General features: G+C 72.9%; 50 protein-coding genes, 1 tRNA gene and 2 pseudogenes (1 of these 53 only partly in view). 36 read left to right on the forward strand and 17 right to left on the reverse strand.

Annotated features, from left to right (window positions below; translation table 11 throughout):
* The 8 genes and pseudogenes from ACZ45Q_RS25090 to ACZ45Q_RS25125 form a co-directional block, all read left to right on the forward strand.
* Nucleotides 1-131, forward strand: a pseudogene (locus ACZ45Q_RS25090) (UTP--glucose-1-phosphate uridylyltransferase); the annotation flags it as partial.
* A gap of 5 nt (nt 132-136) precedes the next feature.
* Nucleotides 137-1,516, forward strand: coding sequence for a molybdotransferase-like divisome protein Glp (glp, locus tag ACZ45Q_RS25095; protein ID WP_468265235.1), 1,380 nt, complete (start codon nt 137-139; stop codon nt 1,514-1,516).
* 86 nt (nt 1,517-1,602) lie between these two features.
* A complete protein-coding gene (gene moaC / locus ACZ45Q_RS25100) occupies nt 1,603-2,121 on the forward strand; it encodes a cyclic pyranopterin monophosphate synthase MoaC (RefSeq protein ID WP_468265237.1) in 519 nt (172 codons plus the stop codon).
* Nucleotides 2,118-2,618, forward strand: coding sequence for a MogA/MoaB family molybdenum cofactor biosynthesis protein (locus ACZ45Q_RS25105; RefSeq protein WP_468265239.1), 501 nt, complete (start codon nt 2,118-2,120; stop codon nt 2,616-2,618). The genes moaC and ACZ45Q_RS25105 overlap by 4 nt, the downstream gene beginning before the upstream one ends.
* 26 nt (nt 2,619-2,644) lie before the next feature.
* Complete coding sequence (locus tag ACZ45Q_RS25110; protein WP_468265520.1) at nt 2,645-3,295, forward strand: GNAT family N-acetyltransferase; 651 nt, start codon at nt 2,645-2,647, stop codon at nt 3,293-3,295.
* A gap of 181 nt (nt 3,296-3,476) precedes the next feature.
* Nucleotides 3,477-4,646: a divisome protein SepX/GlpR gene (sepX, locus tag ACZ45Q_RS25115; RefSeq protein ID WP_468265241.1), complete on the forward strand. Its 1,170-nt coding sequence runs from the start codon at nt 3,477-3,479 to the stop codon at nt 4,644-4,646.
* An 82-nt stretch (nt 4,647-4,728) separates the two neighbouring features.
* A tRNA-Ala gene (locus ACZ45Q_RS25120) sits at nt 4,729-4,802 on the forward strand.
* Nucleotides 4,803-5,082: 280 nt separating this feature from the next.
* Entirely contained in the window at nt 5,083-6,792 is a 1,710-nt protein-coding gene (locus ACZ45Q_RS25125) for a hypothetical protein (RefSeq protein WP_468265243.1), read from the forward strand.
* A gap of 112 nt (nt 6,793-6,904) precedes the next feature.
* Here ACZ45Q_RS25125 and ACZ45Q_RS25130 read toward each other — a convergent pair whose 3' ends face one another.
* Entirely contained in the window at nt 6,905-7,381 is a 477-nt protein-coding gene (locus tag ACZ45Q_RS25130; protein ID WP_468265245.1) for a GNAT family N-acetyltransferase, read from the reverse strand.
* 18 nt (nt 7,382-7,399) lie between these two features.
* Between ACZ45Q_RS25130 and ACZ45Q_RS25135 the strand changes: the two genes are divergently transcribed.
* Nucleotides 7,400-8,251: an exodeoxyribonuclease III gene (locus tag ACZ45Q_RS25135; protein ID WP_468265247.1), complete on the forward strand. Its 852-nt coding sequence runs from the start codon at nt 7,400-7,402 to the stop codon at nt 8,249-8,251.
* On the opposite strand, the gene ACZ45Q_RS25140 is transcribed toward ACZ45Q_RS25135, so the two are convergent.
* Nucleotides 8,239-8,901, reverse strand: coding sequence for a MerR family transcriptional regulator (locus ACZ45Q_RS25140; protein WP_468265249.1), 663 nt, complete (start codon nt 8,899-8,901; stop codon nt 8,239-8,241). The two genes, ACZ45Q_RS25135 and ACZ45Q_RS25140, sit on opposite strands and share 13 nt — an antisense overlap.
* A gap of 151 nt (nt 8,902-9,052) precedes the next feature.
* Here ACZ45Q_RS25140 and ACZ45Q_RS25145 point away from each other — a divergent pair, with 151 nt between their 5' ends.
* The 4 genes from ACZ45Q_RS25145 to ACZ45Q_RS25160 all read left to right on the forward strand — a co-directional run bounded on the left by ACZ45Q_RS25145 (nt 9,053) and on the right by ACZ45Q_RS25160 (nt 12,694).
* A complete protein-coding gene (locus ACZ45Q_RS25145) occupies nt 9,053-10,573 on the forward strand; it encodes a flavin-containing monooxygenase (protein WP_468265251.1) in 1,521 nt (506 codons plus the stop codon).
* Entirely contained in the window at nt 10,570-11,514 is a 945-nt protein-coding gene (locus tag ACZ45Q_RS25150) for an alpha/beta fold hydrolase (protein WP_468265253.1), read from the forward strand. The genes ACZ45Q_RS25145 and ACZ45Q_RS25150 overlap by 4 nt, the downstream gene beginning before the upstream one ends.
* Nucleotides 11,511-12,404: an SDR family oxidoreductase gene (locus ACZ45Q_RS25155; protein ID WP_468265255.1), complete on the forward strand. Its 894-nt coding sequence runs from the start codon at nt 11,511-11,513 to the stop codon at nt 12,402-12,404. The genes ACZ45Q_RS25150 and ACZ45Q_RS25155 overlap by 4 nt, the downstream gene beginning before the upstream one ends.
* Nucleotides 12,405-12,496: 92 nt before the next feature.
* On the forward strand, nt 12,497-12,694 hold the full coding sequence (locus tag ACZ45Q_RS25160; RefSeq protein ID WP_468265257.1) for a hypothetical protein: 198 nt from the start codon (nt 12,497-12,499) through the stop codon (nt 12,692-12,694).
* Nucleotides 12,695-12,853: 159 nt separating this feature from the next.
* Here ACZ45Q_RS25160 and ACZ45Q_RS25165 read toward each other — a convergent pair whose 3' ends face one another.
* The gene (locus ACZ45Q_RS25165) at nt 12,854-16,204 is read right to left on the reverse strand and encodes a S41 family peptidase (protein ID WP_468265259.1); all 3,351 of its coding nucleotides are present in this window, start codon (nt 16,202-16,204) and stop codon (nt 12,854-12,856) included.
* 146 nt (nt 16,205-16,350) lie between these two features.
* Here ACZ45Q_RS25165 and ACZ45Q_RS25170 point away from each other — a divergent pair, with 146 nt between their 5' ends.
* From ACZ45Q_RS25170 to ACZ45Q_RS25190, 5 genes and pseudogenes are all read left to right on the forward strand, one after another.
* Nucleotides 16,351-16,950, forward strand: a complete 600-nt coding sequence (locus tag ACZ45Q_RS25170; RefSeq protein WP_468265261.1) for a TetR/AcrR family transcriptional regulator — start codon at nt 16,351-16,353, stop codon at nt 16,948-16,950.
* A gap of 96 nt (nt 16,951-17,046) precedes the next feature.
* Nucleotides 17,047-19,353, forward strand: coding sequence for an MMPL family transporter (locus tag ACZ45Q_RS25175; protein ID WP_468265263.1), 2,307 nt, complete (start codon nt 17,047-17,049; stop codon nt 19,351-19,353).
* Nucleotides 19,354-19,469: 116 nt separating this feature from the next.
* Nucleotides 19,470-19,988, forward strand: a complete 519-nt coding sequence (locus ACZ45Q_RS25180; protein ID WP_468265265.1) for a YbaK/EbsC family protein — start codon at nt 19,470-19,472, stop codon at nt 19,986-19,988.
* Nucleotides 19,989-20,026: 38 nt separating this feature from the next.
* Nucleotides 20,027-20,186 (forward strand): annotated as a pseudogene (locus ACZ45Q_RS25185) (EamA family transporter); the annotation flags it as partial.
* 82 nt (nt 20,187-20,268) lie between these two features.
* Nucleotides 20,269-20,544 (forward strand): DUF1876 domain-containing protein, encoded by a 276-nt coding sequence (locus tag ACZ45Q_RS25190; RefSeq protein ID WP_468265267.1) that lies wholly within the window; start codon nt 20,269-20,271, stop codon nt 20,542-20,544.
* Between the two features lie 189 nt (nt 20,545-20,733).
* Here the strand turns inward: ACZ45Q_RS25190 and ACZ45Q_RS25195 are convergent, their stop codons facing one another.
* The 4 genes from ACZ45Q_RS25195 to ACZ45Q_RS25210 form a co-directional block, all read right to left on the reverse strand.
* A complete protein-coding gene (locus tag ACZ45Q_RS25195) occupies nt 20,734-21,912 on the reverse strand; it encodes a serine hydrolase domain-containing protein (RefSeq protein WP_468265269.1) in 1,179 nt (392 codons plus the stop codon).
* A gap of 113 nt (nt 21,913-22,025) precedes the next feature.
* Entirely contained in the window at nt 22,026-22,784 is a 759-nt protein-coding gene (locus ACZ45Q_RS25200) for an energy-coupling factor ABC transporter ATP-binding protein (protein WP_468265271.1), read from the reverse strand.
* A complete protein-coding gene (gene cbiQ, locus ACZ45Q_RS25205) occupies nt 22,772-23,533 on the reverse strand; it encodes a cobalt ECF transporter T component CbiQ (RefSeq protein WP_468265273.1) in 762 nt (253 codons plus the stop codon). The genes ACZ45Q_RS25200 and cbiQ overlap by 13 nt, the downstream gene beginning before the upstream one ends.
* A gap of 1 nt (nt 23,534) precedes the next feature.
* Nucleotides 23,535-24,599 (reverse strand): energy-coupling factor ABC transporter permease, encoded by a 1,065-nt coding sequence (locus ACZ45Q_RS25210; RefSeq protein ID WP_468265275.1) that lies wholly within the window; start codon nt 24,597-24,599, stop codon nt 23,535-23,537.
* 179 nt (nt 24,600-24,778) lie between these two features.
* Between ACZ45Q_RS25210 and ACZ45Q_RS25215 the strand changes: the two genes are divergently transcribed.
* Nucleotides 24,779-25,162, forward strand: coding sequence for an SsgA family sporulation/cell division regulator (locus ACZ45Q_RS25215; protein ID WP_468265277.1), 384 nt, complete (start codon nt 24,779-24,781; stop codon nt 25,160-25,162).
* Between the two features lie 66 nt (nt 25,163-25,228).
* Here the strand turns inward: ACZ45Q_RS25215 and ACZ45Q_RS25220 are convergent, their stop codons facing one another.
* The 3 genes from ACZ45Q_RS25220 to ACZ45Q_RS25230 all read right to left on the reverse strand — a co-directional run bounded on the left by ACZ45Q_RS25220 (nt 25,229) and on the right by ACZ45Q_RS25230 (nt 30,485).
* Nucleotides 25,229-26,896: a penicillin-binding transpeptidase domain-containing protein gene (locus ACZ45Q_RS25220; RefSeq protein ID WP_468265279.1), complete on the reverse strand. Its 1,668-nt coding sequence runs from the start codon at nt 26,894-26,896 to the stop codon at nt 25,229-25,231.
* A gap of 74 nt (nt 26,897-26,970) precedes the next feature.
* Nucleotides 26,971-28,602 carry a penicillin-binding transpeptidase domain-containing protein gene (locus ACZ45Q_RS25225; protein ID WP_468265281.1) on the reverse strand — a complete coding sequence of 544 codons (1,632 nt, stop codon included), beginning with the start codon at nt 28,600-28,602 and terminating at the stop codon, nt 26,971-26,973.
* A gap of 140 nt (nt 28,603-28,742) precedes the next feature.
* On the reverse strand, nt 28,743-30,485 hold the full coding sequence (locus tag ACZ45Q_RS25230) for a dolichyl-phosphate-mannose--protein mannosyltransferase (RefSeq protein ID WP_468265283.1): 1,743 nt from the start codon (nt 30,483-30,485) through the stop codon (nt 28,743-28,745).
* A 207-nt stretch (nt 30,486-30,692) separates the two neighbouring features.
* Between ACZ45Q_RS25230 and rsmI the strand changes: the two genes are divergently transcribed.
* The 6 genes from rsmI to ACZ45Q_RS25260 all read left to right on the forward strand — a co-directional run bounded on the left by rsmI (nt 30,693) and on the right by ACZ45Q_RS25260 (nt 36,571).
* On the forward strand, nt 30,693-31,550 hold the full coding sequence (gene rsmI / locus ACZ45Q_RS25235) for a 16S rRNA (cytidine(1402)-2'-O)-methyltransferase (protein ID WP_468265285.1): 858 nt from the start codon (nt 30,693-30,695) through the stop codon (nt 31,548-31,550).
* Nucleotides 31,551-31,732: 182 nt separating this feature from the next.
* Entirely contained in the window at nt 31,733-32,137 is a 405-nt protein-coding gene (locus ACZ45Q_RS25240) for a hypothetical protein (RefSeq protein WP_468265287.1), read from the forward strand.
* A gap of 46 nt (nt 32,138-32,183) precedes the next feature.
* Nucleotides 32,184-33,068, forward strand: a complete 885-nt coding sequence (locus ACZ45Q_RS25245) for a TatD family hydrolase (protein ID WP_468265289.1) — start codon at nt 32,184-32,186, stop codon at nt 33,066-33,068.
* Nucleotides 33,069-33,168: 100 nt separating this feature from the next.
* The gene (locus ACZ45Q_RS25250; RefSeq protein WP_468265291.1) at nt 33,169-34,704 is read left to right on the forward strand and encodes a ubiquitin-like domain-containing protein; all 1,536 of its coding nucleotides are present in this window, start codon (nt 33,169-33,171) and stop codon (nt 34,702-34,704) included.
* Nucleotides 34,705-34,793: 89 nt separating this feature from the next.
* On the forward strand, nt 34,794-35,681 hold the full coding sequence (rsmA, locus tag ACZ45Q_RS25255; RefSeq protein WP_468265293.1) for a 16S rRNA (adenine(1518)-N(6)/adenine(1519)-N(6))-dimethyltransferase RsmA: 888 nt from the start codon (nt 34,794-34,796) through the stop codon (nt 35,679-35,681).
* A complete protein-coding gene (locus ACZ45Q_RS25260; protein ID WP_468265295.1) occupies nt 35,678-36,571 on the forward strand; it encodes a 4-(cytidine 5'-diphospho)-2-C-methyl-D-erythritol kinase in 894 nt (297 codons plus the stop codon). The genes rsmA and ACZ45Q_RS25260 overlap by 4 nt, the downstream gene beginning before the upstream one ends.
* 6 nt (nt 36,572-36,577) lie before the next feature.
* Here ACZ45Q_RS25260 and ACZ45Q_RS25265 read toward each other — a convergent pair whose 3' ends face one another.
* Nucleotides 36,578-37,174 carry a Uma2 family endonuclease gene (locus ACZ45Q_RS25265; RefSeq protein WP_468265522.1) on the reverse strand — a complete coding sequence of 199 codons (597 nt, stop codon included), beginning with the start codon at nt 37,172-37,174 and terminating at the stop codon, nt 36,578-36,580.
* Between the two features lie 154 nt (nt 37,175-37,328).
* Here ACZ45Q_RS25265 and ACZ45Q_RS25270 point away from each other — a divergent pair, with 154 nt between their 5' ends.
* The 5 genes from ACZ45Q_RS25270 (at nt 37,329) to ACZ45Q_RS25290 (ending at nt 44,164) form a co-directional block, all read left to right on the forward strand.
* Nucleotides 37,329-39,137 (forward strand): ABC-F family ATP-binding cassette domain-containing protein, encoded by a 1,809-nt coding sequence (locus ACZ45Q_RS25270; RefSeq protein ID WP_468265297.1) that lies wholly within the window; start codon nt 37,329-37,331, stop codon nt 39,135-39,137.
* 243 nt (nt 39,138-39,380) lie between these two features.
* Complete coding sequence (locus ACZ45Q_RS25275; protein ID WP_468265299.1) at nt 39,381-41,159, forward strand: outer membrane protein assembly factor BamB family protein; 1,779 nt, start codon at nt 39,381-39,383, stop codon at nt 41,157-41,159.
* On the forward strand, nt 41,156-41,308 hold the full coding sequence (locus ACZ45Q_RS25280) for a hypothetical protein (protein ID WP_468265301.1): 153 nt from the start codon (nt 41,156-41,158) through the stop codon (nt 41,306-41,308). The genes ACZ45Q_RS25275 and ACZ45Q_RS25280 overlap by 4 nt, the downstream gene beginning before the upstream one ends.
* Complete coding sequence (locus ACZ45Q_RS25285) at nt 41,305-43,281, forward strand: outer membrane protein assembly factor BamB family protein (RefSeq protein ID WP_468265303.1); 1,977 nt, start codon at nt 41,305-41,307, stop codon at nt 43,279-43,281. The genes ACZ45Q_RS25280 and ACZ45Q_RS25285 overlap by 4 nt, the downstream gene beginning before the upstream one ends.
* Nucleotides 43,282-43,477: 196 nt before the next feature.
* Nucleotides 43,478-44,164 carry a helix-turn-helix transcriptional regulator gene (locus ACZ45Q_RS25290; RefSeq protein ID WP_468265305.1) on the forward strand — a complete coding sequence of 229 codons (687 nt, stop codon included), beginning with the start codon at nt 43,478-43,480 and terminating at the stop codon, nt 44,162-44,164.
* 106 nt (nt 44,165-44,270) lie between these two features.
* On the opposite strand, the gene ACZ45Q_RS25295 is transcribed toward ACZ45Q_RS25290, so the two are convergent.
* Together ACZ45Q_RS25295 and ACZ45Q_RS25300 are read right to left on the reverse strand one after the other, a co-directional pair.
* Nucleotides 44,271-44,582, reverse strand: coding sequence for a hypothetical protein (locus ACZ45Q_RS25295; RefSeq protein ID WP_468265307.1), 312 nt, complete (start codon nt 44,580-44,582; stop codon nt 44,271-44,273).
* A 21-nt stretch (nt 44,583-44,603) separates the two neighbouring features.
* Nucleotides 44,604-46,283, reverse strand: a complete 1,680-nt coding sequence (locus tag ACZ45Q_RS25300; RefSeq protein ID WP_468265309.1) for a sodium:solute symporter family protein — start codon at nt 46,281-46,283, stop codon at nt 44,604-44,606.
* Nucleotides 46,284-46,473: 190 nt separating this feature from the next.
* Between ACZ45Q_RS25300 and galT the strand changes: the two genes are divergently transcribed.
* Genes galT through galK form a run of 3 tightly spaced genes read left to right on the forward strand, consistent with a single transcriptional unit; the run spans nt 46,474 to nt 49,686 of the window.
* Nucleotides 46,474-47,532: a galactose-1-phosphate uridylyltransferase gene (gene galT / locus ACZ45Q_RS25305; protein ID WP_468265311.1), complete on the forward strand. Its 1,059-nt coding sequence runs from the start codon at nt 46,474-46,476 to the stop codon at nt 47,530-47,532.
* Nucleotides 47,532-48,494 carry a UDP-glucose 4-epimerase GalE gene (gene galE / locus ACZ45Q_RS25310; protein WP_468265313.1) on the forward strand — a complete coding sequence of 321 codons (963 nt, stop codon included), beginning with the start codon at nt 47,532-47,534 and terminating at the stop codon, nt 48,492-48,494. The genes galT and galE overlap by 1 nt, the downstream gene beginning before the upstream one ends.
* A 28-nt stretch (nt 48,495-48,522) precedes the next feature.
* Nucleotides 48,523-49,686, forward strand: coding sequence for a galactokinase (gene galK / locus ACZ45Q_RS25315; RefSeq protein WP_468265315.1), 1,164 nt, complete (start codon nt 48,523-48,525; stop codon nt 49,684-49,686).
* A gap of 95 nt (nt 49,687-49,781) precedes the next feature.
* On the opposite strand, the gene ACZ45Q_RS25320 is transcribed toward galK, so the two are convergent.
* Nucleotides 49,782-50,225, reverse strand: coding sequence for a GNAT family N-acetyltransferase (locus tag ACZ45Q_RS25320; RefSeq protein WP_468265317.1), 444 nt, complete (start codon nt 50,223-50,225; stop codon nt 49,782-49,784).
* Nucleotides 50,226-50,585: 360 nt separating this feature from the next.
* On the opposite strand from ACZ45Q_RS25320, the gene ACZ45Q_RS25325 reads away from it, so the two are divergent.
* A complete protein-coding gene (locus ACZ45Q_RS25325; protein ID WP_468265319.1) occupies nt 50,586-51,371 on the forward strand; it encodes a LuxR C-terminal-related transcriptional regulator in 786 nt (261 codons plus the stop codon).
* Here ACZ45Q_RS25325 and tamR read toward each other — a convergent pair.
* A complete protein-coding gene (gene tamR, locus ACZ45Q_RS25330) occupies nt 51,330-51,827 on the reverse strand; it encodes a MarR family transcriptional regulator TamR (protein WP_468265321.1) in 498 nt (165 codons plus the stop codon). The genes ACZ45Q_RS25325 and tamR overlap by 42 nt on opposite strands.
* 108 nt (nt 51,828-51,935) lie before the next feature.
* Between tamR and ACZ45Q_RS25335 the strand changes: the two genes are divergently transcribed.
* Nucleotides 51,936-52,760 (forward strand): trans-aconitate 2-methyltransferase, encoded by an 825-nt coding sequence (locus ACZ45Q_RS25335; protein WP_468265323.1) that lies wholly within the window; start codon nt 51,936-51,938, stop codon nt 52,758-52,760.
* A gap of 49 nt (nt 52,761-52,809) precedes the next feature.
* Here ACZ45Q_RS25335 and ACZ45Q_RS25340 read toward each other — a convergent pair whose 3' ends face one another.
* Together ACZ45Q_RS25340 and ACZ45Q_RS25345 are read right to left on the reverse strand one after the other, a co-directional pair.
* Nucleotides 52,810-53,487, reverse strand: coding sequence for a TetR/AcrR family transcriptional regulator (locus ACZ45Q_RS25340; RefSeq protein ID WP_468265325.1), 678 nt, complete (start codon nt 53,485-53,487; stop codon nt 52,810-52,812).
* Nucleotides 53,484-54,494: an acyl-CoA desaturase gene (locus ACZ45Q_RS25345; RefSeq protein WP_468265327.1), complete on the reverse strand. Its 1,011-nt coding sequence runs from the start codon at nt 54,492-54,494 to the stop codon at nt 53,484-53,486. The genes ACZ45Q_RS25340 and ACZ45Q_RS25345 overlap by 4 nt, the downstream gene beginning before the upstream one ends.
* Before the next feature lie 292 nt (nt 54,495-54,786).
* Between ACZ45Q_RS25345 and ppc the strand changes: the two genes are divergently transcribed.
* A protein-coding gene (gene ppc, locus ACZ45Q_RS25350; RefSeq protein WP_468265329.1) for a phosphoenolpyruvate carboxylase crosses the window boundary here: on the forward strand, nt 54,787-56,025 show its beginning. It continues 1,497 nt past the right edge of the window; the window shows 1,239 of its 2,736 coding nt (coding positions 1-1,239); the start codon lies at nt 54,787-54,789; its stop codon lies beyond the right edge, outside the window.

The raw sequence follows: 56,025 nt of genomic DNA on the forward strand, positions 1-56,025 counted from the left end.
AGGGCCGCCGCTACGACACCGGCGACCGCGGCGACTACCTGCGCGCCATCGTCCGCCTCGCGTGCGAACGTGAGGACCTGGGCCCGGACTTCCGGACCTGGCTCCGCAGTTACGTAGCCGAGGAGATGTAGCAACGTTGAGCAGCGCCGCGCCCCGCTCCACCGGCCACGGCCACGCCGGCCACGACCATTCCGGTGCCTCGGGCGACTCCGGTGGCGACGCCCTCCTGTGGTCGGTCGACGACCACCTGGAGGACATCCTCGCCACCGTCCGCCCGCTCGACCCCATCGAGCTGAACCTCCTCGACGCCCAGGGCTGCGTCCTGGTCGAGGACGTCACGGTGCCGGTCTCCCTGCCGCCGTTCGACAACAGCTCCATGGACGGGTACGCGGTCCGGGTCGCCGATGTCGCGGGCGCGAGCGCCGAGTTCCCCGCCGTCCTGGAGGTCGTCGGGGACGTCGCCGCCGGCCGGGCCGACCCGCTCGAGGTGGGCCCCGGCCAGGCGGCCCGCATCATGACCGGCGCCCCGCTGCCGCCGGGCGCCGAGACGGTCGTGCCCGTGGAGTGGACCGACGGCGGGCTCGGCGAGGGCCCGGTCAGCGGCATGCGGGCCCGCAGCCTGGCCCCGGAGGGCGCCGAGGGCCAGGTACACGTGTACCGGCCGGCCGAGCGGCGCGCCCACGTGCGCGCCCAGGGCAGCGACGTGAAGGCAGGCGACCGCGCCCTGGAGGCCGGCACGATCCTCGGCCCGCCGCAGATCGCCCTGCTCGCCGCGATCGGCCGCGGCCGGGTGAGGGTGCGCCCGCGCCCGCGCGTCGTCGTGCTGTCCACCGGCAGCGAACTGGTCCAGCCCGACGAGGAACTGGCCCACGGTCAGATCTACGACTCCAACAGCTTCGCCCTCACCGCCGCCGCCCGCGACGCCGGAGCGATCGCCTACCGCGTCGGCGCCGTCGCCGACGACGCCGAGACCCTGCGCTCCACCATCGAGGACCAGCTGGTCCGCGCCGACCTGATGGTCACCACGGGCGGCGTCAGCGTCGGCGCGTACGACGTGGTCAAGGAGGCGCTGGCGCACGTCGCCGACGAGGACGAGCCGGGCAGCGGCGTGGAGTTCCGCAAGCTGGCCATGCAGCCCGGCAAGCCGCAGGGCTTCGGCTCCGTCGGCCCCGACCACACCCCGCTGCTGGCCCTGCCCGGCAACCCGGTGTCGTCGTACGTCTCCTTCGAGCTGTTCGTCCGCCCCGCCATCCGCGCCCTGATGGGCCTGCCCGACCTGCGGCGCCCGACGGTGACCGCCACCCTGGCCGCCGACGGGGCACTGACCTCGCCGAAGGGCCGCCGGCAGTTCCTGCGCGGCCGGTACGACGCCGACACCGCCGCGGTGACCCCGGTCGGCGGCGCCGGATCGCACCTGGTGGCCGCCCTGGCACAGGCGAACGCGCTGATCGTCGTCGCCGAGGACACCGAGTCCGTCGAGCCCGGCACCGAGGTCCAGGTGGTCCTGCTCGGCTGACGGCGCCGCCTTGGCGGTACCGTGTCGCGCACAGCAGGCCCGCGTGCCGCACCGCGCAGGGCCCGGACCGGGAGCGCCACACGAGCATGAGCACGCAGGACCGACAGGACCGACAGGGCCACGACGGACAGGCCCAGGACCGGCTGACCCACATCGACGAGGCGGGCGCCGCCCGCATGGTCGACGTGTCCGGCAAGGACGTGACCGCACGCACCGCGCGCGCCGCCGGCCGCGTCCTCGTCTCGCCGCGGGTGATCGAGCTGCTGCGCGGCGAGGGCGTACCGAAGGGCGACGCGCTGGCCACGGCCCGGATCGCGGGCATCATGGGTGCCAAGCGCACCCCGGATCTGATCCCGCTGTGCCACCCGTTGTCGGTGTCGGGTGTGAAACTGGACCTGTCGGTCGCGGACGACGCCGTGGAGATCACCGCCACGGTGAGGACGACGGACCGTACGGGCGTGGAGATGGAGGCGCTCACCGCGGTCTCCGTCGCCGCGCTCACCATGATCGACATGGTCAAGGCCGTCGACAAGGAAGCGGTGATCACGGACGTGCGGGTGCTGGAGAAGACGGGCGGCAAGTCGGGCGACTGGAGCCGGTCATGAGCCACCGCGCGCTGGTCGTGACCGCGTCCAACCGAGCCGCCGCCGGGGTCTACGAGGACAAGGGCGGCCCGCTGGTCGCCGACGGCCTGAAGCGCTTCGGCTTCGCGGTCGACGGCCCCCGGGTCGTCCCGGACGGCGACCCGGTCGAGGCCGCCCTGCGCGCGGGCGTGGACGCCGGGTACGACGTGATCGTCACCACGGGCGGCACCGGCATCTCGCCCACCGACCGGACCCCCGAGGCGACCCGCGCGGTGATCGACACCGAAGTGCCGGGCATCGCCGAGGCCATCCGGGCGTACGGCCGGGACAAGGTGCCGACGGCGGCGCTCTCCCGGGGCCTGGCGGGTGTGGCCCGGGGCACACTGATCGTCAACCTGCCGGGCTCGAGCGGTGGCGTGAAGGACGGGCTGGCGGTCCTGGAGCCGCTGCTGACCCACGCCGTCGACCAGATCCGCGGCGGTGACCATCCACGACCGAGCGGCGGGAGCGCGAGCTGAACAGCCCTTCGTGGCCGGTGCAGCTGGTGGACGGCGACATCGTCCTCCGGCCCATAAAGCTGCGCGACCAGCGGGCCTGGCGTGAGGTCAACCGGCGCAACCGCGACTGGCTGCGGCCCTGGGAGGCGACGATCCCGCCGCCCGGCCCCGGCGGGCCGGTCGCCCACCGGCCGACCTACCGCCAGATGGTCCGGCACCTGCGCTCGGAGGCGAACGCCGGCCGGATGCTGCCGTTCGTGATCGAGTACCAGGGCCGGCTGGTCGGCCAGCTGACGGTGGCCGGGATCACCTGGGGCTCGATGTGCTCCGGGCACGTCGGCTACTGGGTGGACGAGGCGGTGGCCGGCCGCGGGGTGATGCCCACGGCCGTGGCGATGGCCGTGGACCACTGTTTCCGCACCGTCGGACTGCACCGCATCGAGGTCTGCATTCGCCCGGAGAACGGCCCGAGCCGCCGGGTCGTGGAGAAACTCGGATTCCGCGAGGAGGGCCTCAGGCCGCGTTATCTCCACATCGACGGCGGCTGGCGCGACCACCTCGTCTTCGCGCTCACCGCGGAGGAGGTGCCCGAGGGGCTCCTGCGCCGCTGGCACCGCACACGCACCCGGAACGCCCGGAGCGAGACCCGGCCGAACGCCCCGGGGAATCCCGCCCGGCCCGGCCCCGGAATTGAATGAACGTTCGAAATAAACGGAAGGGCGGGACGTGCCGGGACGCAGGGGTGCCCGATAATTTCCGGTCCCTGATGGCCGCCTGATCGCATCCATCACAAAAAAAGCTCGAAATATCAGCCAGATCGTGCGACACACCGGCTCAATTGGCGGATGGCCTCACGCAAACCCCTCTACGGTGTGAGGCGTGAGCAGCAGCGGCCTCATCTACGCAGTCATCGTCGGGGCCTGGGCCGCCTACTTGGTGCCGATGTGGCTCCGTAGGCAGGACGAGCTGAACGAGGCCCGTCCGACGGAACGCTTCAGCACCGCCATCCGGCTGCTGTCCGGACGGGCGGCCATGGAGCGCCGGTACGCCAAGGATCTGCGGGGGCGTTCCGCGCAGGACAGCGGGCCCGGCACCGGCGACCCGGACGCCGTCACCGACTCGGTGGACGTCCGGGCCTTCGCCGTGTCCAAGACCCGCCGCGAGACCCGGCCGTCCGTGCCGGCCCCCGCCGCGCCCGCCACCGCCTCCGCCGTCGGCCGGCCGGCACCGGTCCGCAGGCCGGTGCCGGCCGCCCGCTCCGCGGCCGGGGCCGAAGCGGCCGCCCGCGCCCGGCGCTCGAAGGTCCTGGCCCGGCGGCGCCGCACCACCACCGTGCTGTTCCTCGCCTTCACGCTCGGCGCGATCGTCGCGGCGGTCGGCGGGCTCGCCTTCCTGTGGGCACCCGGCGTCCCCGCGGTCCTGCTCAGCGCGTACATCGCCTACCTGCGCTCCCAGGAGCGCCGGCGCTTCACCTACCAGATGGACCGCCGCAGGGCCGAGGCCGCCGCCCAGCGGCTCCGCGACCGCCAGCCGCGCCGGCGGGCGGTCGCCGACGCGGCGGCCGAGGCCGACGCCGAGGAGCCGGAGGACGACCCGGCCACGGAGACCGACCCCGGCCTGTCCGCGCTCGCCGCGGACCGGCGGGCCCTGGTCGAGCAGACCGACCACGCCGAGTGGGTCGACCAGCAGCGCGAGCGGCAGCGCCGCCCCGGCCAGGCCGGCGACAGCTGGGACCCGGTACCGGTACCGCTGCCGACGTACGTCACCGCCCCGGTCGCCCCCCGCGCCACCAACGACGTGGACCTCGGCGCGCCGGACGCCTGGAGCTCGGCCCGCTCCAGCGCCGCCGCACCGGACCCCGAGGAGGGCCCGGACGCCGCCGACGGCGCGCGGGAACCCGGTGCCGACGCGTCCGACCCCCGCGCCGACGACCGGCCGGGCTGCGACGCCCGCCGGGCGGCGTCCGCACGCCGCGCCCGGGAGCGGGGCCGCACACCGCTGTTCGACCAGTACGAGGACGGCGAGCGCCCGCGGGCGGCGAACGAATAGCCCCGCCCGCCCGCCGCGGCCCCGCTCCCGGAACGGATTTTTGAGCAGGCCGATCGGGGTGCTAAAGTTTCACTCGTTGCAAGGGCCTGTGGCGCAGTCCGGTAGCGCACCTCGTTCGCATCGAGGGGGCCAGGGGTTCAAATCCCCTCAGGTCCACGCACATTGACGAAGGTCCCGTCCGATCATCACGATCGGACGGGACCTTCGCCGTTTCCCTGGCGCTGCCGTCCTTCCCCTGGAGCCGGCCGGGGTCCCGGCCGGGGCCTCCCCCGGAGCGGGCCGGGGCCTCCCTGGGGCCGTCCCGGGCTCGTAAGGCCGAGATAAAGCCGTGATCCGGCGCCGCGCAACCTTCCCTCCGCCCGGCAGGTCACCTGGGCACGGTGTCACCGCTGTGACGGTGACGCCTTCCTGTCGTCTGCGGAACGGAAGAAGAACCATGAGACGGAGCTCCCTGCGCTCGCCGTGGAGCCGCGCGGCAGTGGCCGGGGTGGCCGCCGCCGGGCTCGCCACGGCCGGCCTGGCCTCGGCCGCGCACGCCGCCGAGGCACCGCTGCCGGTCACCATCACCGGTCCCGACAAGGTGGACCTGGCACTGGACGGGACCGAGAGCGAGCCCGGGGAGCCGCAGATCCGCCTCGGGCTCACCGGCCCCGGGGAGTGGGACCCGGACAGCGACCAGGACCCGCCGCCGATCCCCAACGACGGCTACTCCATCACCATCGACGCCACCGCGCTCAAGGGCTTCGCCGACGTCGACCTGCCGTGCGACGTCAACGGCCTGGTCGCGGTCTGCGACGAGACCGACCTCTACCCGGGCAGCTCCCACAACCCGAGCTGGAGTGTCCGCCTGGACCTCGAGGACGGCGCCGAGGCCGGAGACTTCGGCACGATCGAGGTCACGGGCGAGGGAGAGGGCCTGGAGTTCTCCGAGCACACCGTCGACGTCCTGGTCGGCGGCCCCGAGCTGCTGAAGAAGAAGCTCCCGGCCGAGCCGAAGGGCTTCGAGGCCGGTGACACCTACCAGGCCACCCTCGGCTTCCGCAACGTCGGCAGCATGCCGGCCGACGGCGTCGTGCTGCGCTTCGCCGGCTCCCGCGGACTGTCCTTCCCCGACTCGTACGGCAACTGCGCGTACGCCGAGGAGAACAGGGACGACCTGATCCGCTATCAGAAGGTCGCCCTGTGCACCTTCGAGGGCGAGTTCCTGCCGGACACGGCCTACGAGCTGAGCGAGCCGGTCCGGGTCGAGACCGCCGGCTTCGCGCTCGGCGACATCTTCCACTACGGCTTCGACGCGGTCGGCGCCGAGGACACCGGCGAGCTGCGGGCCGGCGCCGACTACCGCCCCGGCAAGGGCCGGACGCTCACCCTGAAGGCGGTCGGCGGCGGCAACCCCGGCGACTACGTCAAGTACGCCGAGGTCGACCTCGCCACCAAGAACACCTACGACCTGGACCTGACCGGCGCGCGCGTCGCCGCCGGGAAGGGCGAGACCGTCGCGGTCGACGTCGCCCTGGCCAACCACGGGCCCGCCTGGATCGGGGCGCTCCGCTCGGGCGGCGAGCCGCTGGGCTTCAGCGTGCAGATCCCCGAGGGCGCCAGTGTCGTGCAGAGCCCCTGCCGGCCCATGAACGGCGGCACCCCGTCCGAGTACCGGTGCTTCGCCGACACCCCGTTCCTCGAGGACGACCGGCGCACCTTCCGCTTCGTGCTGCGCGTCGACGAGGTCGTCGAGGGCGCCAAGGGCAGGATCGCGCTCCCCGAGTACGACGACCCCTGGGAGGGCGACCCCTCCAACGACGACGGCTGGATCGTGCTGAACGGCACCGGTGACGAGGAGACCCCGGGCGACACCGGCGGCTCGACCGGCGGAGCGGACGGCGGCGCCACGGGTGGCGACGGCTCCACCGGCGGCTCGGGTGCCACGGACGGCGGCTCCACCGGAACCGGGGGCGGCACGGGCGGCGACGGCTCCGCCGCCGCCGGGTCCGGCGGGGGAACCGGCGGCGGTGACTCGCCCCAGGGCGGCCTGGCCTCCACCGGCTCCACCGCCCTGCTCGCCGCGGGCGGCGCCACGCTGGCCCTGGCCGCCGGCGCCGTGCTGTTCGCCGTCTCGCGCCGCCGCAAGGCCGGCATCGGCGGCTGACGGCCCCACCGGGCACCCGGCCGGCTGCCCCGTGCCCAAGGGCCCCGTGGACGTTGGAGACGTCCACGGGGCCCTGTGCCGTTCACCGCCTCGCCGGTCCGGGCGCGCCCGCCTACAGCTGCTTCGCGTAGCAGAGGCTGTCCTCGTGGAAGCGGTAGTAGCCGAACTTCTCGCACGGCTCGTAGCCGCTGGAGGCGTACAGGGCGACCGCCTCCGGCTGCTTCGTGCCGGTCTCCAGGACCATGCGGCGGCGTCCCGCGGCGCGGGCGTCCTCCTCCAGGGCGGCCAGGATGCGGCGGGCCAGCCCCCGGCCGCGCATCTGCTCTATGACGAACATCCGCTTCAGCTCGGCGTCGCCGTCCCGGTAGTTCTCCTCGCTCGCGTCCTGGGTGCGCCAGCCGCCCGAGGCGACCGGGACGCCGTCCTCGTCGTAGGCGAGCAGGTACAGGCCCCTCGGGGGTATGAAGTGCGACGGTTCCAGGTAGGTGGCGTCGCCGTCGTCGCCGTAGCGGACGGCGTACTCGGCCTGGACCGCGTCGTTGAGCTTCACGGCGTCGGGGTGGTCGAAGGAGACCCGGCGAATGAACATGCTGCCTACCGTATATTGATGCGATCGAAAACGGGACCTCGTCCAGTGTGCCGGTATCGTGCCCGGGTGCTTACCGTGACCTCCGTCAATGTCAATGGGCTGCGAGCCGCCGCGAAGAAGGGCTTCGTGGAGTGGCTCGCCGGGACCGAAGCCGATGCGGTGTGCCTCCAGGAGGTGCGCGCCGAGCCGCACCAGCTGCCGGAGCACGTCCGCACGCCCGACGGCTGGCACGTCACGCACGCCCCGGCCGCCGCCAAGGGCCGCGCCGGTGTCTCGCTGTACACCCGCCGGGAGCCGGACCGCGTCCAGGTCGGCTTCGGCTCGTCCGAGTTCGACGGCAGCGGCCGGTACGTCGAGGCCGACCTGCCCGGTGTGACGGTCGCCTCCCTCTACCTGCCCTCCGGCGAGGTCGGCACCGAGCGGCAGGAGGAGAAGGTGCGCTTCATGGGCGAGTTCCTCGCCTACCTCAAGGAGCTGCGCGAGCGCGCCGCCGCCGGCGGCCGGGAGGTGGTCGTCTGCGGCGACTGGAACATCGCCCACCGCGAGGCCGATCTGAAGAACTGGCGCGGCAACACCAAGAACTCCGGCTTCCTGCCGGAGGAGCGCCAGTGGCTCGGCCGGGTGCTCGACCCGGCCGAGGGCGGGTACGTCGACGTGCTGCGGGCCCTGCACCCGGACGTCACCGGGCCGTACACCTGGTGGTCGTACCGGGGGCGGGCCTTCGACAACGACTCCGGCTGGCGCATCGACTACCAGATGGCGACGCCGGGTCTGGCCGCGCGGGCCGTCAAGGGCGTCGTCGAACGTGCCGCCACGCACGCCGAGCGCTGGTCGGACCACGCGCCGGTGACCGTCGTCTACGAGCGCTGACCCCGCTCCCCGGGTTTGCGCAGCCGCCGGTCCAGGGCCAGGGACAGCTCCGCCTCCACCACGCTGCGGGCCAGGGGGCGCAGGCGGTGGAGATCCTCCTCCGGGGCGTGGCGCAGGATCAGGCCGGCGAAGAGTTCCGCCATGGCGTCGGCGTGCACCCTCACGCGCCGGCCGGCGTCGAGCACCTCGGCGAGCGGAATGCCCTCGCGGACCAGGGCGGAGGAGACGTCGAGCAGGCGGCGGCTGATGTGGACGATCTCGTCGCCGTCGGTGCCCACGTAGCCCAGCTCCATCGCGGCGGCGAGGTTCTCGGGGGTGACCTGGCCCTCGAAGCGGGCGGCGAGTTCCTCGGGGGTCAGGCGGACCGGGGTCTCCTCGGTGGGCTCGCCGAGGCCGAGCAGGTCGCCGACGTCGCGGCCGTGGTCGAAGGCGTCGGCGAGTTCCGCGATGCCGCTGAGGGTGTGGCCGCGCTCCAGCAGCGCCGCGATGGTGCGCAGACGGGCCAGGTGGTGGTCGTCGTACCAGGCGATCCGGCCCTCGCGGCGGGGCGGCGGGATGAGCTTGCGTTCGCGGTAGAAGCGCAGGGTGCGCACCGTGATCCCGGCCAGCCGGGCCAGTTCCTCCATGCGGTACTCGCGCTTGTCGGTCACGTCCCCGACCTTACGGTGTACCGCCGGTAACTTTCTTTCGTCGCCCCCCTACCCATCGGTAGCCGCCTCCTCTACTCTCCCCATTGCGCCAGTGTTCACTGGCACGGTCAGTGAGTCAGCAGGGTCAACAGCGATGCGTGGAGGCGTCTGGATGGCCGAGCACAAGCATGTACGCGTAGCGGTGGTCGGGTCCGGGTTCGGCGGGCTGGGCGCCGCCGTGCGGCTGCGCCGCGAGGGGATCACCGACTTCGTCGTCCTGGAGCGGGCCGGGAGCGTGGGCGGAACCTGGCGGGACAACAGCTACCCCGGGTGCGCCTGCGACGTGCCGTCCCACCTGTACTCGTTCTCCTTCGCGCCCAACCCCGACTGGCCGCGCACCTTCTCCGGCCAGCGGCACATCCGGGCCTACCTGGAGCACGTGGCCGACACCTTCGGCCTGCGCCCCCACATCCGCTTCGACTCGGAGGTGAAGCGGATGGCCTGGGACGCCGAGAACCTGCGGTGGGAGATCGAGACCGCGAGCGGGAACCTCACCGCCGACGTCGTCGTCTCCGCCACCGGGCCGCTGTCCGACCCCAAGATCCCCGACATCCCCGGCCTGGACACCTTCCCCGGCAAGGTCTTCCACTCCGCCCGCTGGGACCACGACTACGACCTCACCGGCAAGCGCGTCGCGATGATCGGCACCGGTGCCTCGGCCATCCAGATCGTGCCGTCGATCCAGCCGAAGGTCGGGCGCCTGACCCTCTTCCAGCGCACCCCCGCCTGGGTCATGCCCCGCATGGACCGCGCCATCAGCGGCGCCGAACGCGCCCTGCACCGGGCGCTGCCGGTCACCACCCAGCTGCGCCGCGGACTGCTGTGGGGCATCCGGGAGTTGCAGGTCCAGGCGTTCACCAAGCACCCCGGCGAACTGGGCTTCGTCGAGCAGCTGGCCAAGCGCAACATGGCCCGCGCCATCAAGGACCCGGCCCTGCGCGCCAAGCTGACCCCCGACTACCGCATCGGCTGCAAGCGCATCCTGCTCTCCAGCGACTACTATCCGGCGCTCGCCCGGCCGAACGTGGATCTGGTCACCGGCGGACTGAGCGAGGTGCGCGGCTCCACCCTCGTCGCCGCCGACGGCACCGAGACCGAGGCCGACGCCGTCATCTTCGGCACCGGCTTCCACGTCACCGACATGCCGATCGCCGAGCGGGTCGTCGGCGCCGACGGGCACACCCTCGCCGAGACCTGGAAGGGCGGCATGGAGGCGCTGCGCGGCGCCTCGGCGGCCGGCTTCCCGAACTGGATGACGATCATCGGGCCCAACACCGGCCTCGGGAACTCCTCGATGATCCTCATGATCGAGTCCCAGCTGAACTACATGGCCGACTACCTGCGCCAGCTGAACGTCCTCGGCGGGCGCGTCGCCCTCGACGCCCGCCCCGCCGCCGTGGAGGCCTGGAACCACCGGGTGCAGGAGCGCATGAAGCGCACGGTGTGGAACACCGGCGGCTGCACCAGCTGGTACCTGGACGCCCAGGGCCGCAACACCACCATCTGGCCCGGCACGACCGCCGAGTTCCGCCGCGCCACGCGCCGGGTGGACCTGGCGGAGTACGAGGTGCTGCGCCCGGCCGCCCGGAAGACGGCGGCGGGCACGGCCCCGGCGGAAGAGGTGAGCGCGTGAGCCGGCCGGCCGCCGTGGCCTCCGGGCCGTACGCCCCGCCCGCCCCGGTCCGCGAACTGACCGCCGTCTCCGCCGACGGTGCCCGTCTCCACGTCGAGGTGCACGGACCCGTCGACGACCCGGCCGCCCCGGCGGTGGTGCTCGCGCACGGCTGGACCTGCTCGACCGCCTTCTGGGCCGCGCAGATCCGCGCCCTCGCCGACGGCCACCGAGTGATCGCCTACGACCAGCGCGGCCACGGACGCAGCCCGGCGAGCCCGGCCTGCGGCACCGACGCGCTCGCCGACGACCTGGAAGCCGTCCTGAAGGCGACCCTCGCGCCCGGTGAACGGGCCGTGCTCGTCGGGCACTCCATGGGCGGCATGACGCTCATGGCCGCCGCCGGGCGCCCCGCGGTGCGCGAGCACGCGGCGGCCGTCCTGCTGTGCAGCACGGGCAGTTCCCGGCTGGTGGCGTCCTCGACGGTGATACCGCTGCGGGAGGGCCGGGTGCGGACCTGGCTGACCCGGCGCGTCCTCGGCTCCCGGGCACCCCTCGGCCCGGTCACCCCCGTCGCCCGGCGCATCCTCAAGTACGGGACCATGGGCCCGCGTTCGGCGCCGGACATGGTGGAGGCCTGCGCCCGCATCGTGCACGCCTGCCCGCGCCGGGTGCGCCACGCCTGGTCGCAGGTGCTCGACCTGCTCGATCTGGACCACGGCGTACGGGAGTTGCGGGCGCCGACCGAGGTGCTGGTCGGCTCGGCGGACCGGCTGACCCCGCCGGTGCACGCCCGCCGGCTGGCCGCCGCGCTGCCCGACTGCCGGGGCGTCACCGAACTGCCGGGCGTCGGCCACATGACGCCGGTCGAGGCGCCCGAGGTGGTCACCGGGAAGATACGCACACTGGCGAGCACCCACATACGGACCGAGCACACGGCACGAGTCGAGGAGAGCGCATGAGAAGGGTCAGCCTGGAAGGGCAGGTCGCCGTCGTCACCGGTGCGGCGCGGGGCGTCGGGGAGCTGCTCGCCCGCAAGCTGTCCGCGCGCGGCGCCAAGGTGGCGCTGGTCGGCCTGGAGCCGGACGCGCTCAAGCAGGTCTCCTCGCGGCTGCACAGCGAGAGCGACCACTGGCACGCCGACGTCACCGACCACGAGGCGATGGCGCGGGTGGCCGGCGAGGTCAAGGAGCGGTTCGGCAAGGTCGACATCGTGGTCGCCAACGCGGGCGTCGCCACCGGCGGTCCGTTCGTCGACTCCGACCCCGAGGCCTGGCGCCGGGTGATCGAGGTCAACCTGATCGGCTCGGCGGTCACGGCCCGCGCCTTCCTGCCGGCGCTGATCGAGAGCCGTGGCTACCTGCTCCAGATCGCCTCCCTCGCCGCGATCACGCCCGCGCCGATGATGACGGCCTACTGCGCCTCCAAGTCCGGTGTGGAGGCGTACGCGCACAGCCTGCGCGCCGAGGTCGGCTACCGGGGCGTGCGCGTCGGGGTCGGCTATCTGTCGTGGACCGACACCGACATGGTGCGCGGCGCCGACCAGGACGAGGTCATGCGCGAGCTGCGGCAGCGGCTGCCGTGGCCGTCGAACAAGACCTATCCGCTGGGCCCGGCCGTCGACCGGCTCGTGGAGGGCGTCGAGCGGCGCGCGAGCCATGTCTACGGGCAGTGGTGGCTGCGCGGCATGCAGGGCGTGCGCGGCTACCTCCCCGGGGTCATCGGGACCGTCGGCCAGCGCGAGATGCGGCGCTTCGCCGACCGCCTGACCGGCATGCGCACGGGCCTGGTCGGGGCGGGCGGCGCCGCCGACGAACAGCGGCGGAGCCTGGCCGCTACGGAACGTAAGTGATCGACATGCGCAGGGTCACCGCCCGTGTGAATCTGATCGAGCCCGGCCCACTCAATCGGGTCGGGCCCGATCTCACCCAGGAGTGAACCCACATGGGTATGAAGGACCAGTTCCAGGAGAAGTCCGAGCAGTGGCAGCAGCAGGGCCGGCAGAAGGCCGACCAGGCCAAGGAGCAGCTGCAGAACCGTGGCGAGCGCGGTCGCCGTCGTGACGACGACGACATGGACCAGCCCATGCGCCGCGACCGTCAGGACTCGGAGGACCGCTTCAACGCGGACTACGACGCCTGACGCACGCCGCTGAGCGGCAAGGGGCGCCTCTCCGATCCCGGAGCGGCGCCCCTTCCACGTGCCCGGCACCCGACGCGATCGGCTCCCCGTCCGGGGCCGGCACCGCTTCCGGGGCCGCACCGTGTCCGGGGCCGGCACCGTGTCCGGGAGGCGGGACCGTCAGGGGCGCGGCGGGAGCGGGGGGCGGGAGCGGTTCGGGGCGTCGCGGTAGTCCGGGGGTGTCGCGGGCGGGTTGGTCTCCAGCAGCTCCAGGGCCAGCCGGACGCCCTCCTCCAGCACCGGGTAGCGGCCCTCGGCCCAGTCCAGGGGGGTGCGCAGCACCGGCACGTCGGGTTCGACGCCCCGGTTCTCCACCGACCACCCGTAGGCGTCGAACCAGGCTGCGTTCATCGGCACCGTGATCACCGTGCCGTCGCCGAGCCGGTGCCGGCCGGTCATGCCGACCACCCCGCCCCAGGTGCGCTGCCCGACCACCGGCCCCAGCTTCAGCAGCTTGAACGCCGCCGTGATCATGTCGCCGTCGGAGGACGTCGCCTCGTCCGCCAGCGCCACCACCGGCCCGCGCGGCGCGTTCGAGGTGTACGACACCGGCTGGGCGTTGCGCGTCAGGTCCCAGCCCAGGATCGTCCGCGTCAGCTTCTCGATGACGAGTTCGCTGATGTGCCCGCCCGCGTTGCCGCGCACGTCCACGATGAGTGCGGGCCGGGAGACCTCCATGCGCAGGTCGCGGTTGAACTGCGCCCAGCCCGAGCCGCCCATGTCCGGGATGTGCAGATAGCCGCAGCGTCCGCCGCTCAACTCCCGGACCACCTCACGGCGTTTGGCCACCCAGTCCTGGTAGCGCAGCGGCCGGTCGTCGACGAGCGGCACGATCGCGACCCGGCGGGCCGGGCCGTCGCCCTCGGCGGGGGCGAAGGTCAGCTCCACCGTCGTACCGCCCGCCGCCGCCAGCAGCGGATACGGCCCCGACACCGGGTCCACCGGGCGGCCGTCGACATGGGTCAGCACCGCGCCCTCGCGGATGCCGGTGCCGGCCAGCGGGGAGCGGGCCCGGGAGTCGGAGGAGTCGCCGGGCAGGATCCGCTTGACCACCCACCGGCCGTCCCGGCACACGAAGTTGGTGCCCAGCAGGCCCTGCCAGCGCTGGTAGTGCGCCGGCCCCTCGTTGCGGCGTGCGGGGGAGACGTAGGCGTGCGAGGTGCCCAGCTCGCCCAGGACCTCGCGCAGCAGGTCGGCGAAGTCGTCGGGGGAGGCGACCCGTTCGACCAGCGGCCGGTACTGCGCCAGTACGCCGTCCCAGTCGATGCCGCACATGTGCGGCTCCCAGAAGTGGTCGCGGATCAGCCGCCCGGCCTCCGCGTAGGCCTGCCGCCACTCGGCTGCCGGGTCGACCTGGTGCAGGATGCGGCGCAGGTCGATCCAGGTGGTCGAGTCGCTGTCGCCGGGCTCGGTGGCGGGGACCGCCCGCAGGTCGCCCTCGTCGAGCAGGACCAGCCGGGTGCCGTCGCCGCTGACCCGGAACCAGTCCAGGTGGTCGACGAGTTCGGACTTCTTGGTCTTGGCGAGGCTGAAGTGCTCCAGGGTGGGCCGCTCGCTGGGATCGTTCGGGTTGGCGAAGGTCTCGCCGAGGGCCCCGGAGATCGGCCAGCGCAGCCACACCAGCCCGCCGCCCGCGACCGGATGCAGGGCGGAGTACTTGGAGGCGGTCACCGGGAACGGCGTCACCCGGCTGGCCAGGCCCTCCACCTCGACGGTCACCGCGCCGCCCTCGCCGGGCCCGTCCTCGAGCGGGTCCAGGCCCCCGGCGGCCGGGCGGCCCTCGGGGTTCAGTGCGAAGGGGGAGGGGGTGGCCGAGGACAGCGGTACCAGATAGGGGCGGCAGCCCAGCGGGAAGGACAGGTCGCCGGTGTGCACGTCGTACACCGGGTCGAAGCCGCGCCAGGACAGGAACGCCAGGTAGCGGCCGTCCCGGGTGAACACCGGGTTCTCGTCCTCGAACCGGCCGTCGGTGACGTCCACGACGAAGCGGTCGCCGATCCGGGCGATCTTGATGTCCCGCAGCGACCGCCCGATCCCGGGATGCGACCAGGCCAGCCACGCGCCGTCCGGCGAGAACGCGAGGTCGCGCACGGGCCCGTTGATCGACCGGATCAGCTCGGTGACCTCCGCGTCCTCGACGACCTCCGCGTCATCCCGCTCCCCGCTGCCGCCGTCGCCGTGACTCCCACCCGTCCCGCCGCCGTTCTCGTCACCCTCGTCCAGGCGCTCCTCGGCCACGTCGAGCAGCAGCAGCCGCCCGTCGTGCGAGGCGACGGCCAGCCGTTCGCCCTCGGGGTCGGAGACCAGTTCGAGCACCCGGCCCAGCCGCCCCGAGGCGAGCCGCCGCGGCTCCCGCCCGCCGGTCGCGCGCGGCAGGTAGGCGATCTCCACGGCGTCCTCGCCGTCCGCGTCCGTGACGTAGGCGATCCGCCCGCTCGCACCGAGCATCTCCGGCAGCCGCACCCGCACCCCGGGCGTGTCGGAGAGGGTGCGCGCGGGACCGTCCCGGTGGGTGAGCCAGTACAGGCTGCCGCGTACGACGACGGCGCTCGCCCGGCCCGTCTCGTCCACGGACAGGCCGCCCACGTGCTGCGCGGCGGGCACCTGGTACGTCCGCCGCCCCGCGCGCGGCCCGCTCAGCCGCACGTCGAGCCGGCGCGGCCCGGAGTCCGGCGCGAGGTCGTCCACGATCCACAGGTCGCCGGCGCACTGGTAGACCACCCGGGTGCCGTCGCTGGCGGCGTGCCGGGCGTAGAAGGCGTCGTGGTCGGTGTGGCGGCGCAGGTCGGAGCCGTCGGGGGCGCAGGAGTAGAGGTTGCCGACGCCCTCGTGGTCGGAGAGGAAGGCGATCCGGCCGCCGACGAACATCGGGCAGGCCAGGTGCCCGTCGAGGTCGTCGAGCAGCCGCCGGCCGTGCAGCCACAGCCGGCCCGTGGCCCCGCCCCGGTAACGCTTCCAGGAGGCGGGCTCGTGCGGCGGGGTGCCGGTCAGCAGCAGGGTCCTGCGCTCCCCTTCGACGTCGGCGACCTGGATGTCGGAGACCGGCCCCCAGGGCAGCTTGCGGCCGGGGTCCCCGGCCGGGTCGATCTTGTAGGCCCAGGTCAGGTGGGAGAAGGGCTCGTCGTGGGAGGAGACGGCGAGGACGGCGGCGCCGGTGTCCCCGTCGGGCGGCGCCCAGCCGCACACGCGCGCGTCCAGGCTGCCCCAGTGGCTGAGCCGGCGTCCCGGCCCGCCGTCCACCGGCACGACGTGCACCTCCGGCACCAGGGTGCGCCAGCTGCTGTACGCGATGTGGCGGCCGTCGGGCGAGAAGCGGGGATGGCCGATCTTGGTGCGGTCGACGGTGAGCCGCCAGGCGCGGCCGGACGTGTCACTCCCGTCCAGCGGGGCGAGCCAGAGGTCGTCCTCGGCGACGAAGCACAGCAGGTCGGCGTGGAGGTGCGGAAAGCGCAGATAGCTCACCTTTCCCATGCTTTTCCGCGGGCAGGGCGGCAGCAACTTATGAGGAGCTGACAACCGTGACCCAGAACACGAACGAAACCGTTTCGTTTCGCTTGGGCGGGGGATACGATGCTCATGTACGAAACCGTGTCGTTCCGAGTGGAGGGGAGACGGAGATGGCCGAGACCGCGTCGACGCGGCGCAGCCGGCTCACCCCCGAGCGCGAGGCCGAGCTGTACGGCGCCGTGCTCGACCTCCTCCGCGAGGTCGGCTACGACGCCCTGACCATGGACGCCGTCGCCGCGCGCACCCGCTCCAGCAAGGCCACGCTCTACCGCCAGTGGGGCGGCAAGGCCGAGCTGGTCGTCAAGGCGATCCGGCACAACAAGCCGGTCGAGATCGACACGATCGACACCGGGTCGCTCCGCGGTGACCTGCACGCCCTGATGGCCCGAGAGGACGAGTGCACGATGGCGCAGAACTCCGCGCTGATGCGGGGTGTGGCCATGGCGCTCCACCAGAACCCGGACCTGCGGCAGGCCTTCCGGGAACAGCTCGTCGAACCGGAGATGGCAGAGTTCCGGCGCCTGCTGCAACGCGCCGTCGACCGGGGCGAGTTGCGGGCCGACTGCCCGGCGCTGGACTTCCTGCTGCCGATGCTGGTCGGCGGGTTCGCCACCCGCACGCTGCTGGACGACCAGCCGCCGACGCCCGCGTACCTCACCTCGTACATCGACGCCGTGGTCCTCCCCGCCCTCGGCGTCACCACCGGCTGACCCCTCCCCACCCAAGCCCACCCTGACGCAGCCGCTCACGTCGTCGGGCTGATCCCCCCTGCCCTGAAGACCACGACTGACCGGGAGTACGCCTCCGTGGCCACGTTCCTCTACAAACTCGGCCGGCTCGCCTTCCGGCGACGGCACTTCGTCGCCCTGATATGGGTGGCGCTGCTGACCCTCGCCGGTGTCGGCGCGGCCGGCGCCCCGCCCGCCGGCACCGCCTCCTTCTCCATCCCCGGCACCGAGGCCCAGAAGGCCTTCGACCTGCTGGAGGAGCGCTTCCCCGGCAGCAGCGCCGACGGGGCGACCGCACGGGTCGTCTTCAAGGCGCCGGACGGCGAGAAGATGACGGACGCCGACAACAAGGCGGCCGTGGAGAAGACCGTCCAGGAGCTGTCCGACGGCTCCGAGGTCGCCTCCGTCACCGACCCCTACACCGGCCAGGCCGTCAGCCGGGACGGCACCGTCGCCTACGCCTCGGTGCGCTACGACGTCCCCGGCATGGAACTGGAGGAGTCCAGCAAGGACGCGCTGAAGGACGCCGCCGAGCATGCGCGGGACGCCGGGCTGACCGTGGAGATCGGCGGTGACGCGCTCCAGGCGGTGCCGCACACCGGCGCCACCGAGGTCATCGGCATCGCGGTCGCCGCCGTCGTCCTCGTCATCACCTTCGGCTCCCTGGTCGCGGCGGGCCTGCCGCTGCTGACCGCCCTGATCGGCGTGGGCATCGGCGTCTCGACGATCACGGCCCTGGCGAGCGTCCTCGACCTGGGCTCCACCACCTCCATCCTGGCCATGATGATCGGCCTCGCGGTCGGCATCGACTACGCCCTGTTCATCGTCTCCCGCTACCGCGCGGAACTCGCCGAGGGCCGCGAGCGCGAGGAGGCCGCCGGCCGGGCGGTCGGCACCGCGGGCTCGGCGGTGGTCTTCGCCGGCCTGACGGTGGTCATCGCCCTGGTGGGCCTCGCCGTCGTCAACATCCCGATGCTCACCAAGATGGGCGTCGCGGCGGCGGGCACGGTCGCCATCGCGGTCGTCATCGCCCTGACGATGATCCCCGCACTGCTCGGATACGCCGGCCGCCGGGTCAAGCCCGCGGGCGCCAAGAGCCGGCTGCTGGGCGGCGGCCGGTCCACCGCCGGCCGGCCCACCACCGGCCGGGGCGACGCCGGCAAGGGCGGCGACGGCAGCGACGGCACCGGCACGGCGGGCGCCGGCACGGCGGGCACCGGCGACGGCGGTGCGCAGCCCAAGGCCAACCTCGGCACCCGGTGGGCGAGCTTCGTCGTCCGGCGCCCGCTGGCGGTCCTGCTGCTCGGCGTCGTCGGTCTCGGCGCGGCGGCGATCCCGGCCGCGGACCTCGAACTGGGCCTGCCCGACGACGGCTCCCAGCCGACGTCCACGACCCAGCGCCGCGCCTACGACCTGCTCTCCGAGGGCTTCGGCCCCGGCTTCAACGGCCCGCTGATGGTGGTCACCGACGCCAAGGGCAGCGACGACCCGCAGGCCGCGTTCGGCACCGTGGTGAACGAGATCAAGGGGCTGAAGGACGTGGTGGCGGTGACGCCGCCGCAGCCCAACAAGGCCGGTGACACGGCGACGATCACCGTGATCCCGGACTCCAAGCCGTCCTCCGTGCAGACCGAGGACCTGGTGCACGCCATCCGTGACGCGGGCGGCGACATCCGGTCCGACACCGGTGCGGAGGTCCTCGTCACGGGCTCCACGGCGATGAACATCGACGTGAGCGAGAAGCTGAACGACGCGCTGGTGCCGTACCTGGTGCTGGTGGTGGGCCTGGCGTTCCTGCTGCTGATCGTGGTGTTCCGCTCGATCCTGGTCCCGCTGAAGGCGGCCCTCGGCTTCCTGCTGAGCGTGCTCGCCGCACTGGGCGCCGTCGTGGCGGTCTTCCAGTGGGGCTGGCTGGCCGGCCTGATGGGCGTCGAGGAGACCGGCCCGGTCATGTCGATGATGCCGATCTTCATGGTGGGCGTGGTCTTCGGCCTGGCCATGGACTACGAGGTCTTCCTGGTCACCCGGATGCGGGAGGCCCACGTCCACGGCGAGAAGCCCGCCCAGGCGGTGGTGACCGGCTTCAAGCACGGCGCCCGGGTGGTCACGGCCGCCGCGGTCATCATGATGGCGGTCTTCGCGGGCTTCATCGGCTCCAGCGAGGCCATGGTCAAGATGATCGGCTTCGGCCTGGCGGTCGCCGTCCTCTTCGACGCGTTCGTCGTCCGCATGGCCATCGTCCCGGCCGTCCTGGCCCTGCTCGGCAAGAAGGCCTGGTGGCTGCCGAGGTGGCTGGACCGCGCCCTGCCCAACGTGGACGTCGAGGGCGAGGGCCTGCGGGCCCTGGACGATCCCGAGGGCGAACGGGAGCTGGTGCGCGCCTGACGCGCCCCCGCTGACCCGGCCGGCCGGTGAGGGCCCCGTGGGGACGGGGCGTCCCGCACCGGCCGGCCGGACAATCCGGTCGCATGGCCTCTGCACGGACCGTTAGCGTGCGCTCCATGACCACCACCGACAACACCAAGGGCACCGACGGCTCCGCCGCGCACCCCCGCTTCGCCGAGGCGCTGAGGGCGCTGGGGATCGGGGAGCTGGCCGACCGGGTCCGGCGGTTCCCGGAGGCCACCCGTACCGCCGCCGAGGCCGCCGCCGCGATCGGCTGCGAGCTGAGCCAGATCTGCAAGTCGCTGATCTTCGCCGCCGACGGGGTGCCCGTGCTGGTCCTGATGGACGGGGCCTCCCGGGTCGACCTGGAGCGGGTGCGGCGGGAACTCGGCGCCGGGAAGGTCACGCGCGCCGACGCCGGGGTCGTGCGGGAGACCACCGGATACGCCATCGGCGGCGTGCCGCCCTTCGGCCACCGCACCGCCACCCGGGTCCTGGCCGACCGCTCCCTGCTCGCCCACGACCTCGTCTGGGCCGCCGCCGGCACGCCGTACGCCGTCTTCCCGATCGCGCCGAAGGACCTCGTCGCCCACGCCGGAGCCAGCCTGGTGGACGTGCGCGAACACTCCTCGTGACGCCGCTGGTGACCGTCCAGGGGACGGTGCCGCCCGTCCGCGCCGAGTCGGCGCCGGTCGCCGCCCTGCGGGAGTCCTCGATTCCTGGTCGGCGCCGCCATCGGGGCGCTGTTCTTCAAGGAGCGGTTCGGTGCTCCCCGGGTGCCGGCGGCAGGACTCCTTGGCGTCGCCGTCGCACTGCTGCTGCGCGCCGGGTGACCGGCGGACGGGGGTGCCGCGGCGCGTGCGTGCGGCGCCTGCGAGGAGCACCCTGGAAGCAACGGTTCCGGAGGTGATCGTCATGATGCACACCGCTGTGGGATGGCATGTCGAGCTGGAGTTCATGGAGGACGAGCAGCACACCAAAGCGGCGGCGATGGTGCGCCTGCCCGACGGCACCGAGGTACGGGCACACGGGCACGCCAACCGCCACCACTCCGACGCGAATCAGCCGCGGGTCGGCGAGGAGATCGCCGGGGCGCGGGCGCTGAACGAGCTGGCGATGCAGCTGCTCACCAAGGCGCACGGAGAGATCGACGAGGCGTCGGGACGGATCTCCCACCCGATCCACGTCTGACCGGCGCACCGCGCGACCGCCGCCCGTCCGCCGGTCGTCCACCGCGCGACCGCCGGTCGTCCGGCGCGGCGCCGCCCGCCCGCGCCGGAACGGGTGGGCGACGGCCACGGACCCGGGCGTCGCGTGCCGGAGGGGTGGGCGGTGGCCGTGGACCCGAGCGGCGCGTGCCGTGCCGTGCCCGGGGGACGCTCAGCCCGCGGTCAGCGACGTCCGTACCGCCCGGATCAGCGCCTGCGCCCGCGGGTCGGCCGTCACCGACGTGCGGAAGCCGTTGGTGACATAGCCGAAGGCGATGCCGGACTCCGGGTCGGCGAAGCCCAGGGCGCCGCCGCGGCCCGGGTGGCCGAAGGAGCCGGGGGCGAGGAACGGGGACGCGCTGCCGTGCAGCATGTAGCCGAGGCCGAAGCGGGTGCCGACCACCAGGACCCGGTCCGGGCCCGCCGACTCCTCGGTCCTGGCCAGCTCGACCGTCTCCGGCGTGAACAGCCGCACGCCGTCGACCTCGCCGATCAGGGCGGCGTAGAACCGGGCCAGCCCGTCGGCGGTCGCCACGGCGTTGGTCGCCGGCAGGGCCGCCGCCCGGTACGCCGGGTCGTTCTGGTCGGGGAACGGCGTGATCGCGGCGAAGGCGCGGCGGGTGAGGGATGCGGGGTCGGCGTAGGCCTCGGCGACCGACCGCTTGGGGCGCAGCCGGAGGCCGCCGGAGGGTTCCGGGTCCGCGACCCGGCCCACGCGGCCGGCCCGGCCCGCCGCCTCCTCGGCGGCCGGCAGGCCCAGCCACAGATCGAGGCCGAGGGGACCGGCGATCTCGTCCGCGATCCACTCGCCCGTGCCCCGCCCGCCGGTGACCCGGCGCACCAGCTCGTCGACCAGCCAGCCGTAGGTCAGCGCGTGGTAGCCGTGGTCGGTGCCCGGTTCCCAGACGGGGGCCTGCGCGGCGACGGCCTCGGGGCCGCGCGCGGGGTCCAGCGCCTCCTGCGGGGTCAGCGGGGTGTCCAGGACCGGCAGCCCGGCCCGGTGGCCCAGCACGTGCCGGACCAGCACCCGGTCCTTGCCGTGCGCCTTGAACTCGGGCCAGTACGTTCCGACCGGCGCGTCCAGGTCCAGCTCCCCGCGCTGGTGCAGCAGCAGCGGTACGGCGGCGGCGACGCCCTTGGTCGCCGAGCGCACGACCTGGGCGGTGCCGCGCTCCCAGGGGGCCGTGCCGTCGAGGTCACGGGTGCCGGCCCACAGGTCCACGACCCTGCGCCCGTCCCGGTGGACGGAGACCGCCGCACCCCGGTCCCCGAGCGCCGCGAAGTTCTTCGCGAACGCGTCCCGGACCGGCTCGAAGCCCTCGGCCACTGTGCCGTGCACGTCGACGTCCACGCCCTGCTCTCCTTCGGCTCGCCTGCGACAGTGGCTGCAACGCGGGGTTTTCGCCTGCGATTCCTGGGCGGGGCCACCTCGTCACGATCGTTACATCGATGTTGCCGCCCGCGTCACGCGCCCGTGCGCGCGGAGCGCGGATCGAAGCCGAAGGGCAGCTCCAGGCGGTGGGCGCGCATCAGCTCGGCGTCGCAGAGCAGGTCGGCGGTCGGCCCGTCCGCCGCGATGACACCGTCGCTGAGGACGAGGGCGCGGGGACACAGCTCCAGGGCGTAGGGCAGGTCGTGGGTGACCATCAGGACCGTGACGTCCAGCGAGCGCAGGATGTCGGCCAGCTCGCGGCGGGAGGCGGGGTCGAGGTTGGAGGACGGCTCGTCCAGCACGAGGATCTCCGGTTCCATGGCCAGCACGGTCGCCACCGCCACCCGGCGGCGCTGGCCGAAGGAGAGGTGGTGCGGGGGCCGGTGCTTGAACTCCCGCATGCCGACCCGGTCCAGCGCCCGGTCCACCCGCTCCTCCAGCTCGGGGCCCCGCAGCCCGGCCGCCGCGGGGCCGAACGCCACGTCCTCCCGCACGGTCGGCATGAACAGCTGGTCGTCGGGGTCCTGGAAGACGATCCCGACGCGGCGCCGGATCTCGGCCATGTGCGCGGCGTCCACCGGCAGCCCGGCGACCGTCACGGTGCCGGTGCCGCCGGTCAGGATGCCGTTGAGGTGGAGCACGAGGGTCGTCTTCCCGGCGCCGTTGGGGCCGAGCAGCGCGACCCGCTCGCCGCGCGCGACCGAGAAGTCGACGCCGAAGAGGGCCTGGTGCCCGTCGGGGTAGGCGAAGGCGAGGCCGGAGACCTCCAGAGAAGCTGTCACAGCGTCCATCCCAGCAGACAGACCACGAGCGCGGCACCGGGCAGGGCGAGGGCGTACGACCACTGCGCCCGGGACGCGGTCACCTCGTCGATGACCGGCATGGCGCCCGAGTACCCGCGGCTGATCATGGCCAGATGGACGCGCTCGCCGCGTTCGTAGGAGCGGATGAACAGCGCGCCGGCGGACTTGGCCAGCACGCCCCAGTGCCGCACGCCCCGCGCCTCGAAGCCCCGCGAGGCGCGGGCGATCCGCATCCGCCGCATCTCGTCGGTGATCACGTCCCCGTACCGGATCATGAAGGAGGCGATCTGCACCAGCAGCGGGGGCAGCTTCAGCCGCTCCAGGCCGAGCAGCAGCGCGCGCAGCTCGGTGGTGGCGGCCAGCAGCACCGACGCGGCGACGCCCAGGGTGCCCTTGGCCAGTACGTTCCAGGCGCCCCACAGGCCGCTCACGCTCAGCGACACCCCGAGCACCTCGATGCGCTCGCCCTCGGCCACGAACGGCATCAGCACGGCGAACGCGACGAACGGCACCTCGATCAGCAGCCGCTTCAGCAGGAAGCCGGCCGGGACGCGGGCCGCGACCGCCACCGCCGCGAGCAGGACGGCGTACCCACCGAAGGCCCACACGGCCTCGCGCGGCGTCGAGACCACGACCACCACGAAGGCGAAGACGGCGGCGAGCTTGGTGTGCGGCGGCAGCCGGTGCACGGGGGAGTCCCCGTGCCGGTAGAGCCGATGGGCGTGGCCGGCGCCCACGTCAGACGCGCTCCGCGGTCCCGGTCGAGGCCGGCGAGGTGTCGTCGGAGCGCCGCCTGCGCACCGTCCAGAACACGGCGCTGCCCGCGACGACGGTCACGCCGACGCCGATCAGTCCCGCGAGGCCGCCGGAGAGGCGGGCGTCGTCGACGTCCCTGACGCCGTAGTCGGCGAGCGGGGAGCCGGCACTCGCGTGCTCCTCGGTCTTGGCGTCGATGCCCTTGTCGGCGGCGACCTTCTCCAGCCCGTCGGGGTCGGCAGAGGCGTAGAAGCTGACGAACCCGGCCAGCACCAGGGAGGTGAGCAGGCCGGCCGCCCACACCCTGCGGGAGGAGCGCGCCGCGGCGGGCGCGGGGGCCGCCGGAGCGGCGTCGGGGGCGTCGACCAGCTCGCCGTCGACGCGCAGCTTCAGGCGCTGCTTCAGGCCCCGGGCGCCGTGCACCAGGTCCGGGCGCACGGCGACGACGGCGCCGACGGTCAGCGCGGTGATCACCGCCTCGCCGATGCCGATGAGGACGTGCACGCCGACCATGGCGGTGGCGACCTTGCCGATCGCGACGTCCGTGGTGCCGCCGATCCAGTACAGCAGCGTGAAGGACAGCGCGGCGGCCGGCACGGAGACCAGGGCGGCGACGAAGGAGGCGGCGGTCACCGAGCGGCGCGAGCGCGGCAGCACCCTCACCAGGGCCCGGAAGAGGGCGTAGGCGACGACCGTGCCGACGATCGCCATGTCGGTGATGTTCACACCGAGCGCGGTCAGGCCGCCGTCGGCGAACAGCACGGCCTGCATGAGCAGGACCACGGAGATGCACAGGATGCCCGTATACGGGCCGACGAGGATCGCGGCCAGCGCCCCGCCCAGCAGATGCCCGCTGGTGCCGGCCGCGACCGGGAAGTTCAGCATCTGCACCGCGAAGACGAACGCCGCGACCAGCCCCGCGAGCGGCGCGGTACGGTCGTCCAGTTCCCGCCGCGCACCGCGCAGGGCGACCGCGACGGCCCCCGCGGCGACGACGCCGGTCACGGCGGAGGTCGGGGCGTCGATGAATCCGTCGGGTACGTGCACGGGTCGATGGTGGGGCTTGTTGCGACCATCTTGCAAGAGCCAAGGGCAAGCCTTTACCTGCCGCTTATCTCACATCTGCTATCCGCCCCGAGGGGCGGCGGCCGGGAAATGTGCGACATTGGATGAGGGGCGGGACAGACAGCTCTCCGGCAGGTGGCACGGCGTAAAGGGGCCATCCGATGTCCGTAGTCGAACAGTACGCACAAGCCCACATCCTCACCGACACGGACGCCCCGGACCAGGACGACGCCGGTGCCGTACCCGTCGTCCTGCGGTACGACCCGGAGGACGATCCCCGTTCCGTGCGGATGGGCATACCCGTGCGCCAGCCCGGCGCCGTTCCCCGCTCACGCGAGTGGACCTTCGCGCGGTCCCTGCTGGAGCAGGGGCTGCGGGCGCCGGCCGGCACCGGCGAGGTGCGGGTGTGGCCGTGCGGCCGGGTCCAGGCCGTCGTGGAGTTCCACTCACCGCAGGGCTGCTCGGTGGTCCAGTTCGAGACGAAGGCGCTGCTGCGCTTCCTGCGCCGGACGTACACGGCGGCGGCCCAGCCGGTCGCGCACTAGCGTCCCGCCCGTCCCGCCTGCCCGGCCCGTCCCGCCTGCCCGGCCCGTCCTGGCGGCTCGTGCGGCTCAGCCGCCCGCCTTCAGCAGCGCCGCCACGATCGGCCCCGCCGTCTCGCCGCCGTGCCCGGCCGCCTGCACCACACCGGCCGCGGCCAGATCGCCCCGGTAGGCGGTGAACCAGCCGTTGGGCTTCTCCTGGTTGTCGACCTCGGCCGAGCCGGTCTTCGCGCCGACGTCACCGCCGACCCCGGCCATCGCCCCCGCCGCCGTGCCCGCGGACGCCGTGTAGGACATCAGCTCGCGCAGCTGCGCCAGCGTCTGTGCCGACATCGTGCGCTCGGCCGTGGCGAGCTTGCGGCCGTCCACCGACGGGGAGACCAGGTACGGCTGGCGGAACGTGCCGGTCTTCACGGTCGCCGACACCGACGCCATGTTCAGCGGGTTCATCCGCACCCCGCCCTGCCCGATCAGGGAGGCGGCCATCGGGGCGGCGCTCTGCACCGGCACCGCGCCGTCGAAGGTCGGCACACCGACCGACCAGTCGTTCTTCGCCAGGCCGAAGACCTGCTGGGCGTGCTCGGTCAGGTCGTCGTTCTCCAGCTCGGGCGCCTGGCTGATGAAGGCGGTGTTGCAGGAACGGGCGAAGCTCGCCTTGAACGTGCCGCCCTTGATCTCGAACTCGTCGAGGTTCTGGAACTTCCAGCCGCCGTAGCTGAAGTACTTCGGGCACGGGTGCTGCTCGTCCATCGACGCCAGGCCCTTCTCGATCAGCATCGACGCGGTGATGACCTTCATCGTCGAGCCGGGAGCCAGCGAGCCCTGGAAGGCGGTGTTGAAGCCGTGGCCGCTGTTGGCCACCGCCAGGATCTCGCCGGTCGAGGCGCGCGTGACCACGACCGACGCCCGCGCCTTCTTCGCCACCTGCTCCTCGGCCGCGGCCTGGAGCTTCGGGTCCAGCGTCGTCTTCACGGTGCCGGGCTTGCCCTCGCTCAGCTCCAGCAGGGTCTTGTCGGACAGCTTCCGCTTCTTCGACTCCTCGCCGCGTACCACCCGCAGCTCGACGCCCGCGGTGCCGCCGGCCTTTTCGCCGTACTTCTCGCGCAGCCCGTCCAGCACGGAGCCGAGCGAGGGGTAGGCGGCCGTGGTCAGCTCGCCGCCGTCGCGGTCGAGGGCCTTCACCGGCGGGTCCCCGGCCTCCCCGGTGACCAGCCGGTCGCCGTCCTCCAGGTCGGGGTGGACCACGGAGGCGTGCCAGTCGACGCGCGGTGCGCCGCCGGGCCCGCGCACCACCGTCAGCGCGCTGTCGTACGCCAGCGGCTCGCCGGTCTCCTCGTGCCGCACCGTCGCCTTGACGGCGAAGGGGACCTTGTCGCCGGCGGGGGTGCCCGGGGTGAGGGCGACGTCCTCGACGCGGGCGTCCTCGGCGTAGCCCTTCAGCAGCGCCGCGGCGGCCTTCGCGTCGTCGGTGGCGGCGGCGGCCTTCGTGACGTCGCCCTCCTGCCAGGCGGTGAGGAAGCGGCGGGCGGTCTCGGTGACCTCGGCCTTCGTCAGCGGGCCGGTGCGGGTCCGGCCCTCGGCCGCCGTGGACGCCGCCCGGGTCTCCTCGGCGTCCGAGGTGCCCCACAGCGCGTAGGCGCCCGCTCCGGCGCCTCCGGCGACGACCGCGGCGATCACCCCGCCGATCACGGCGGGGCGGGTGTTGCGCCGCCCGGCGGCGCGCCTTCTGTTGCCCACAGCTTCCCGTTCCCTCGTACGCCTCACGCTCTCAACGACGGGACACACAGTAGGTCCCGGCGGTTGCAGTGAGTTCAGCCACCCGCCCGCAGCACGTCCGCCACGATCGGTCCGGCCGCGTCACCGCCGTGCCCGGCGCCCTGGGCCATCGCCGCCGCGGCGAGGTCGTTCCGGAAGCCGGTGAACCAGCTGTCGGACACGGCCTTCCCGTCGACCTCGGCCGAGCCGGTCTTGGCGCCGATGTCGCCGCCGAGCCCGGCCATCGCCTGCTGCCCGGTGCCCTGGGTGGCGGTCAGCCGCATCATCTGTTTCAGCTGGGCGGCGGTGCTCCGCGGCAGGCCCTTGGCGGTGGCCAGCTGTCGGCCGTCCAGGTCGGGGGAGACCAGATAGGGCTGGCGGAAGGTGCCGGTGATGGCCGTCGCCGTCACCGAGGCCATGTTCAGCGGGTTCATCTGCACCTGGCCCTGGCCGATGGCGTTCGCCGCCCGGTCCGGTCCGGCGACGGCGGGCACGCTGCCGTCGAACGAGGTGATACCGGTCTTCCAGTCGTCGCGGCCGAGCCCGAACCGCTCCTGGGCCTCGGTCGTCAGCGAGGCGTCGGTGAGGGGCTGCTCGTCGATCAGCTTGATGAAGGCGGTGTTGCAGGACCGCTGGAAGCTGGAGGCCAGCGTGGCACCCTCGTCGGGCTGCATACCGGTGAGGTTCTTGAAGGTCTGGCTCTGCCAGGTGGCGGTGTCGGGGCAGGGCGCCGGGCCGTTCATCGAGGTCACGCCGTTGTCGATGAGCATCGCGGCGGTGATGATCTTCATGGTGGAGCCGGGGGCGACGGCGCCCTGGAAGGCCGCGTTGAAGCCGTCCGGCCGGTTGTTCGCCACCGCGAGGACCTCGCCGGTGCTCGGCTTCACCGCCACCACCGACGACTTGTCGAACCGCTGCACCGCACGCTCGGCCGCCGCCTGCACCCGCGCGCTGAGGGTGGTGCGCAGCTTGCCGGGCTCACCCTCGGTGAGGGTCAGCAGCGGGGTGTCGGCGGCGCCCTCGGCCGCGTGCCGCACCACCAGCTCCACGCCGGGCTCGCCGCCGGCCCGCTCGCCGTACTTCTGGCGCAGCGTGTCGAGGACCGGGCCGAGCGAGGGGTACTTCTCCTTCGTCAGCACGGTGCCGTCGCGGCCGACGGCCTCGATCGGCGGGCTCGCCGACTCCTCGGTGACCAGGGTATCGCCCTCCTCCAGCTGCGGATGGACGACCGAGGGCCGCCAGTCGACCAGGGCCCGCCCGCTGGTCAGCCCCCGAACGACGGTCAGCTCGCTCTTGTACGTCAGCGGCTTGGACGCCCCCTCGTAGGACACCGTCGCCTGCACCGTGAACGGCACCTTCGTGCCGGTGGCGGTGCCGGGCGTGACGGTCACGTCCCGGACGGACGCCTCCTCGCCGTAGGCCGTCAGCAGCGCCTCGGCCTCCGCGCCGTTGTTCGTGTACGAGGCGGCCTGCGCCGGCTGCCCCTTCTCCCAGGCCGCGAAGAACTTCTCCGTGGTCTCGCGCACCTCGTCCCGGCTCGGCGGCCCGGACCGCTTCGTCTCGGCCCCGCTGGAGCCCGAACCCCCGCCGTTCACCGCCGAGACGATGTTGTAGGCGCCGTACCCGGCCCCGCCCACCATCACGGCGAACACGCCGCCTATGACGGCGACCTTGACCCCCCTGGCCATCGGCCGATCCCTCCCCTTCGGGCCTCCTGTCCGCCTCCGATCTCTTGAACGCGTTCAGAAAGCAGTTGTCCGTTGCACTCTAGGCGCAGGGAGTGACCGCCGGTACGGCCGTGGCCGTTTGTTGGCCGAATGGAGACCGCTCAGACCCACGTGTCCAGCCACATCCGTGACCGCCAGTCGTCGATCGGGATGGCGGTGCCGGTGTACAGGGGCCAGAAGTAGATGAAGTTCCACGCGATGAGCAGGACCAGGACGCCCGCGCCCGTCGCCCCCGCCACGCGCCGGGCGTCGCCGGAGCCCGGGCGGCCGATGACCGCCCCCAGCAGCATCGCCACCGCCAGGCACAGGAACGGCAGGAAGACCACGGCGTAGAAGAAGAAGATCGTGCGCTCCTGGTACAGGAACCACGGCAGATAGCCGGCCGCGAGGCCGCAGGCGATGGCGCCGGCCCGCCAGTCCCGGCGGAACGCCCAGCGCCACAGGACGTACAGCAGCGCGAAGCAGCCCACCCACCACAGCAGGGGCGTGCCCAGCGCCAGCACCTCGCGGGCGCACTTCTCGCCCGCGTCCGCCGGGCAGCCGTCCGCGCCGGGCGCCGGTGACTCGTAGAAGTAGGAGACCGGGCGGCCCAGGACCAGCCAGCTCCACGGGTTGGACTCGTAGGTGTGCGGCGAGGTCAGTCCGGTGTGGAACTCCAGCACCTGGGTCTCGTAGTGCCACAGGCTGCGCCACCAGTCCGGGAACAGCCAGGACCAGGAGCTGTCCCTGCCGTCGGTGGCGGCCCAGTTCCGGTAGTAGCCGCCGCTGCCGTCGGCCGGGGAGAGGATCCATCCGGTCCAGGACACCAGGTAGGTGACCAGCGCGACCGGAACCGTCGCCAGGAAGGCCAGGCCCAGGTCCCGCCGGAGCACGGCCAGGTGCGGCCGGTGCGCGCCCGCGACCCGGCGCGCGCCCACGTCCCACAGCACGGTCATGACGCAGAACGCCGCCATGATGTACAGGCCGTTCCACTTGGTGCCGATGGCCAGCCCCAGCATCAGGCCCGCCGCCCAGCGCCACGGCCGCCATCCGATCCGGGTGGTCTCGGCGATGTGCGCGTCCGGGCGGACGCGGCCGTCGGCGTCGGCCGGGAGCGCGGCGGCGAGCTTCTCGCGGGCCCGGTCGCGGTCGACGAGCAGGCAGCCGAACGCGGCCAGCACGAAGAACACCAGCACGCTGTCGAGCAGCGCGGTCCGGCTCATCACGAAGGCCAGCCCGTCCACGGCCAGCAGCGCGCCCGCCAGGCAGCCGAGGAACGTGGAGCGGAACAGGCGCCGCCCGATCCGGCACAGCAGCAGCACCGACAGCGTGCCGAGCAGCGCGGTCATGAACCGCCAGCCGAACGGATCGAAACCGAACAGCCACTCGCCGAGCCCGATGACGTACTTGCCGACCGGCGGATGCACCACGTACGCCGCGTCCGCCGGGATCGGGACGTCACCGCCCGACTTCAGGATCAGGTCGTTGGCGTTCTTCTCCCAGTTGACCTCGAACCCGCGGTGGATCAGCGCCCACGCGTCCTTGGCGTAGTACGTCTCGTCGAATATCACCGCCTTCGGGCTGCCGAGGTTCCAGAACCGCAGCACGCCCGCCAGCAGCGTCACCAGCAGCGGCCCGAGCCAGCCCGACCAGCGCACGGCCCGGTCGGCCAGCGGCTTCGACAGGCCGAGGAAGACCCACAGTCGTGGGCCCGGCCGCGTGTACGGCGGCACCAGCCGGTCGCGGACGTCGCCCTGGGGCACGGCCGTGTGTCCGAAGCGGCGCAGCCGCTGCTGCCAGGACGGCCGCCGGTCGTGCGTCGCCTGGTCCTGCCGGGTGTCCGTGGAGGACGCGGTACTGGTCACCGCGCCATCGTAGGGAACGCGTCTGTGCGAGTCCCGCCGTTGCCCCGGCGAGCGCCGACAAACCCGGCCGTCGCCCTGGGAGGCCGACAAACCCGGCCGTCGCCCTGGGAGGCCGACAAACCCGGCCGTCGCCCTGGGAGGCCGACAAGCCCGGCCGTCGCCCTGGGAGGCCGACAAGCCCGGCCGTCGCCCTGGGAGGATGGAGGGGTGACAAGCGCACCCGGAACCCTGGTCCTCGCCGGCACCCCCATCGGAAGCATCGCCGACGCCCCGCCCCGGCTCGCCGAGGAGCTGGCCGGCGCCGACGTCGTCGCCGCCGAGGACACCCGGCGGCTGCGCCGGCTCACCCAGGCCCTCGGCGTCACCCCGAAGGGCCGGGTGGTGTCGTACTTCGAGGGCAACGAGTCGGCCCGCACCCCCGAGCTGGTCGAGGAGCTGGTGGGCGGCGCCCGCGTGCTGCTGGTGACCGACGCCGGGATGCCGTCGGTCTCCGACCCCGGGTACCGGCTGGTCGCCGCGGCCGTCGAGCGGGACGTCCGGGTCACGGCGGTGCCCGGACCGTCCGCCGTGCTCACCGCGCTCGCCCTGTCCGGGCTGCCCGTCGACCGCTTCTGCTTCGAGGGGTTCCTGCCGCGCAAGGCGGGCGAGCGGCGCTCGCGGCTGCGCGAGGCCGCCGGGGAGCGCCGCACCCTCGTCTACTTCGAGGCCCCGCACCGGCTCGACGACACCCTCGCCGCGATGGCCGAGGAGTTCGGCCGGGAGCGCCGGGCCGCCGTCTGCCGGGAACTGACCAAGACCTACGAGGAGGTCAGGCGCGGCCCGCTGGGCGAACTGGCCGCGTGGGCGGCCGAGGGCGTGCGCGGGGAGATCACCGTCGTGGTCGAGGGGGCGCCGGAGCCGGGGCCCGAGGAGGTCGGCGCCGCGGAACTGGTGCGCCGGGTGCGGGTGCGCGAGGAGGCGGGGGAGCGGCGCAAGGAGGCGATCGCCGCGGTGGCCGCCGAGGCGGGGGTGCCCAAGCGCGAGGTGTTCGACGCGGTGGTGGCGGCGAAGCACTCCACGGGGTGAGCCGGGGCGCCCCGGGCGGTCGGGTCCACCGGGTGAGCCCGGGCGGCCGGAGTCCCTGTCCTTCCCATCGGCGGGCAAGGCGCCGGCAAAGACGCCGGGCGCTGCGGCAAGCGATGCCCAAATCAGCCCCAATTGTTGACAGATCGGGTGCCTCCGGGCCGTCCGGGGAGTCCACTGGACCCATGGACGAGACCGCAGGAACCGCCACCGTCGTGCACGAGTCGTACTCCTTCGCCTGCATGCGCTGCGGGCACGGCTGGGAGCAGTCCTACGCGATAGAGCACCACACCGACGCCGAGGGCCGGGAGTTCGTGGTGTACGTGGCCGACGGCCGGATCGTGCCCTCCCCGCTGACCCGGCCCACCTGCCAGAACTGCGACGGCCATGTCGTGCGCATCATGCGGCCCGGGCGGGTGGCGTCGGTGCGCGGCGCCGTCCACCCGCAGCGCCGGGTGCCGCCCGCCGGGCCCGTGGAGGTGCCGCGGGTGCCGGGCGAGGCCCGCGCGCCGCGCCGGGACGGCGGGCGCCGCCACCGGCACCTCTCCGACCTGCTGCACGCCCTCCACCTGCACCGCAGGGCCGGCTGACCGCTCCCGGGGGCCGCCCGGCACGCCCCTTCCGTAGGATCGGGGCATGCCTTCGAACGCCCCGGCCGACAAGCACGCGCCCCCGCCGCTTCCCGACCCCCTCCGGGTGCCGGTCGCCGACTCGCACACCCACCTCGACATGCAGTCGGGCACGGTCGAGGAGGCCCTCGCGAAGGCCGCGTCCGTCGGGGTGCCGACGGTCGTGCAGGTCGGCTGCGACGTGAAGAGCTCGCGCTGGGCCGCCGAGACCGCGGCGGCGTACGACGGCGTCCACGCCACCGTCGCCCTGCACCCGAACGAGGCGCCCCGGGTCGTCCATGGTGATCCCGACGGCTGGTCGAGGCAGGGGGCGCGCGAGCCCGGCGGCGACGCGGCGCTGGACGAGGCGCTCGCCGAGATCGACCGGCTGGCGGCCCTGCCGCAGGTCAAGGGCGTCGGTGAGACGGGACTCGACCACTTCCGCACCGGCGAGGAGGGCAAGGAGGCGCAGGAGCGCTCCTTCCGCGCCCACATCGAGATCGCCAAGCGGCACGGCAAGGCCCTGGTCATCCACGACCGCGACGCCCACGCGGACGTGCTGCGCGTGCTGAAGGAGGAGGGCGCCCCCGAGCGCACCGTCTTCCACTGCTACTCCGGCGACGCCGAGATGGCCGAGATCTGCGCCCGCGCCGGCTACTTCATGTCCTTCGCCGGCAACGTCACCTTCAAGAACGCGCAGAACCTGCGCGACGCGCTCGCCGTGGCCCCGCTGGAGCTGGTGCTGGTGGAGACCGACGCGCCGTTCCTGACGCCGGTGCCCTACCGGGGCCGGCCCAACGCGCCCTACCTGGTGCCGGTCACGGTGCGCGCGATGGCCGCCGTCCGGGGCATCGACGAGGACGCGATGGCGACGGCCCTGGCGGCCAACACGGCGCGGGCGTTCGCCTACTGAACCACGCTGCGTAGCCGCGTCGCTTTGGAGAGTGACGGACGCTGGGCTAGGTTCTGGGGGCCCGATCCGGAAATCCTCTGGACCGCTGGAGCGTGCCGGCGTGAGCAAGTCGCAGTTCGAGACGTATGTGGCGTACGACGGGCCGTACGGCCGGACGTACGGCGAGGCGTACGAGGAGCCCCCTCAGGCGGACCCGTACGAGCAGTACCAGGGCCACGGCTCGTACGAGCCGTACTACCCGTACGACCCGTACCCCGCGCCGTCCTACGAGCCGTACTCCACGCAGTCCGACGAGCCGTACCCCGCGTTCCACGAGCCCTGCCTCGCGCCCCACGAGCCGTACCCCGCGCCCCAGGCCCCCCGCGACGCGCCCGGCGCCTCCCCGTACGACCTCCACTCCGCACCGACGCTGCCCTACGGCGACACCTACCGGCCCGCCTACGAGACGCGGACCGAACCGCTGGTGCCCCGGCAGGCCGCACCGGTCCCCCGGCCCGGCGGGCGCGCCGCGCGCCGGCGCGGGGCCCGGTACTCCGGCCGCGGGGACGGCCGCCTGCGCCGGCTGCTGCCGCGCGCGCTGGTCGTGGCGTTCCTCGCGGGCGGCACCACCGCCTTCGTCGCCGAGGACAAGGCCGTGCGGCTGACCGTCGACGGCGAACCGCGCACCCTGCACACCTTCGCCGACGACGTGGGGGAGCTGCTCGCCGAGGAGGGCGTCCAGCTCGGCGCCCACGACGTGATCGCCCCGGCTCCCGGCGCCGAACTGACCACCGGCGACGAGGTCGCCGTCCGCCACGGCCGGCCGGTGCTGCTCACCCTCGACGGCAGCCGCCGCCAGGTGTGGACGACGGCCGGCACGGTCGAGGAGGCGCTCCGGCAGTTCGGTGTCCGGGCCGAGGGCGCGTACCTGTCCACCTCACCGTCCCGGCGCATCGGCCGCGAGGGCCTCGCCCTGGACGTGCGCACCGAGCGCGTCGTCACCGTCATGGCCGACGGCCGCGCCCGCACCGTCCGCACCAACGCGGCGACCGTCGGCGAGGCGGTCGAGGAGGCCGGGGTGACCCTGCGGGGCGACGACACCACCTCCGTACCCCCGGGCAGCTTCCCGCGCGACGGGCAGACCGTGTCCGTGCTGCGGATCAAGGGCGAGCGCAAGGTCCACGACGAGGTCCTCCCGTTCCCGGTGCGGCGCGTCGAGGACCCCTCCCTGTACCGGGGCACGGAGGCCGTCCACCAGGCCGGGCGGCCGGGGCTGCGGCGGACCACGTACTCCGTCCGCATCGTCAACGGGGTCCGGCAGACGCCGCGCCGGATCGGGACCGAGGTGGTGCGCGAGCCGCGCCCGCAGGTGGTGCACGTCGGCACCAAGCCGCGCCCGGCCTCCGTGCGCGGCGCCGACCACCTGAACTGGCAGGGCCTCGCCGCCTGCGAGTCCGGCGGCCGGCCGGACGCGGTCGACCCGTCGGGGACGTACGGCGGCCTGTACCAGTTCGACGCCCGGACCTGGCGCAGCCTCGGCGGCCAGGGCCGCCCCGAGGACGCGCCGGCGGCGGAGCAGACGTACCGGGCGAAGAAGCTGTACGTGCGCAGCGGCGCCGGCGCGTGGCCGCACTGCGGCGCCCGGCTGCACGGATGACACTCCGCGAGCGGGCCGCGTCCCCCGATCCGCGGCCGGTGCCCGGCGACCGGGAAACGGCCCCGTCCGCCCCCGGCTACCCTTGCGGGGTGAGCAGCCCCACCCCGCACGACGCCCTGCTGGGCCCCGCCGACGTCCGCGAACTGGCGGCGGCCCTCGGCGTCCGTCCCACCAAGCAGCGCGGCCAGAACTTCGTGATCGACGCGAACACCGTCCGCCGGATCGTCCGCACCGCCGAGGTCCGCCCGGACGACGTCGTCGTCGAGGTCGGGCCGGGGCTCGGCTCGCTCACCCTGGCGCTGCTGGAGTCCGCCGACCGGGTCACCGCCGTGGAGATCGACGACGTCCTCGCCGCCGCACTGCCCGCCACCGTCGCCGCCCGCATGCCCGAGCGCGCCGAGCGGTTCTCGCTCGTCCACTCCGACGCCATGCACGTCACCGAGCTGCCGGGCCCGGCCCCCACCGCACTGGTCGCCAACCTGCCCTACAACGTGGCGGTGCCCGTCCTGCTGCACATGCTGGACACCTTCCCGACCATCGAGCGCACCCTCGTGATGGTCCAGTCGGAGGTCGCCGACCGCCTGGCCGCGGGCCCCGGCTCCAAGGTGTACGGCGTGCCGTCCGTGAAGGCCAACTGGTACGCCGAGGTCAGGCGGGCCGGTGCCATCGGGCGCAACGTCTTCTGGCCGGCGCCGAACGTCGACAGCGGACTGGTCTCGCTGGTCCGCCGCACCGAACCGGTCTCGACGACCGCCTCCAGGCAGGAGGTCTTCGCCGCCGTCGACGCCGCCTTCGCCCAGCGCCGCAAGACCCTCCGGGCCGCGCTCGCCGGGTGGGCCGGCTCGGCCGCCGCCGCGGAGGCAGCCCTGGTGGCCGCCGGCGTGTCACCGCAGGCGCGGGGGGAGTCCCTGACCGTCGAGGAGTTCGCGCGCATCGCCGAGCAGCGCCACGCCGCATCCAAGGAGACCGCCACGTGAGCGTCACCGTCCGTGTCCCCGCCAAGGTCAACGTCCAGCTCGCGGTGGGTGCCGCCCGCCCCGACGGCTACCACGACCTGGCCAACGTCTTCCTCGCCGTCGGCCTCTACGACGAGATCACGGTCACCCCGGCCGACGAGCTGCGCGTCACCTGCGCGGGCCCGGACGCCGACCAGGTCCCCCTGGACCGCACCAACCTCGCCGCCCGCGCCGCCCTCGTCCTCGCCGAGCGCTACGCCCGCGAGCCCGCCGTCCACATCCACATCGCCAAGGACATCCCCGTCGCCGGCGGCATGGCGGGCGGCAGCGCCGACGGCGCCGGCGCGCTGGTCGCCTGCGACGCCCTGTGGGGCACCGGCGCCCCGCGCGACGAGCTGCTCGCCATCTGCGCCGAGCTGGGCAGCGACGTGCCGTTCAGCCTGATCGGCGGGGCGGCGCTGGGCACCGGGCGCGGCGAGAAGCTGACGGAGCTTCAGGTGGGCGGCACCTTCCACTGGGTGTTCGCCATGGCCCGGCACGGGCTGTCCACACCGGCGGTCTTCCGCGAGTTCGACCGGCTGGCCGAGGGCCGCGACATCCCCGAGCCGGCCGCCGCACAGCCGGTGCTGGACGCGCTCGCCGACGGCGATCCCGGCGCCCTCGCCGTCGCGGTCTCCAACGACCTCCAGCCCGCCGCGCTCGCCCTCTTCCCGGAGCTGTCCGACACCCTCGCGGCCGGACGCGCGGCGGGCGCGCTGGCCGCCCTGGTCTCGGGCTCCGGCCCGACCACCGCCTTCCTCGCCGAGGACGCCGCGTCGGCGGCCGAGGTGGCGGCGGTGCTGCGGGCCTCGGGCACCTGCCGCGCGGTGCGCACGGCCGAGGGGCCGGTGGCGGGGGCGACGGTGGTCTGAGGGGGCCTACTGCCCGCCGAGCGCCGGCAGGTCGATGCTGATGGCGTAGGGCTTGTCGACCTTGATGACGTCTCGATGCAGACCCGTGTGCACATACGCCTTGGTCATCGGGTCGCGCTCATAGACGTGGACGATGAGCCCACCCTTCGTCCCGGCCCGCTCGACGCGCCAGAAGTTCGGGATGCCGGCGGCGGCGTACTTGTGAGGCTTGGTCGTGCGGTCGCGCGACTCGGACTCCGGAGACACGACCTCGACGGCGAGGAGGACATCCTCGGCCTGGAAGCTGGTCTGGTCGAGTCCGGTGACCGCGTCGGCTCGCACCACGCTGACATCGGGCTCGGGTCCGTTGCGGTCATCGAGGAGCACGGTCATCTCCCGCTCGACACTGAACTCCGGCGGCAGTGTGCTGCGCAGCCCGTTGAACAGCAGGTCGATCACCAGGTAGTGGAAACGGCGCTGCGGACTCACGAAGACCAGGCTCCCGTCGATCAGCTCGGTGTGCGGCGGGAGTTCCGGCAGGGTGAACAGGTCGTCCACGGTGTAGCCGTCCTGCGGGGGCATCGGCCAGCGGGACTGGCGGTGCCTTACGGACTCGGCGGTCATGGTTCCTCCCATGGACGGGATCCTGCTGCCTGTTCCACGGTAGCGGGGCGGTCCGACATGCGTCACTACGAAGAGTGACGACCCCCGTCCGCGTCGCCCCGCCCCCCGGAGGGCCTACGCTTGAAGGCTGATCGATCCCCCAGGCAGGAGAGAAATGGCCGTCAACCTGGTCAATGTCGAGAACGTCAGCAAGGTGTACGGCACCCGTGCCCTGCTCGACGGCGTCTCCCTCGGCGTCTCCGAAGGCGACCGCATCGGCGTCGTCGGCCGCAACGGCGACGGCAAGACCACGCTGATCCGGATGCTCGCCAAGCTGGAGGAGGCCGACACCGGCCGGGTCACCCACTCCGGCGGACTGCGTCTCGGCGTGCTCACCCAGCACGACTCCCTCGACCCCGGGGCCACCGTGCGCCACGAGGTCATCCGGGACCTGGCCGACCACGAGTGGGCGGGCAACGCCAAGATCCGCGACGTACTGACGGGCCTGTTCGGCGGGCTCGACCTGCCCGGGTTCCCGCAGGGCCTGGACACCGTCATCGGACCGCTCTCCGGCGGCGAGCGGCGCCGTATCGCGCTCGCCAAGCTGCTCATCGACGAGCAGGACCTGATCGTCCTGGACGAGCCCACCAACCACCTCGACGTCGAGGGCATCGCCTGGCTCGCCCGGCACCTGCGGGAGCGGCGCTCGGCGCTGGTCTGCGTCACCCACGACCGGTGGTTCCTGGACCAGGTCTGCACCCGCATGTGGGACGTGCAGCGCGGCGTCGTCCACGAGTACGAGGGCGGCTACTCCGACTACGTCTTCGCCCGCGCCGAGCGCGAGCGCATCGCCGCGACCGAGGAGGCCAAGCGGCAGAACCTGGTCCGCAAGGAGCTGGCCTGGCTGCGGCGCGGGGCGCCCGCCCGCACCTCCAAGCCGCGCTTCCGCGTCGAGGCCGCCAACGAGCTGATCAAGGACGTGCCGCCGCCCCGGGACAGCAGCGAGCTGATGAAGTTCGCCTCCTCCCGGCTCGGCAAGACCGTGTTCGACCTGGAGGACGTGTCCGTCCAGGCCGGGCCCAAGGTGCTGCTCAAGCACGTGACCTGGCAGCTCGGCCCCGGCGACCGGATCGGCCTGGTCGGCGTCAACGGCGCCGGCAAGACCTCCCTGCTGCGGGCCCTCGCCGACGCCGCGTGGAGCGAGGGCGAGCGGCAGCCGGCGGGCGGGCACGTCCGCGTCGGCAAGACCGTGAAGCTGGCCTACCTCTCCCAGGAGGTCGCCGAACTGGACCCGGCCTGGCGGGTGCTGGAGGCCGTGCAGCAGGTCCGCGAGCGCGTCGACCTCGGCAAGGGCCGCGAGATGACCGCCGGTCAGCTGTGCGAGACGTTCGGCTTCGGCAAGGAGAAGCAGTGGACGCCGGTCGGCGACCTCTCCGGCGGCGAGCGGCGCCGGCTCCAGCTGCTGAGGCTCCTCATGGACGAGCCCAACGTCCTCTTCCTCGACGAGCCCACCAACGACCTCGACATCGAGACCCTGACGCAGCTGGAGGACCTGCTCGACGGCTGGCCCGGCTCGATGATCGTCATCTCCCACGACCGCTTCTTCGTCGAGCGCACCACCGACCGCGTGTTCGCCCTGCTCGGCGACGGCACCCTGCGGATGCTGCCGCGCGGGATCGACGAGTACCTGGAGCGGCGCCGGAAGATGGAGGAAGCGGCGGCGGCGAACGTCCCGGCCGCCGGGCCCGCCGCTCCGGCACCCGAGAAGAGCGCCGCCGACCAGCGCGCCGCCAAGAAGGAACTCCAGAAGATCGAGCGCCAGCTGGACCGGATCTCCGAGAAGGAGAGCACGCTGCACGCGCGGATCGCCGACAACGCCACCGACTTCGCGAAGGTGGCCGAACTGGACGCCGAACTGCGGGAGCTGACCGGTCAGCGCGAGGAGCTGGAGACGCGGTGGCTGGAACTCGCGGAGGACGCCTGAGCCGTCGTACGCGCGGTGTGCGCCGGGCGCGCGCGGCGTGAAGGGGGAGTGAAGGCGCGTAACGGCGGCATCACGGGCCGGTCCTCCCTTGGGAACAGCGGTGGACGCGGCCCGGTGGGGCGTTGGTGCCGGGTGATAGAAAGGGCCCGCAGAGCACCGCGCCTGTCACCGTCCGGATCCTCTCCGGAACCGACCGTATCTCGGGGCGTGGCTAAAAATCAGTGAGTAAGGGGGAACGCGCTGATGACTCAGCCGCCCAACCAGCCGCCGCAGTCCGGCGGCTTCGGAGCACCACAGGATCCGCCGCCGCAGGGCGGCTTCGGAGCACCGCAGACCCCACCGCCCCCGCAGGGCGCGCCGGGCACACCGCCGCCTCCGCAGGGCCCGCCGTCCGGGGCACCGCAGCCGGGGTACGGGTATCCGCAGCAGCCGGGCCCCTACGGCGCGCCCCAGCAGCCCGGCCCCTACACGTCCGGCCCGTACGGCCAGCCCCAGCAGCCCGGTCCCTACGGCCAGCAGCCCGGCTACGGCTATCCGCAGCCCCAGTTCCCCGGCGCGCCCGGCACCCCGCCGCCCGGCTCCGGCTCGGGCAGCTGGTTCAAGGGCAAGCCCGCCATCGTCATCGGCGCGGCCGTCGCGGCGCTGATCGTCATCGGCGGCACCGTGTGGGCGGTCTCCGGCGGTGACGACGAGAAGGACGGCAAGCCCGTCGCCCAGCAGAGCGACGACGCGAAGCCGTCCGGCTCCGGTGAGGCCCCGGTCAACCCCGGCGACGGCGACGGCGCCGGCGGTGAGGACCCGGACAACCTCAACGAGGGCCGGCAGGCCGGCGAGGCCAAGGTGCTCTGGTACAAGGAGGCGCCCGACGCGCCCGGTTCGGGTGCCGACGCCGCCGGCATGTGGATCACCGACAAGACGGCGGTGAAGGCGGCGTACAAGCAGCTGTTCGCCTTCGACGTCGCCGACGGCAAGCCCACCTGGGAGCCCATCGCCTTCCCGCAGAAGATCTGCGCGGTCACTCCCGAGAAGACGGCCGACGACAAGATCGTCGTCGCGTACATGAGCGGCTCCAGCGACCGCGCCGAGTGCAACCAGCTCCAGGAGATCGACCTCGCCACCGGCAAGCAGGGCTGGAAGCAGGAGGTCGCGGACGGCGAGCTGTTCGACTCCACCCTCTCCATCGAGATGACGGTCGTCGACGACGTCCTGATGGTGGGCCGCTCCCAGTCCGGCACGGCGTACGACGTCACCAGCGGCAAGAAGCTCTACGACAAGAAGCGGTACGGCGACGCCTGCTTCCCCGCCGGGTTCGCCGGCGGCGACGGCAAGCTGATCCAGGTCGCCTCCTGCGGCGCCGGCGGCGACAACGCGCACGACGAGATGCAGGGGCTGGACCCGAAGACCGGCAAGGTCCAGTGGACGTACAAGTACGAGAAGGGCTGGCGGATCGGCCGGGCCTACTCCGTCGACCCGCTGGTCGTGTACGCCACCAACGAGGACAAGGACGTCTGGAACATCTCCACGTTCTCCGGCGGCAAGGTCACCGCGCAGGTCGGTGTCGACGAGGACTTCGCCCCCGAGTGCGGCTGGGCCATCCTCGACCGCGACCTCCAGGGCTGCCAGGGCGTCGCCGTCGACGACAACACGCTCTACCTGCCCACCAAGGCGACCACCGGCGCCAACGAGATCGTCGCGATCGGCCTCTCCGACGGCAAGGAGAAGTGGCGCGTGAAGTCGCCGGTGGAGGAGTCGATGGTGCCGATGCAGGTGGAGAACGGCAAGCTCATCGCCTACGTGCGGCCCTCCTACGACTCCGGCGGCCAGGTCGTGTCCATCGCGACCGGCGGCGGCAGCCACGAGCCGGTGAAGCTGCTGCAGAACCCGCAGGGCGCCGCGAAGATCGAGAACAGCTTCTTCTCCTCGGACATCGCGTGGGTCGACGGGCGGTTCTACATCGCGCAGACCCGGCTGACCGGCAACGACGACGCGAAGGAGAAGTTGATGCTGGCCTACGGCAAGTGAGGCACGCACCCCTCCCGTCCGTCCGCTCCTTCTCCGAGCCCCGCTCCGAGCAACGCTCCCAGCAGCACTCCGAGTCCCGCTCGGAGTCCCGCTCCGAGCAGCGCTCCGAGTCCCGCTCCGAGCTCGTCCCCGAGGTACTCACGCCATGACCCAGCAGCCGCCCCCGCCGCCCAACCAGCCGCCGCAGGGAGGAGGTTTCGGACCGCCCCAGGACCAGCCGCCGCAACAGCCGGCGTCGCCGGAGAGCGGCCCGGACCTCTCCAAGTCCCCCGAACCGGGATACGGCTACCCGCAGACCCCGCCGGCTCAGCAGCCGCCGCAGGCCCCGCAGCCGCCGCAGGGCGCGCAGCCCCCGTCGGCTCCGCAGGGTGCGCCGGCGACTCCCCCGGGGCCGCCCGCCCCGCCGGCCGGGGCCCCGCAGCCCGGGTACGGCTACCCGCAGACGCCGCCGGCTCCGCAGCCGGGGTACGGCTACCCGGGGCAGCCGCAACCGGGTGGCTACGGCACCCCGCAGCCGGGCGCGTACGGCACGCCGCAGCCCGGTGCGGGCGGGTACCCCACGCCGCCGGCCCCGTACGGCCAGCAGCCGCCCGGGCCCGGGTACGGCTATCCGCAGGCCACGGTGCCGATGCCGCCGCAGCCCGGGCCGGGCGGCGGCGGGCGGAAGATCAACGCGCAGGTCGCCATCATCGTGTCGGCCGTCGTCGCGATCGCCCTGATCATCGGCGGTGGCGTCTGGTACGCCAGTTCCACCGGCGGCAAGGACGACGACAAGAACAACAGCGCGAACTCGGGCGAGGGCGAGGGCGAGGAGAAGAACGGCGAGGGCGGCGGCAACGCCCCCGGCGGCAAGGAGAAGGCGCCGTCCGACCCCTCCGCCAAGGTGCTCTTCCAGGTCCCGGCACCCGAGGTGAGCAAGGACCTCAGGAGCGTCATCGTCTCCGGCTCGTGGCTCACCGACAAGGTGTACGCCAAGAGCGGCGTCGCCGAGATCGTCGGCTACGACGCGGCGAAGGGCAGCCAGGTGTGGAAGCTGCCGCTGGACGGACCGGTGTGCACGGCGACCGATCACATCACCGACGACAACAAGACGGTCGTCGTCTACCAGCCGGACATGCCGACCAAGGCCAAGACCCACCACGGGTGCAGCCAGGTCGCCGTCATCGACCTCGACACCGGCAAGAAGGTGTGGACGAAGACCGGCAAGAGCGGTGACCAGCCGATCAACTTCGACAACGTCACGATCAGCGGCAAGACGGTGGCGGCCGGCAGCACCAGTGGCGGCGTCGCCTGGGACATCGACTCCGGCGACCAGCTGTGGAGCCCGAAGCCGACCGACACCTGCTACGACTCCGGCTACGGCGGTGGCGCGAAGCTGGTCGCGGTCCGCAAGTGCGGGTCCTACGACGCGCGTGAGCTGCACATCCAGACCATCGACCCGAAGTCCGGGAAGGTGATCTCGGAGTACAGGATGGCCAAGGGCATCGAGTACGCCGGCATCGTGTCGACCGACCCGCTGGTGGTCTCCGCCGACGTCGGCGACTCCGCCGGGGACGGCAGCGGCATCTCGGACTTCTTCTCCATCGACAACAAGACCGGCAAGCTGCGCGCGCGCATCTCCGCGCCGGGCGAGGAGTTCGCCGCCCGCTGCGACAACATCTCCAAGGTCGAGCAGTGCACGGGGCTCGCGGTCGGCAACGACCGGCTGTACATCCCGACCGAGGAGCACGAGGGCAGCGGCGAGGGCTACAGCCGGACCAACGAGGTCGTCGCCTTCGACCTGGCCACCGGTAAGCAGACCGGGCAGCGGGCCGATGCGGGCGAGGGCTACACGATCATTCCGTTGCGGATGGACGGCGGCAACGTGCTGGCGTACAAGCGCCCGCCCTACGACAAGGGCGGGCAGATCGTGAGCATCGACGGCGGTTCGTTCAAGCAGACGACGCTGCTGGAGAACCCGGCCACGGAGCAGGTGCGCGACGTGGAGACCAGCATGTCGCCGGAGTACTCGGAGCTGCTGTACACCAACGGGCGGCTGTACATGTCGCAGGTGTACGCCAGCGAGCCGTCCAGCACGGGTGACAAGGAGTACCTGGCGGTGGCGTTCGGTACGAGCGGGTGACCGGGAACGGCACGTGAGTGCGGTTCCGTGAGTGTGGCCACGGCCCCGTCCCTGAGCAGGGACGGGGCCGTGGCGCGTTCGGCGGGGAACTTCGGCGATCCGGGGCAGTTCTTACCGGTAGGGGAAGCGCGAGGTCGAACAAGCGTGTAGCTTCCGGGCATTGCGGATCAGGGATCGGGGACTGGGGGGTTGCTCGATGGGAGTGCGGCTGATGGTGGTCGACGACCACCGATTGCTCGCCGAGGCGCTGGCCTCGGCGCTGAAGCTGCGGGGGCACCGGGTGCTGGCAGCGGCGGCGCCGGCCGCGGGGGCGGCGGACCTGGTGATCAGCCGGGCGCCGGAGGTGTGCCTGCTGGGGACGGCCGCGCCGGCCGAGCCGGGGATCTTCGATCCCGTCGTGAAGATCAAGCGGGAGCGTCCGCAGGTGGCGGTGCTGGTGCTGGGGCCGGTGCCGAGTCCGCGCGGCATCGCGGCGGCGTTCGCGGCCGGGGCGTCGGGGTACGTGCGGCACGACGAGCGCATCGAGGGCGTCGAGCGGGCGATCATGAAGGCGCGGGCGGGGGAGGCGGCGGTGGCGCCGGGGCTGTTGCAGGGGGCGTTCGGGGAGCTGCTGAACCCGGCCGCGCAGCCGGACGACGAGGGGCAGCGGCTGTTGCAGATGCTGACGCCGCGGGAGGTCGAGGTGCTGGTCCGGGTCGCCGACGGCGAGGACACGCGGCTGATCGCGGCGGGCATGGGCATCGCACCGTCGACGGCGCGCACGCACGTCCAGCGGGTCCTGATGAAACTGGGCGTCGGCTCCCGCCTGGAGGCAGCGGCCCTGGCCGCCCGAACAGGCCTCCTGGAACGCGCGGGCCCGGCCCGCCGCGAGCCCACCGACTGAGGCACGGGGTCGTGGGCGGCCCCCGCGCCGGGCCGGCGACGCCCCGGCGCCGGTGGTGCCGGTGGTGCCGGGGCGTCGGGGAGGTGCAGGGCTGTTCGGAGCCTTGCTACTCCTGCCGTTCCTCCGGGACCGGGGCCGGGGGCGGTGGGGCCGTGGGCCTCAGTTTGAGCCAGAGGAGGAACAGGAGGCCCAGGATCAGCATCCCCAGGCCGGTCCACAGGTTGATGTTCACGCCCTCCGCCTTGTCGATGTCGGCGTCGGACGCCGTGAAGCCGGCGATCGTGACGATCACGCCGTAGATCACGAACAGGCCGCCGATGATCCGGCGGATGTCGAACAGCTTCGCGGCCGTCGCGGACTTGGTCTCCAGCTCGGAGACCTCCCGCTGGACGTCCTTCTCGGAGTAGAACTCAGACATGCTTCCTCTATTCTCCCGCGATCAGAACGAGAACGGGATGTAGCAGGCGGCGGCCAGGATCACCGCACCCCAGCCGAGCAGCGCCGGCTTGCGGTACCACGCGTCGTCGCCCACGGCCGGCGGCTCCGCCATGCCGGGCGAGCGCGTGCCGTAGACCAGGCCCTGAAGCTCCGACTCCGGCTTCGGCCTGGTGAACAGGGTCACGCCGACCATGACGACCGCACCGGCGACGAACCCGGCGATCGCGGAGACGAAGTTGGCCCCCTGGTCGGAGGGGATGTCGATGATGCCCTGCTCGTAGATGACGAAGTAGTTGACCATCGCCGCGGTCGTGCCCGCCAGCAGGCCCCAGAAGCCGGACTTCATCGACGCCCGCTTCCAGAACATGCCGATGATGAAGACCACGAACATCGGCACGTTGAAGAAGGAGAACAGGGTCTGGAGGTAGGCCATGATGTTGGAGAAGGACGACGCCAGGAACGCCGTGCCGATCGACGCCAGGACGCCGAGCGCGGTGATCAGCCGGCCGAACCTCACGTAGTACTCGTCCTGGCGGCCCCGCGCCACGTAGCGGCCCCAGATGTCGTTGGTGAAGACCGTGTTGAAGGCGGAGATGTTCGCCGCCATGCCCGCCATGAAGGCCGCGAGCAGACCCGTCACCGCGATGCCCAGCACACCGTTGGGCAGCAGTTGCTGCATCAGGTAGGGGATCGCGTCGTTGTACTGGTAGCCGGACCCCGGCGTGCCGAACTGCGGGATCAGCGCCGCGGCGACCAGGCCCGGGATCATCACCAGGAACACGATGAAGATCTTCGGGAACGCGGCGATCAGCGGCGTGCGCTGGGCCGCCGAGAGGTTCTTCGCGGACAGGGCGCGCTGCACCTCGGCGAAGTTCGTCGTCCAGTAGCCGAAGGAGAGGACGAAGCCGAGTCCGAGGACGATGGTCAGCCAGTTGGCGCCCAGCGGGTTGTCGCTGCCGATGCCGGTGCCGCCCCAGGCGGTCATGAAGTTGTCGCCGCGCTGCGCGGTCAGGGTGTCGGACAGGCCGTCCCAGCCACCGACCGACCGCAGGCCGAGGACCGTGATCGGGATCAGGGCGGCCATGATCACGAAGAACTGGAGGACCTCGTTGTAGATCGCCGAGGACAGACCGCCGAGGGTGATGTAGGCCAGGACGAAGAAGCCGGCGACCACGATGGCCACCCACTGCGGCCAGCCGAGCAGCGCCTCGACGACGATCGCGAGGGCGTAGAGGTTCACTCCGGCGATGAGGATCGAGGCCAGGGCGAACAGGATCGAACTCAGCAGGTGTGCGGCCTTGTCGAAGCGCAGGAGCAGGAACTCCGGCACCGAGCGGACCCTGCTGCCGTAGTAGAACGGCATCATCACCAGGCCGAGGAAGACCATCGCCGGGATGGCGCCGATCCAGTACCAGTGCGTGGTGTAGACGCCGTACTGGGCGCTGTTGGCGGCCATGCCGAGGATCTCGGTGGCGCCCAGGTTGGCGGCGATGAACGCCAGGCCGGTCACCCAGGCGGGCAGGGAGCGTCCGGAGAGGAAGAAGTCCAGGCTGGTCTTGACCGAGCGGCGGGCGGCGAAGCCGATCCCGAGGACGGCGACGAAGTAGATCCCGAGGATCACATAGTCGATCCAGTTGGTCGGGAGCCGTAGCTCCGCAGCCAGGTTTGTGGGGGTTTCCATAAGCACTCGCTTCGTTGCGCGAACTGATCCGGAGCGGAACCTACGCCTCCGTGTTCAGTAATTGAACACGTCTGGTGGTGTTCTTTGTTTGATCGTGATGATCGGCGTGCTGGTGGGTTGTGATGTGTTATGTTTGATTGTGTTGGGTGATTGGGTGCGGGTGCAGGCAGAGGCGCAGAGGAGTCCGGCAGTGAAGAAGACCTCGACCCGACTGGCCGACGGTCGCGAGCTGATCTACTACGACCTGCGGGACGACACGGTGCGCGACGCGGTGGACCGCCGGCCGCTGGAGCGGACGGTCACCACGTCCGAGATCCGCCCGGACCCGCTGCTCGGCGACGCGGTCGCCGTCGCCTCGCACCGCCAGGGCCGCACCTACCACCCGCCCGCCGACGAGTGTCCGCTGTGCCCGTCCGAGGGCGACCGGCTGAGCGAGGTCCCCGACTCCTCGTACGACGTCGTGGTCTTCGAGAACCGTTTCCCCTCGCTGGCCGGCGACTCCGGCCGCTGCGAGGTCGTCTGCTTCACCCCCGACCACGACGCCTCCTTCGCCGACCTGAGCCGGGAGCAGGCCCGGCTCGTCCTCGACGCCTGGACGGACCGCACGTCGGAGCTGTCGCATCTGGCCTCCGTTGAACAGGTGTTCTGCTTCGAGAACCGCGGCGCCGAGATCGGTGTGACACTGGGTCACCCGCACGGGCAGATCTACGCCTACCCGTTCACCACGCCGCGCACCGCCCGGATGCTCCGTTCACTCGCCGCCCACAAGGAGGCCACCGGCGGGGAGAACCTGTTCGACGCGGTCCTCCAGGAGGAACTGGCCGGTGAGCGTGTCGTCCTGGAGGGTGAACACTGGGCGGCCTTCGTGCCGTACGCCGCCCACTGGCCGTACGAGGTGCACCTGTACCCCAAGCGGCGGGTGCCGGACCTGCTCGGGCTCGACGAGGCGGCGCGCACAGAGTTCCCCCAGGTCTATCTGGAACTCTTGCAGCGCTTCGACCGGATCTTCGGCACCGACGAGCCCCCGACGCCCTACATCGCGGCCTGGCACCAGGCCCCGTTCGGGCAGCTGGAGGAGTTCGACGGGGTGGAGCGCGACGACTTCGCGCTCCACCTCGAGCTTTTCACGATCCGCCGCACGTCCGGCAAGCTGAAGTTCCTCGCGGGCTCCGAGTCCGGCATGAACGTGTTCATCAACGACGTGCCGCCGGAGCGCGCGGCCGAGCGACTGCGAGAGGTAGCGAGTTGATGAGCGGGAAGTATCTGGTGACGGGCGGCGCGGGCTACGTCGGCAGCGTCGTCGCGGCGCATCTGCTCGAGGCCGGCCACGAGGTCACGGTCCTCGACAACCTCTCGACGGGCTTCCGGGAGGGCGTCCCGGCCGGCGCCGCCTTCATCGAGGGCGACATCCGCGACGCCGCCAAGTGGCTGGACTCCGGCTACGACGCCGTGCTGCACTTCGCCGCCTTCTCCCAGGTCGGCGAGTCGGTCGTGAAGCCCGAGAAGTACTGGGACAACAACGTCGGCGGCACCATGGCCCTGCTGGAGGCGATGCGCACCGCCGGCGTCCGCAGGCTGGTCTTCTCCTCCACGGCGGCGACCTACGGCGAACCGGACCAGGTCCCCATCCCGGAGTCGGCCCCGACCCGGCCGACCAACCCCTACGGCGCCTCCAAGCTCGCCGTCGACCACATGATCACCGGCGAGGCCGCCGCCCACGGACTCGGCGCGGTGTCGCTGAGGTACTTCAACGTCGCGGGCGCGTACGGCGACTGCGGCGAGCGCCACGACCCGGAGTCCCATCTGATCCCGCTGGTCCTCCAGGTGGCGCAGGGCCGCCGGGACGCCATCTCGGTCTACGGCGACGACTACCCGACGCCGGACGGCACCTGCGTGCGCGACTACATCCACGTCGCCGACCTGGCCGAGGCCCATCTGCTGGCGCTGGACGCGGCCACCCCCGGCGAGCACCTGATCTGCAACCTCGGCAACGGCAACGGCTTCTCCGTCCGCGAGGTCGTCGAGACCGTCCGCCGGGTGACGGGCCATCCGATCCCCGAGGTGGTGGCCCCGCGCCGGGGCGGCGACCCGGCGGTGCTGGTGGCCTCGGCCGGCACGGCCCGCGAGAAGCTGGGCTGGCGTCCCTCCCGCGCGGACCTCGCCGGGATCGTCGCGGACGCGTGGGAGTTCGCGCAGCGGCGCGCGAAGTAGACGTACGGACAGGTCAGGGGAGCAGGGCATGAGCGAGGCTGTCGCACAGCGGGTCGCCGATCGGTTCGGCGAGCTCTACGGGCACGGCCCCGAGGGGGTGTGGGCGGCCCCGGGCCGGGTCAACCTCATCGGCGAGCACACCGACTACAACGACGGCTTCGTCATGCCGTTCGCCCTGCCGCACACGGCGGTGGCGGCGGTGTCGCGCCGGGAGGACGGCGTGCTGCGCCTGCATTCCGCGGACCTCGACGCCGGCGTGACGGAACTGCGCGTGGCGGACCTCGCCCCGGGCTCGGACAAGGCCTGGACCGCGTACCCGGCGGGCGTGGTCTGGGCGCTGCGGGAGGCCGGCCACGAGGTGACCGGCGCCGACGTCCACCTGGCCTCGACGGTCCCGGCCGGCGCGGGCCTGTCCTCCTCGGCGGCCCTGGAGGTCGTGGTGGCCCTGGCGCTGAACGACCTGTTCGGCCTGGGCCTGCGCGGCCGGCAGCTGGCCCGCCTGTGCCAGCGCGCGGAGAACGTCTACGTCGGCGCCCCGGTCGGCATCATGGACCAGACCGCCGCGGCCTGCTGCGAGGCCGGGCACGCCCTGTTCCTCGACACCCGCGACCTCTCCCAGCGGCAGATCCCCTTCGACCTGGCGGCCGAGGGCATGCGCCTGCTGGTCGTGGACACGCAGGTCAAGCACTCCCACAGCGAGGGCGAGTACGGCAAGCGCCGCGCGGGCTGCGAGCAGGCCGCGGCCCTGCTGGGCGTGGACGCCCTGCGCGACGTCCCCTACGACGGGCTGGACGCGGCGCTGGAGCGGCTGGGCGACGAGGAGGAGGTGCGCCGCCTGGTCCGGCACGTGGTGACGGAGGACGAGCGCGTCGAACGGGTGGTGTCGCTGCTGGAGTCCGGTGACACGCGTGCCATCGGGCCGGTCCTGGTGGAAGGCCACGCCTCCCTGCGGGACGACTTCCGCATCTCCTGCCCGGAACTGGACCTGGTCGTCGACACGTCCCTGGCCGCGGGCGCCCTCGGCGCCCGGATGACGGGCGGCGGCTTCGGCGGCTCGGCGATCGTGCTGGTGGAGGCCGCCGACGTGGAGCCGGTCACGAAGGCGGTCGAAGAGGCCTTCGCGGCGGCGCGCTTCACGGCCCCGCGGGTGTTCGAGGCGGTGCCTTCGGCGGGGGCGCGGCGGCTGCGCTGAGCGGTGGGCCCACCGGCGGCTGCGCCGGGCGGTCGGCCCACCGCTCGGTCCGGGCCACCGCTCGGTCCGGGAGCCGCTCGTCGGGCACGGTCCGGTCAGGCCAGCCGCTTGGTCAGCGTGTACTCCGTGATCCCGGGCGGATAGTCCGGGATCACGCACACCACCTCGTACCCGTGCTTGCGGTAGAACTCCGGTGCCTGGAAGTCCCACGTCTCCAACCGGACCGCCCGGCAGTCGCGTTCGTCGCGGGCCGTGCGCTCCGCCCGGGCCAGCAGGGCCGAGCCGAGACCGGCGCCGCGATGGGCGGCGTCGACCCACAGGTAGGTGACGTGCAGCCAGGCCGTCCAGGTGTGGCCGACCAGACCGCCCGCCAGGGCGCCGGCCTCGTCCAAGGCCCACACGTGCAGCGGGCGTTCGCGTTCGTGAGGGGTTCCGCGCAGCGCGCGCAGGACGGGGGAGGCCGCGGTGTTCGTCTCCCGCAGACGGGTGTGCAGCAGATCCCGACGGGCTTTGTCGACTTCTGTAACAAGACGAAACATGCGGCTCACCCTAAACGCGGTGGTGTGCAAGTTCTGCAAATCACCTTCCCCTGCCCGCGCTCGTCCGTACTCTGAGGAACAGCACCGGTGGGGGCCGGTGCCGATCAGGGGGCGAGACGGTCGGGCAGGGCGCTCGCGGTGGGGGTGGCGGTTTCCGTACGGCGGCGGCCGTGCGGCTTCGGCGACCCGGCCCGGGCTCACGGTCCGATCGAAGATCCATCCAAGGTTCCGTCGAGTACAAGGTTCGAGATCCGAGATCCACTGGTGTGGGTACGGGCCCTCGGGCGCCGTGCCCGTACCGGTGTCGTCCTTCGACGATGGGTGTCCCCTGCTCCTCGGGAGCGTGGGTGAGGGGGTTTCGTGGTTCGCATCCGAGTGCTGGTCGTCGACGACCACCGCATCTTCGCCGAGTCGCTCGCCGCGGCCCTGGCCGCCGAGCCCGACGTCGACGTCTCCGCGGCAGGCAGCGGTCCGGCCGCGCTGCGCTGCCTGGAGCGAGCGGCGGCCGAGGGGCGCCGCTTCGACGTGCTGCTCGTCGACGCCGACCTGGGAGGCCAGGGGACGGGCGGGCGGCCGGCCGCGCCGGTGCCCGTGCGGGAGGGCGGCGAGGACGGGCTGGTCGACGGCCTGTCGCTGGTGACGGGGGTGCGGTCCGCACAGCCCGGGGTCCGCATCGTGGTGCTCGCCGAGAAGGACGATCCGCGGCGGGCCGCGCTGGCCCTTCAGGCCGGGGCGTCCGGGTGGGTGGCCAAGGACTGCTCGCTGTCCCGGCTGCTCACCGTCATCCGGGGCGTGCTGCGCGACGAGACCCATCTGCCGCCCGCGCTGCTGACGGGCGTCCTGCGCGAGCTGACCGCGGCCCGCAAGCACCGCACCGAGAGCGAGCGGCTGGTGGAGTCGCTGACGCCGCGCGAGCGGGAGGTGCTGCGCTGCATGGTCGCCGGGCTGGGGCGCAAGGCCGTCGCCGAGCGCCTGTACCTGTCCCCGCACACCGTGCGGACGCACATGCAGAACGTGCTGGGCAAGCTCGGCGTCCACTCCACCCTCGCCGCCGTCGCCCTCGCCCGGCGGGCCGGGGTGGGGCCGGTCGACCTGGAGCGGCCCCTAGCCGGGGATGTTGTCGAACGGGGCGGTCAGCTGGCGTAGCAGGGCGGCCAGCTCGCCGCGCTGGGCGCGGGAGAGCTCCGCGAGGATCGCGCGCTCCTGGTCCAGCAGCCCGGCCAGGGCCTGGTCGGCGCGGTCCCGGCCCTCGGCCGTCAGACGGACCAGGACGCCGCGCCGGTCACTGGGATCGGGCAGACGCTCCACCAGGCCCTTCTTGGCCAGGCGGTCGATACGGTTGGTCATCGTGCCCGAGGTGACCAGGGTCTGGGTGAGCAGCTGCCCCGGCGAGAGCTGGTACGGGGTGCCGGCGCGGCGCAGCGCCGTCAGCACGTCGAACTCCCACGGCTCCAGCTGGTGCTCGGAGAAGGCCAGCCGGCGTGCGCGGTCCAGGTGCCGGGCCAGCCTGCTGACCCGGCTGAGCACCTCGAGCGGTTCCACGTCGAGGTCCGGGCGCTCCCGGCGCCACGCTGCGACCAGCCGATCGACCTCGTCCTCCATGGCGATCAGTGTAGTGGTTGTGTCGACGTGAAGTCTCTTGACGTCGAGATACCCGGGGGCCGATGCTGGGCACCCGGTCCCTGACGGTCGCCTGCCCCGGGAGTACCCATGCCCCCCGCCACGTCACCCACCTGGAGCCCCGACCGCTACCTGCGGCACGCCGGGCACCGCGCCCGCCCCTTCGCCGACCTCCTGGCCCGCGTTCCCGGTCTGCCCCGCACCCCGCCGCGCATCGCCGACCTGGGCTGCGGCCCCGGCAACGCCACCGCCCTGCTCGCCGGCCGCTGGCCCGACGCCCGCATCACCGGCTACGACAACTCCCCCGAGATGCTCTCCCGGGCCGCGGAGCACGCCGGCCCGACCCCGGGCGGCGGCCACCTCCGCTTCGCCCGCGCCGACGTCCGCACCTGGACCCCGGACGGTCCCCACGACCTGATCGTCAGCAACGCCACCCTCCAGTGGGTGCCGGGGCACACCGCCCTGTTCCCCCGCTGGACCGAGGCCCTCGCCCCCGGCGGCGTCCTCGCCTTCCAGGTCCCCGGCAACTTCGACGCCCCCAGCCACCGCCTGATGCGCGAGCTGGCCGCCGGTCCGCGATGGCGCTCCCGCCTCGACGGCGTCCTGCGCCACGACGACGCCGTCCTCACCCCCGAGGCCTACCTGGACCACCTCACCGCCCTCGGCTGCACCGCCGACGTGTGGGAGACGACGTACGTCCACCTGCTGACGGGTGAGGACCCGGTCCTGGACTGGGTGGCGGGGACCGGGCTCAGGCCCGTCCTCGCGGCCCTCGACGCCGACCCCGAGGAGCGCGACGCTTTCGTCGCGGAGTACGGCAGAGCCCTGCGCGCCGCCTATCCGGCCGGCCCGCAGGGCACCCCGTTCCCGTTCCGCCGCGTCTTCGCCGTCGCCCGCAGGGACCGCCGTCCGTAGAGACCGCTGTCCGCAGGGACCGCCGCCCGTGAGGCGGCCCGGTGCGCGCCTAACTCTTGCGGTGTCCTATCAGCCGCGGCTTCGGCTCCAGCCCGTCCAGGCCGTGCCAGGCCAGATTGACCAGGTGGGCCGCGACCTCCGCCTTCTTCGGCTTGCGCACGTCCAGCCACCACTGGCCGGTCAGCGCGACCATGCCGACCAGGGCCTGGGCGTACAGCGGGGCCAGCTTCGGGTCGAAGCCGCGGCTCTTGAACTCGCGGCCCAGGATGTCCTCCACCTGGGTGGCGATGTCGGAGATGAGGGAGGCGAAGGAACCCGTGGACTGGGGAATGGGGGAGTCGCGGACCAGGATGCGGAACCCGTCCGTGTACTCCTCGATGTAGTCCAGCAGCGCGAACGCCGCCTGTTCGCACAGTTCGCGGGGGTGGCCGGCGGTCAGCGAGCTGGTCACCATGTCCAGCAGCCGCCGCATCTCACGGTCCACCACCACCGCGTACAGGCCCTCCTTGCCGCCGAAGTGCTCGTACACCACCGGCTTGGAAACCCCGGCCTTCGCCGCGATCTCCTCCACCGACGTGCCCTCGAACCCCTTCGCGGCGAAGAGGGTGCGACCGATCTCCAGCAACTGCTGGCGGCGCTCGGCACCGGTCATCCGGGTGCGACGGACGCGCCGCGGCTTGTCATTGCTCGGGGTGCTGCTGGAGTCGGTCGCCACGGCGTCAATCATGCCGCCTTCGCCGTCTCCCTCCGGCGCCGGGCGCCGTTCTCGTCGGTACTGCGGCGGGAATCGATACGCGAGCGTGACGGCCACCGCACGTCGTACGCCCAGCCGAGCCGCTCGAACCAGCGGATCAGCCGCGCCGAGGAGTCCAGCTGGCCGCGCTCCACACCGTGCCGCGCGGAGGTCGGGTCGGCGTGGTGCAGGTTGTGCCAGGACTCCCCGCACGACAGGATCGCCAGCCACCACACGTTGCCCGAACGGTCCCGCGACTTGAACGGCCGCTTGCCCACCGCGTGGCAGATGGAGTTGATCGACCAGGTCACATGGTGCAACAGCGCCACCCGGACGAGTGAACCCCAGAAGAAGCCGGTGAACGCGCCCCACCACGACATGGTGACCAGGCCGCCGATGAGCGCGGGCAGCGCCAGGGACACCACCGTCCACAGCACGAACTGGCGGGAGATCGCGCGCAGCGTCCGGTCCTTGACCAGGTCGGGCGCGTACTTCTCCTGCGGGGTCTGCTCCTCGTCGAACATCCAGCCGATGTGCGCCCACCACAGGCCCTTCATCAGGGCCGGGACCGTCTCGCCGTACCGCCACGGCGAGTGCGGGTCACCCTCCGCGTCGGAGAACTTGTGGTGCTTGCGGTGGTCGGCGACCCAGCGGACCAGCGGCCCCTCGACCGCCATCGAGCCCGCGATCGCCAGCGCGATCTTCAAGGGCCGCTTCGCCTTGAAGGAGCCGTGCGTGAAGTGGCGGTGGAAGCCGATGGTGATCCCGTGGCATCCCAGGAAGTAGAAGAACACCAGCAGACCGAGGTCCAGCCAGCTCACGCCCCATCCCCACGCCAGCGGCACGGCCGCGAGCAGCGCGAGGAACGGAACGGCGATGAAGAGCAGCAGCGTGATCTGCTCGATCGAACGCTTCTGCTCGCCGCCCAGCGTCGCGGAATCGGTGGAGATGTCGTCGGGCGCCTTCGGAGCGTCTGCGATCACATCGGAGCTTGAGGTCATGCGCGTCCCCTGTGGGGTCGAGGTCTGAGGCCGATGCCGGGCTGCGGGAACCCGCACAGCTTCCTACGGTTCCGTAACCTACGGCGTCGTAAGTATGGCAGTGCGTCGCCCGGCGGCAAGAGCCCGCGAACCTGCGCGTCCCGGCCGACACCTATCCTGGAGTCGGTCGGACAGCGCGGTCCGCTCTGAAGTTTTCTTCCCGGACTGTCCGGCCCGTATGCGGTGCCAGCCGCCGAGACGGCCGTCCGGGTTCCCTCCCAGACGAGCTTCAACACTGCAAGGAGCCGCACCTGTGAGCAGTGCCGACGACCAGACCACCACGACGGCCAGCGCCGAGCTGCGAGCCGACATCCGCCGACTGGGTGATCTCCTCGGTGAGACCCTCGTCCGGCAGGAGGGCCCCGAGCTGCTGGACCTCGTCGAGAAGGTCCGCCGCCTCACCCGAGAGGACGGCGAGGCCGCCGCCGAGCTGCTGCGCGGCACCGAACTGGAGACCGCGGCCAAGCTGGTCCGCGCCTTCTCCACCTACTTCCACCTCGCCAACGTCACCGAGCAGGTCCACCGCGGCCGCGAGCTGCGCGCCCGCCGCTCCGCCGAGGGCGGACTGCTCTCCCGCACCGCCGACCGGCTCAAGGACGCCGACCCCGAGCACCTGCGCGCCACCGTCGGCAACCTCAACGTCCGCCCCGTGTTCACGGCGCACCCCACCGAGGCCGCGCGCCGGTCGGTACTGAACAAGCTCCGGCGCATCGCCGCACTCCTGGAGACCCCGGTCATCGACTCCGACCGGCGCCGGCTGGACACCCGCCTCGCCGAGAACATCGACCTCGTCTGGCAGACCGACGAACTGCGCGTCGTCCGCCCCGAGCCCGCCGACGAGGCCCGCAACGCCATCTACTACCTCGACGAACTGCACGCGGGCGCCGTCGGCGACGTCCTGGAGGACCTCACCGCCGAGCTGGAACGGGTCGGCGTCAAGCTCCCCGACGACACCCGCCCCCTCACCTTCGGCACCTGGATCGGCGGCGACCGCGACGGCAACCCCAACGTCACCCCCCAGGTGACCTGGGACGTCCTCATCCTCCAGCACGAGCACGGCATCAACGACGCCCTGGAGATGATCGACGAGCTGCGCGGCTTCCTGTCCAACTCCATCCGCTACACCGGCGCCACCGAGGAACTGCTCGACTCCCTCAAGGCCGACCTCGACAACCTCCCCGAGATCAGCCCCCGCTACAAGCGCCTCAACGCCGAGGAGCCCTACCGGCTCAAGGCCACCTGCATCCGGCAGAAGCTGGAGAACACCAAGCAGCGCCTCGCCAAGGGCATCCCGCACGAGCCCGGCCGCGACTACCTCGGCACCAGCGAACTCCTCGCCGACCTGCGGATCGTCCAGACCTCCCTGCGCGAGCACCGCGGCGGCCTCTTCGCCGACGGCCGCCTCGCCCGCACCATCCGCACCCTGGCCGCCTTCGGCCTCCAGCTCGCCACCATGGACGTCCGCGAACACGCCGACGCCCACCACCACGCC

It is taken from the genome of Streptomyces sp. NPDC031049 (genome assembly GCF_055571015.1).

Excerpts from the sequence above, each read along its gene's own strand:
- moaC (WP_468265237.1), top strand. The coding sequence starts at position 1,603 with ATGAGCACGCAGGACCGACAGGACCGACAGGGCCACGACGGACAGGCC.
- ACZ45Q_RS25105 (WP_468265239.1), top strand. The coding sequence starts at position 2,118 with ATGAGCCACCGCGCGCTGGTCGTGACCGCGTCCAACCGAGCCGCCGCC.
- ACZ45Q_RS25125 (WP_468265243.1), top strand. The coding sequence starts at position 5,083 with ATGAGACGGAGCTCCCTGCGCTCGCCGTGGAGCCGCGCGGCAGTGGCC.
- ACZ45Q_RS25130 (WP_468265245.1), bottom strand. The coding sequence starts at position 7,381 with ATGTTCATTCGCCGGGTCTCCTTCGACCACCCCGACGCCGTGAAGCTC.
- ACZ45Q_RS25135 (WP_468265247.1), top strand. The coding sequence starts at position 7,400 with ATGCGATCGAAAACGGGACCTCGTCCAGTGTGCCGGTATCGTGCCCGG.
- ACZ45Q_RS25145 (WP_468265251.1), top strand. The coding sequence starts at position 9,053 with ATGGCCGAGCACAAGCATGTACGCGTAGCGGTGGTCGGGTCCGGGTTC.
- ACZ45Q_RS25155 (WP_468265255.1), top strand. The coding sequence starts at position 11,511 with ATGAGAAGGGTCAGCCTGGAAGGGCAGGTCGCCGTCGTCACCGGTGCG.
- ACZ45Q_RS25160 (WP_468265257.1), top strand. The coding sequence starts at position 12,497 with ATGGGTATGAAGGACCAGTTCCAGGAGAAGTCCGAGCAGTGGCAGCAG.
- ACZ45Q_RS25165 (WP_468265259.1), bottom strand. The coding sequence starts at position 16,204 with ATGGGAAAGGTGAGCTATCTGCGCTTTCCGCACCTCCACGCCGACCTG.
- ACZ45Q_RS25170 (WP_468265261.1), top strand. The coding sequence starts at position 16,351 with ATGGCCGAGACCGCGTCGACGCGGCGCAGCCGGCTCACCCCCGAGCGC.
- ACZ45Q_RS25180 (WP_468265265.1), top strand. The coding sequence starts at position 19,470 with ATGACCACCACCGACAACACCAAGGGCACCGACGGCTCCGCCGCGCAC.
- ACZ45Q_RS25190 (WP_468265267.1), top strand. The coding sequence starts at position 20,269 with ATGATGCACACCGCTGTGGGATGGCATGTCGAGCTGGAGTTCATGGAG.
- ACZ45Q_RS25200 (WP_468265271.1), bottom strand. The coding sequence starts at position 22,784 with ATGGACGCTGTGACAGCTTCTCTGGAGGTCTCCGGCCTCGCCTTCGCC.
- ACZ45Q_RS25215 (WP_468265277.1), top strand. The coding sequence starts at position 24,779 with ATGTCCGTAGTCGAACAGTACGCACAAGCCCACATCCTCACCGACACG.
- ACZ45Q_RS25225 (WP_468265281.1), bottom strand. The coding sequence starts at position 28,602 with ATGGCCAGGGGGGTCAAGGTCGCCGTCATAGGCGGCGTGTTCGCCGTG.
- ACZ45Q_RS25240 (WP_468265287.1), top strand. The coding sequence starts at position 31,733 with ATGGACGAGACCGCAGGAACCGCCACCGTCGTGCACGAGTCGTACTCC.
- ACZ45Q_RS25245 (WP_468265289.1), top strand. The coding sequence starts at position 32,184 with ATGCCTTCGAACGCCCCGGCCGACAAGCACGCGCCCCCGCCGCTTCCC.
- ACZ45Q_RS25265 (WP_468265522.1), bottom strand. The coding sequence starts at position 37,174 with ATGACCGCCGAGTCCGTAAGGCACCGCCAGTCCCGCTGGCCGATGCCC.
- ACZ45Q_RS25270 (WP_468265297.1), top strand. The coding sequence starts at position 37,329 with ATGGCCGTCAACCTGGTCAATGTCGAGAACGTCAGCAAGGTGTACGGC.
- ACZ45Q_RS25275 (WP_468265299.1), top strand. The coding sequence starts at position 39,381 with ATGACTCAGCCGCCCAACCAGCCGCCGCAGTCCGGCGGCTTCGGAGCA.
- ACZ45Q_RS25285 (WP_468265303.1), top strand. The coding sequence starts at position 41,305 with ATGACCCAGCAGCCGCCCCCGCCGCCCAACCAGCCGCCGCAGGGAGGA.
- ACZ45Q_RS25290 (WP_468265305.1), top strand. The coding sequence starts at position 43,478 with ATGGGAGTGCGGCTGATGGTGGTCGACGACCACCGATTGCTCGCCGAG.
- ACZ45Q_RS25295 (WP_468265307.1), bottom strand. The coding sequence starts at position 44,582 with ATGTCTGAGTTCTACTCCGAGAAGGACGTCCAGCGGGAGGTCTCCGAG.
- ACZ45Q_RS25300 (WP_468265309.1), bottom strand. The coding sequence starts at position 46,283 with ATGGAAACCCCCACAAACCTGGCTGCGGAGCTACGGCTCCCGACCAAC.
- galE (WP_468265313.1), top strand. The coding sequence starts at position 47,532 with ATGAGCGGGAAGTATCTGGTGACGGGCGGCGCGGGCTACGTCGGCAGC.
- galK (WP_468265315.1), top strand. The coding sequence starts at position 48,523 with ATGAGCGAGGCTGTCGCACAGCGGGTCGCCGATCGGTTCGGCGAGCTC.
- ACZ45Q_RS25320 (WP_468265317.1), bottom strand. The coding sequence starts at position 50,225 with ATGTTTCGTCTTGTTACAGAAGTCGACAAAGCCCGTCGGGATCTGCTG.
- tamR (WP_468265321.1), bottom strand. The coding sequence starts at position 51,827 with ATGGAGGACGAGGTCGATCGGCTGGTCGCAGCGTGGCGCCGGGAGCGC.
- ACZ45Q_RS25335 (WP_468265323.1), top strand. The coding sequence starts at position 51,936 with ATGCCCCCCGCCACGTCACCCACCTGGAGCCCCGACCGCTACCTGCGG.
- ACZ45Q_RS25340 (WP_468265325.1), bottom strand. The coding sequence starts at position 53,487 with ATGATTGACGCCGTGGCGACCGACTCCAGCAGCACCCCGAGCAATGAC.
- ACZ45Q_RS25345 (WP_468265327.1), bottom strand. The coding sequence starts at position 54,494 with ATGACCTCAAGCTCCGATGTGATCGCAGACGCTCCGAAGGCGCCCGAC.